Origin of the sequence: Halpernia sp., from assembly GCF_048269545.1 — a bacterium.
GTDB lineage: Bacteria > Bacteroidota > Bacteroidia > Flavobacteriales > Weeksellaceae > Halpernia.
Genome location: NZ_JBLXIJ010000007.1, coordinates 57672 through 115342 on the forward strand (window position 1 = coordinate 57672; position 57671 = coordinate 115342).

Annotated in this window: 57 protein-coding genes and 1 pseudogene (1 of these 58 only partly in view); 28 read left to right on the top strand and 30 right to left on the bottom strand. The window is 31.2% G+C overall.

Going from position 1 to position 57671, the window contains the following annotated elements; translation table 11 throughout:
* Positions 1 to 841 carry the final stretch of an alpha-amylase family glycosyl hydrolase gene (locus ACN0WB_RS09240; protein WP_417431058.1) on the top strand. It extends 2000 nt beyond the left edge of the window, so only the last 841 of its 2841 coding nucleotides appear in the window; its start codon lies off the left edge, out of view; its stop codon occupies positions 839 to 841.
* Between the two features lie 72 nt (positions 842 to 913).
* Here ACN0WB_RS09240 and ribB read toward each other — a convergent pair whose 3' ends face one another.
* The 3 genes from ribB to ACN0WB_RS09255 form a co-directional block, all read right to left on the bottom strand.
* Positions 914 to 2035, bottom strand: coding sequence for a 3,4-dihydroxy-2-butanone-4-phosphate synthase (gene ribB, locus ACN0WB_RS09245; protein ID WP_417431060.1), 1122 nt, complete (start codon positions 2033 to 2035; stop codon positions 914 to 916).
* Positions 2036 to 2121: 86 nt separating this feature from the next.
* Positions 2122 to 2532: a thiol-disulfide oxidoreductase DCC family protein gene (locus ACN0WB_RS09250; protein WP_417431062.1), complete on the bottom strand. Its 411-nt coding sequence runs from the start codon at positions 2530 to 2532 to the stop codon at positions 2122 to 2124.
* A 6-nt stretch (positions 2533 to 2538) separates the two neighbouring features.
* Positions 2539 to 3027: a heme-binding domain-containing protein gene (locus ACN0WB_RS09255; RefSeq protein WP_417431064.1), complete on the bottom strand. Its 489-nt coding sequence runs from the start codon at positions 3025 to 3027 to the stop codon at positions 2539 to 2541.
* A gap of 169 nt (positions 3028 to 3196) precedes the next feature.
* Here ACN0WB_RS09255 and der point away from each other — a divergent pair, with 169 nt between their 5' ends.
* From der to upp, 3 genes are all read left to right on the top strand, one after another.
* Complete coding sequence (gene der / locus ACN0WB_RS09260) at positions 3197 to 4507, top strand: ribosome biogenesis GTPase Der (RefSeq protein ID WP_417431066.1); 1311 nt, start codon at positions 3197 to 3199, stop codon at positions 4505 to 4507.
* A gap of 61 nt (positions 4508 to 4568) precedes the next feature.
* On the top strand, positions 4569 to 4913 hold the full coding sequence (locus ACN0WB_RS09265; protein WP_417431068.1) for a four helix bundle protein: 345 nt from the start codon (positions 4569 to 4571) through the stop codon (positions 4911 to 4913).
* A 64-nt stretch (positions 4914 to 4977) separates the two neighbouring features.
* The gene (gene upp / locus ACN0WB_RS09270) at positions 4978 to 5628 is read left to right on the top strand and encodes a uracil phosphoribosyltransferase (RefSeq protein ID WP_417431070.1); all 651 of its coding nucleotides are present in this window, start codon (positions 4978 to 4980) and stop codon (positions 5626 to 5628) included.
* 243 nt (positions 5629 to 5871) lie between these two features.
* Here the strand turns inward: upp and ACN0WB_RS09275 are convergent, their stop codons facing one another.
* The 3 genes from ACN0WB_RS09275 to ACN0WB_RS09285 are packed head-to-tail and all read right to left on the bottom strand — an operon-like array spanning position 5872 to position 9537.
* The gene (locus tag ACN0WB_RS09275) at positions 5872 to 7998 is read right to left on the bottom strand and encodes a helix-turn-helix domain-containing protein (RefSeq protein ID WP_417431072.1); all 2127 of its coding nucleotides are present in this window, start codon (positions 7996 to 7998) and stop codon (positions 5872 to 5874) included.
* A 48-nt stretch (positions 7999 to 8046) separates the two neighbouring features.
* Complete coding sequence (locus ACN0WB_RS09280) at positions 8047 to 8967, bottom strand: YihY/virulence factor BrkB family protein (protein WP_417431181.1); 921 nt, start codon at positions 8965 to 8967, stop codon at positions 8047 to 8049.
* A 57-nt stretch (positions 8968 to 9024) separates the two neighbouring features.
* Positions 9025 to 9537, bottom strand: a complete 513-nt coding sequence (locus ACN0WB_RS09285) for a gamma carbonic anhydrase family protein (protein ID WP_417431074.1) — start codon at positions 9535 to 9537, stop codon at positions 9025 to 9027.
* A 148-nt stretch (positions 9538 to 9685) separates the two neighbouring features.
* Between ACN0WB_RS09285 and ACN0WB_RS09290 the strand changes: the two genes are divergently transcribed.
* Positions 9686 to 10564: a NifU family protein gene (locus ACN0WB_RS09290; protein WP_417431076.1), complete on the top strand. Its 879-nt coding sequence runs from the start codon at positions 9686 to 9688 to the stop codon at positions 10562 to 10564.
* Positions 10565 to 10648: 84 nt separating this feature from the next.
* Positions 10649 to 11671, top strand: a complete 1023-nt coding sequence (gene hemH / locus ACN0WB_RS09295) for a ferrochelatase (protein ID WP_417431078.1) — start codon at positions 10649 to 10651, stop codon at positions 11669 to 11671.
* Positions 11672 to 11675: 4 nt separating this feature from the next.
* Here hemH and ACN0WB_RS09300 read toward each other — a convergent pair whose 3' ends face one another.
* Positions 11676 to 12887, bottom strand: coding sequence for a type IX secretion system plug protein domain-containing protein (locus ACN0WB_RS09300; protein WP_417431079.1), 1212 nt, complete (start codon positions 12885 to 12887; stop codon positions 11676 to 11678).
* 95 nt (positions 12888 to 12982) lie between these two features.
* On the opposite strand from ACN0WB_RS09300, the gene ACN0WB_RS09305 reads away from it, so the two are divergent.
* Positions 12983 to 13621 carry an MBL fold metallo-hydrolase gene (locus ACN0WB_RS09305; RefSeq protein ID WP_417431081.1) on the top strand — a complete coding sequence of 213 codons (639 nt, stop codon included), beginning with the start codon at positions 12983 to 12985 and terminating at the stop codon, positions 13619 to 13621.
* Positions 13622 to 13678: 57 nt separating this feature from the next.
* Here the strand turns inward: ACN0WB_RS09305 and ACN0WB_RS09310 are convergent, their stop codons facing one another.
* The gene (locus tag ACN0WB_RS09310) at positions 13679 to 14239 is read right to left on the bottom strand and encodes a thioredoxin family protein (protein ID WP_417431083.1); all 561 of its coding nucleotides are present in this window, start codon (positions 14237 to 14239) and stop codon (positions 13679 to 13681) included.
* Positions 14240 to 14280: 41 nt separating this feature from the next.
* Positions 14281 to 15186 carry a tRNA (adenosine(37)-N6)-dimethylallyltransferase MiaA gene (gene miaA / locus ACN0WB_RS09315; RefSeq protein WP_417431085.1) on the bottom strand — a complete coding sequence of 302 codons (906 nt, stop codon included), beginning with the start codon at positions 15184 to 15186 and terminating at the stop codon, positions 14281 to 14283.
* Positions 15187 to 15405: 219 nt separating this feature from the next.
* On the opposite strand from miaA, the gene ACN0WB_RS09320 reads away from it, so the two are divergent.
* The 3 genes from ACN0WB_RS09320 to clpP all read left to right on the top strand — a co-directional run bounded on the left by ACN0WB_RS09320 (position 15406) and on the right by clpP (position 19957).
* Positions 15406 to 17034, top strand: coding sequence for an acyl-CoA carboxylase subunit beta (locus ACN0WB_RS09320; RefSeq protein WP_417431087.1), 1629 nt, complete (start codon positions 15406 to 15408; stop codon positions 17032 to 17034).
* 206 nt (positions 17035 to 17240) lie between these two features.
* A complete protein-coding gene (dnaG, locus tag ACN0WB_RS09325) occupies positions 17241 to 19211 on the top strand; it encodes a DNA primase (protein WP_417431089.1) in 1971 nt (656 codons plus the stop codon).
* 62 nt (positions 19212 to 19273) lie between these two features.
* Positions 19274 to 19957: an ATP-dependent Clp endopeptidase proteolytic subunit ClpP gene (gene clpP / locus ACN0WB_RS09330; protein ID WP_417431091.1), complete on the top strand. Its 684-nt coding sequence runs from the start codon at positions 19274 to 19276 to the stop codon at positions 19955 to 19957.
* 48 nt (positions 19958 to 20005) lie between these two features.
* Here the strand turns inward: clpP and gmk are convergent, their stop codons facing one another.
* Positions 20006 to 20572 (bottom strand): guanylate kinase, encoded by a 567-nt coding sequence (gene gmk, locus ACN0WB_RS09335; protein ID WP_417431093.1) that lies wholly within the window; start codon positions 20570 to 20572, stop codon positions 20006 to 20008.
* A 94-nt stretch (positions 20573 to 20666) separates the two neighbouring features.
* Positions 20667 to 21521, bottom strand: coding sequence for a YicC/YloC family endoribonuclease (locus tag ACN0WB_RS09340; RefSeq protein ID WP_417431095.1), 855 nt, complete (start codon positions 21519 to 21521; stop codon positions 20667 to 20669).
* 318 nt (positions 21522 to 21839) lie between these two features.
* Here ACN0WB_RS09340 and ACN0WB_RS09345 point away from each other — a divergent pair, with 318 nt between their 5' ends.
* The 7 genes from ACN0WB_RS09345 (at position 21840) to ACN0WB_RS09375 (ending at position 28037) form a co-directional block, all read left to right on the top strand.
* The gene (locus ACN0WB_RS09345; protein ID WP_417431097.1) at positions 21840 to 22502 is read left to right on the top strand and encodes an HD domain-containing protein; all 663 of its coding nucleotides are present in this window, start codon (positions 21840 to 21842) and stop codon (positions 22500 to 22502) included.
* A gap of 85 nt (positions 22503 to 22587) precedes the next feature.
* Complete coding sequence (locus ACN0WB_RS09350) at positions 22588 to 23592, top strand: isoaspartyl peptidase/L-asparaginase family protein (protein WP_417431099.1); 1005 nt, start codon at positions 22588 to 22590, stop codon at positions 23590 to 23592.
* 2 nt (positions 23593 to 23594) lie between these two features.
* Entirely contained in the window at positions 23595 to 24002 is a 408-nt protein-coding gene (gene tsaE / locus ACN0WB_RS09355; RefSeq protein ID WP_417431101.1) for a tRNA (adenosine(37)-N6)-threonylcarbamoyltransferase complex ATPase subunit type 1 TsaE, read from the top strand.
* A gap of 35 nt (positions 24003 to 24037) precedes the next feature.
* The gene (locus ACN0WB_RS09360) at positions 24038 to 25234 is read left to right on the top strand and encodes an alanine dehydrogenase (RefSeq protein WP_417431103.1); all 1197 of its coding nucleotides are present in this window, start codon (positions 24038 to 24040) and stop codon (positions 25232 to 25234) included.
* The gene (locus ACN0WB_RS09365; RefSeq protein WP_417431105.1) at positions 25234 to 25602 is read left to right on the top strand and encodes a hypothetical protein; all 369 of its coding nucleotides are present in this window, start codon (positions 25234 to 25236) and stop codon (positions 25600 to 25602) included. Before ACN0WB_RS09360 ends, ACN0WB_RS09365 begins: the two co-directional genes overlap by 1 nt.
* Before the next feature lie 134 nt (positions 25603 to 25736).
* Positions 25737 to 26621, top strand: a complete 885-nt coding sequence (locus tag ACN0WB_RS09370; protein ID WP_417431183.1) for a prephenate dehydrogenase — start codon at positions 25737 to 25739, stop codon at positions 26619 to 26621.
* A gap of 774 nt (positions 26622 to 27395) precedes the next feature.
* On the top strand, positions 27396 to 28037 hold the full coding sequence (locus ACN0WB_RS09375) for a DUF6266 family protein (protein WP_417431107.1): 642 nt from the start codon (positions 27396 to 27398) through the stop codon (positions 28035 to 28037).
* Positions 28038 to 28127: 90 nt separating this feature from the next.
* On the opposite strand, the gene ACN0WB_RS09380 is transcribed toward ACN0WB_RS09375, so the two are convergent.
* The 3 genes from ACN0WB_RS09380 to ACN0WB_RS09390 form a co-directional block, all read right to left on the bottom strand.
* Positions 28128 to 28376, bottom strand: coding sequence for a helix-turn-helix domain-containing protein (locus ACN0WB_RS09380; RefSeq protein WP_417431108.1), 249 nt, complete (start codon positions 28374 to 28376; stop codon positions 28128 to 28130).
* Between the two features lie 73 nt (positions 28377 to 28449).
* Positions 28450 to 28806, bottom strand: coding sequence for a hypothetical protein (locus tag ACN0WB_RS09385; protein WP_417431110.1), 357 nt, complete (start codon positions 28804 to 28806; stop codon positions 28450 to 28452).
* A gap of 559 nt (positions 28807 to 29365) precedes the next feature.
* Positions 29366 to 29818: a ferritin-like domain-containing protein gene (locus tag ACN0WB_RS09390; protein WP_417431112.1), complete on the bottom strand. Its 453-nt coding sequence runs from the start codon at positions 29816 to 29818 to the stop codon at positions 29366 to 29368.
* 132 nt (positions 29819 to 29950) lie between these two features.
* Between ACN0WB_RS09390 and ACN0WB_RS09395 the strand changes: the two genes are divergently transcribed.
* A complete protein-coding gene (locus ACN0WB_RS09395; RefSeq protein WP_417431114.1) occupies positions 29951 to 30316 on the top strand; it encodes a potassium channel family protein in 366 nt (121 codons plus the stop codon).
* A 109-nt stretch (positions 30317 to 30425) separates the two neighbouring features.
* On the opposite strand, the gene mnmE is transcribed toward ACN0WB_RS09395, so the two are convergent.
* Positions 30426 to 31829: a tRNA uridine-5-carboxymethylaminomethyl(34) synthesis GTPase MnmE gene (gene mnmE, locus ACN0WB_RS09400; protein WP_417431116.1), complete on the bottom strand. Its 1404-nt coding sequence runs from the start codon at positions 31827 to 31829 to the stop codon at positions 30426 to 30428.
* A gap of 192 nt (positions 31830 to 32021) precedes the next feature.
* On the opposite strand from mnmE, the pseudogene ACN0WB_RS09405 reads away from it, so the two are divergent.
* A pseudogene (locus ACN0WB_RS09405) lies at positions 32022 to 33002 on the top strand (dipeptidase).
* 268 nt (positions 33003 to 33270) lie between these two features.
* The gene (locus ACN0WB_RS09410; RefSeq protein WP_417431118.1) at positions 33271 to 34713 is read left to right on the top strand and encodes a pyridoxal phosphate-dependent decarboxylase family protein; all 1443 of its coding nucleotides are present in this window, start codon (positions 33271 to 33273) and stop codon (positions 34711 to 34713) included.
* 54 nt (positions 34714 to 34767) lie between these two features.
* On the opposite strand, the gene ACN0WB_RS09415 is transcribed toward ACN0WB_RS09410, so the two are convergent.
* Entirely contained in the window at positions 34768 to 36540 is a 1773-nt protein-coding gene (locus ACN0WB_RS09415) for an aminopeptidase P family protein (protein WP_417431120.1), read from the bottom strand.
* Positions 36541 to 36727: 187 nt separating this feature from the next.
* Here ACN0WB_RS09415 and ACN0WB_RS09420 point away from each other — a divergent pair, with 187 nt between their 5' ends.
* Entirely contained in the window at positions 36728 to 38275 is a 1548-nt protein-coding gene (locus ACN0WB_RS09420; RefSeq protein ID WP_417431122.1) for a M20/M25/M40 family metallo-hydrolase, read from the top strand.
* A 41-nt stretch (positions 38276 to 38316) separates the two neighbouring features.
* Here ACN0WB_RS09420 and xth read toward each other — a convergent pair whose 3' ends face one another.
* Positions 38317 to 39090 carry an exodeoxyribonuclease III gene (gene xth, locus ACN0WB_RS09425; protein WP_417431124.1) on the bottom strand — a complete coding sequence of 258 codons (774 nt, stop codon included), beginning with the start codon at positions 39088 to 39090 and terminating at the stop codon, positions 38317 to 38319.
* 199 nt (positions 39091 to 39289) lie between these two features.
* On the opposite strand from xth, the gene ACN0WB_RS09430 reads away from it, so the two are divergent.
* The gene (locus tag ACN0WB_RS09430) at positions 39290 to 39736 is read left to right on the top strand and encodes a KTSC domain-containing protein (RefSeq protein WP_417431126.1); all 447 of its coding nucleotides are present in this window, start codon (positions 39290 to 39292) and stop codon (positions 39734 to 39736) included.
* 22 nt (positions 39737 to 39758) lie between these two features.
* Here the strand turns inward: ACN0WB_RS09430 and ACN0WB_RS09435 are convergent, their stop codons facing one another.
* From ACN0WB_RS09435 to ACN0WB_RS09455, 5 genes are all read right to left on the bottom strand, one after another.
* Positions 39759 to 41216 carry an FAD-dependent oxidoreductase gene (locus tag ACN0WB_RS09435; RefSeq protein ID WP_417431128.1) on the bottom strand — a complete coding sequence of 486 codons (1458 nt, stop codon included), beginning with the start codon at positions 41214 to 41216 and terminating at the stop codon, positions 39759 to 39761.
* Between the two features lie 81 nt (positions 41217 to 41297).
* Positions 41298 to 41792 (bottom strand): SRPBCC family protein, encoded by a 495-nt coding sequence (locus ACN0WB_RS09440; RefSeq protein WP_417431130.1) that lies wholly within the window; start codon positions 41790 to 41792, stop codon positions 41298 to 41300.
* A 5-nt stretch (positions 41793 to 41797) separates the two neighbouring features.
* Positions 41798 to 42109, bottom strand: a complete 312-nt coding sequence (locus tag ACN0WB_RS09445; RefSeq protein WP_417431132.1) for an ArsR/SmtB family transcription factor — start codon at positions 42107 to 42109, stop codon at positions 41798 to 41800.
* Positions 42110 to 42252: 143 nt separating this feature from the next.
* Positions 42253 to 42567, bottom strand: coding sequence for an HPF/RaiA family ribosome-associated protein (locus ACN0WB_RS09450; protein ID WP_417431134.1), 315 nt, complete (start codon positions 42565 to 42567; stop codon positions 42253 to 42255).
* A gap of 166 nt (positions 42568 to 42733) precedes the next feature.
* Positions 42734 to 43789, bottom strand: a complete 1056-nt coding sequence (locus tag ACN0WB_RS09455) for a Gfo/Idh/MocA family oxidoreductase (protein ID WP_417431135.1) — start codon at positions 43787 to 43789, stop codon at positions 42734 to 42736.
* A gap of 150 nt (positions 43790 to 43939) precedes the next feature.
* On the opposite strand from ACN0WB_RS09455, the gene pruA reads away from it, so the two are divergent.
* Together pruA and ACN0WB_RS09465 are read left to right on the top strand one after the other, a co-directional pair.
* Complete coding sequence (gene pruA, locus ACN0WB_RS09460) at positions 43940 to 45565, top strand: L-glutamate gamma-semialdehyde dehydrogenase (protein WP_417431137.1); 1626 nt, start codon at positions 43940 to 43942, stop codon at positions 45563 to 45565.
* Between the two features lie 242 nt (positions 45566 to 45807).
* Positions 45808 to 46047: a YtxH domain-containing protein gene (locus ACN0WB_RS09465; RefSeq protein WP_417431139.1), complete on the top strand. Its 240-nt coding sequence runs from the start codon at positions 45808 to 45810 to the stop codon at positions 46045 to 46047.
* 51 nt (positions 46048 to 46098) lie between these two features.
* Here ACN0WB_RS09465 and ACN0WB_RS09470 read toward each other — a convergent pair whose 3' ends face one another.
* The 5 genes from ACN0WB_RS09470 to ACN0WB_RS09490 form a co-directional block, all read right to left on the bottom strand.
* Positions 46099 to 46515, bottom strand: a complete 417-nt coding sequence (locus tag ACN0WB_RS09470; protein ID WP_417431141.1) for an EamA family transporter — start codon at positions 46513 to 46515, stop codon at positions 46099 to 46101.
* Positions 46516 to 46518: 3 nt separating this feature from the next.
* Entirely contained in the window at positions 46519 to 47877 is a 1359-nt protein-coding gene (gene hisS / locus ACN0WB_RS09475; RefSeq protein ID WP_417431143.1) for a histidine--tRNA ligase, read from the bottom strand.
* Positions 47878 to 47987: 110 nt separating this feature from the next.
* On the bottom strand, positions 47988 to 48470 hold the full coding sequence (locus ACN0WB_RS09480) for a GNAT family N-acetyltransferase (RefSeq protein WP_417431145.1): 483 nt from the start codon (positions 48468 to 48470) through the stop codon (positions 47988 to 47990).
* Between the two features lie 101 nt (positions 48471 to 48571).
* Positions 48572 to 49066: an HRDC domain-containing protein gene (locus ACN0WB_RS09485; protein ID WP_417431147.1), complete on the bottom strand. Its 495-nt coding sequence runs from the start codon at positions 49064 to 49066 to the stop codon at positions 48572 to 48574.
* Between the two features lie 112 nt (positions 49067 to 49178).
* A complete protein-coding gene (locus ACN0WB_RS09490; RefSeq protein ID WP_417431149.1) occupies positions 49179 to 49508 on the bottom strand; it encodes a single-stranded DNA-binding protein in 330 nt (109 codons plus the stop codon).
* Between the two features lie 194 nt (positions 49509 to 49702).
* On the opposite strand from ACN0WB_RS09490, the gene ACN0WB_RS09495 reads away from it, so the two are divergent.
* Together ACN0WB_RS09495 and ACN0WB_RS09500 are read left to right on the top strand one after the other, a co-directional pair.
* Positions 49703 to 49885 carry a CPXCG motif-containing cysteine-rich protein gene (locus ACN0WB_RS09495; protein ID WP_417431151.1) on the top strand — a complete coding sequence of 61 codons (183 nt, stop codon included), beginning with the start codon at positions 49703 to 49705 and terminating at the stop codon, positions 49883 to 49885.
* Positions 49886 to 49979: 94 nt separating this feature from the next.
* A complete protein-coding gene (locus tag ACN0WB_RS09500) occupies positions 49980 to 50324 on the top strand; it encodes a hypothetical protein (protein ID WP_417431185.1) in 345 nt (114 codons plus the stop codon).
* Positions 50325 to 50504: 180 nt separating this feature from the next.
* Here ACN0WB_RS09500 and ACN0WB_RS09505 read toward each other — a convergent pair whose 3' ends face one another.
* Positions 50505 to 51341, bottom strand: coding sequence for a S1 RNA-binding domain-containing protein (locus ACN0WB_RS09505; protein WP_417431153.1), 837 nt, complete (start codon positions 51339 to 51341; stop codon positions 50505 to 50507).
* A 129-nt stretch (positions 51342 to 51470) separates the two neighbouring features.
* Between ACN0WB_RS09505 and ACN0WB_RS09510 the strand changes: the two genes are divergently transcribed.
* Both ACN0WB_RS09510 and ACN0WB_RS09515 read left to right on the top strand, forming a co-directional pair.
* On the top strand, positions 51471 to 52193 hold the full coding sequence (locus tag ACN0WB_RS09510) for a T9SS type A sorting domain-containing protein (RefSeq protein ID WP_417431155.1): 723 nt from the start codon (positions 51471 to 51473) through the stop codon (positions 52191 to 52193).
* Positions 52194 to 52449: 256 nt separating this feature from the next.
* Positions 52450 to 54117, top strand: coding sequence for a leucine-rich repeat protein (locus ACN0WB_RS09515; RefSeq protein WP_417431157.1), 1668 nt, complete (start codon positions 52450 to 52452; stop codon positions 54115 to 54117).
* A 75-nt stretch (positions 54118 to 54192) separates the two neighbouring features.
* Here the strand turns inward: ACN0WB_RS09515 and htpG are convergent, their stop codons facing one another.
* Together htpG and lpdA are read right to left on the bottom strand one after the other, a co-directional pair.
* The gene (htpG, locus tag ACN0WB_RS09520; protein WP_417431159.1) at positions 54193 to 56085 is read right to left on the bottom strand and encodes a molecular chaperone HtpG; all 1893 of its coding nucleotides are present in this window, start codon (positions 56083 to 56085) and stop codon (positions 54193 to 54195) included.
* 144 nt (positions 56086 to 56229) lie between these two features.
* Positions 56230 to 57633 (bottom strand): dihydrolipoyl dehydrogenase, encoded by a 1404-nt coding sequence (gene lpdA / locus ACN0WB_RS09525; protein ID WP_417431161.1) that lies wholly within the window; start codon positions 57631 to 57633, stop codon positions 56230 to 56232.
* Positions 57634 to 57671 lie beyond the last annotated feature (38 nt).

Consider the following 57671-nt stretch of genomic DNA (forward strand, 5'->3'; position numbering starts at 1 on the left):
TTATGGCGCAACAAACGGAACTTATAATGTAAAAGATTTAGCGACAGCTTTACAAAGACAAAAAGCTTATGCCGCAATTTTCTTAACTATTCCTGGTCCAAAAATGATTTGGCAATTTGGAGAATTAGGATACGATTTTAGTATTAACAGATGTACAGATGGAACAATCAACAACGATTGTCGTTTAGCTGAAAAACCAGTTGCATTTTCATTAGGTTACGATCAAGATATTGTAAGAAAAACAGTTTACGACACTTGGTCAAAAATTTTACAAATTAGATTAGCAAATCCTGTCTTTGATACAAAAACATTTTCAATAGATTCTGGCAATCTGCTTCCAAGAATTTATATTTATGATAATTCATTAGAAGCAAATAAATTAAAAAATGTAGTGATTTTAGCTAATTTTGACTTAACTACTAAAAATATCTCCCCTGATTTACCTTATGCAGGAACTTGGTATAATTTGATGGATAATTCTGCAAGAAATTTCCCAGCTACAACTACACCAGTTTCTTTGCAACCAGGCGAATTTATTATTTTAGGAAACCAACCTTCTGGTGCTTTAGCAACGGATGAAACTAATGCAAATAATAATTCAGTTAAAATTCAATTAGAGCAAAATCCAGTTACAAATAATGAAGCAAGATTAAAATTAAATAATGCTAAAAATGGTGCAATTGCTATTTATGATCTTAGTGGAAAATTAATTAAAACAGCAAAAGCAGATTTAGATAACGGAACGCAAGTTTTACCATTAAATAATTTAAAATCTGGAATGTACATAATTCAGTTAAAAACAGAAAAAGGAAATGCAGTAACAAAAATGATTATTAAATAAACACATCAAATATATTACGAAAGAAAAAGCAGGAAATTATTTTCCTGCTTTTTTATTTATATTTTTTTAAAATTAAAGTTGCACCATTTCAGAAACTTCAACACCATAACCCGCAACAATTGGTTTTAAATTTGGATTTTGTGTAATTACTCTAAATTTATTCACTCCCAAGTTTTTAAGGATTTGAGTTCCAATACCATAATCATGAAAGTTGGAAGACAAAGTTGGACGAGCTTCTTGCCCATTTTGAAAATCTAAAAACTGTTGCAGTTTTCTCAATGTATTTTCTGAATTAGATACATTATTAATAAAAATAACAACACCTTTTCCTTCTTTATTTATCATATCAAAAACCTTTTCTAACAATGGTTTTTCACCAGTATTCAATCTACTTAAAACATCAAAATAAGAATTAGAAGATTGCACCCGAACCAAAACTGGTTCATTTTCTACCCAACTTCCTTTTGTTAATGCAAAGTGAATTTGATCTGTACTCGTTTCTTTAAATGCATAAAAATTAAAATCTCCATAAAAAGTTTTCACTTCTTTCTCTTCTATTCTTTCTATTAAATCCCCTTTTTTTAATTGATAATGTATTAAATCTTCAATTGAAACTATTTTTAAATCATGTTTTTTTGCAAGTATAGAAAGTTCTGGAAGTCTTGCCATCGATCCGTCGTCATTCATAATTTCACAAATTACGCCGCCTTCTTTTAATCCCGCTAATTTTGTTAAATCTATCGCTGCTTCTGTGTGACCTGCTCTCTTTAAAACACCACCTTTCTTTGCACGTAGTGGGAAAATATGACCTGGTCTCATAAAATCTTCCGGTTTCATATTTTTATCCATTAAAGCTAAAATTGTTCTAGAACGATCTCCCGCAGAAATTCCTGTTGAAACGCCTTTTCCCAAAAGATCTACAGAAACAGTAAATGCCGTTTCTTTCGGATCGCTACTTCTTGTAACCATTACATCTAAACCCAACTCGTCACAACGCGCTTCTGGAAGTGGCGTACAAATTAAACCACGCCCATAAATAGTCATAAAATTGATGATTTCTGGTGTTGTAAGTTCCGCAGCAGAAAGAAAATCACCTTCGTTTTCACGATTTTCATCATCTACAACGATTATAATTTTGCCATTTTTTAGATCTTCAATGGCTTCTGGAATTGTATTTAAAATAATATCTGACATTGCAATAATTAAATTTCTGCAAAGATACTGACAAATGGAGCGTTAGACAATTTTAATTGAAAACAATAAAAGGAATCATCTAATCTTTAAATCTTTTCAATAAACTTTTTTCTTTCTTCTGCAGTAGGTAAATAACATTTTGCAGAAGCCATTTTCATACGGTTTCTAGAAATAAAATCATAAACATAATCACTCAGAAATTTCGGAATTATCTTAAAAATTCTTAGAAATGAAAACTTTCCACCCAAAATATTTGCAATTTTTAAAACTGCAGAAGATTTCATAAGATAAAATTTACCAGGTGAAAATAAATATAATGTATTGAATTGATCTGTGTTTAAATTTCTCTCTGAAAGAAATTTTTGTCCAAATTCTGATTGTAAAGCAGAGAATAAAAACTGATTTTTCTTATCATTTTTTAAAATCCAGCCCACCCAAAAATTACAGAAACCACAATCTCCATCATAAAAAACAACATATTTATTTTCAATATTCAAAATAATTTATTTTTTAACTTTAGCTTCTTCTGGTGGTAAATTATTGCTAATTCTTGTGTCATTTTCAATTTTTCTAAAATAATTAATAAGTATCGTTTTTTGTTCTGCGTTTAGAACAGCTTCAGAATGTAACAATACATAAGAATTTAAAGGCATATATCCTTTTTCCACTTCATCTGCGGCTTCAAATAATTTATGGGCTTGTCGCTTTGGAGTATAAGTTGCAAAAGTAGAGAAATTAAAATGTTTTCTTCCTTCATCAATATGATTCTTCAAAAACCATCCAAAAGGCTGAATATTTGAATACCACGGATATTTCGACTCATTTGAATGGCAATCATAACAAGAAGTTCTGATTATTTTTGACACGTTTTCTGGGGTATTTTTAATTACTAAAAAATCCGTTCCAGTATTTACAGGAGGATTAGTTTTATCAATTCTAAAAAATTGAATAATCACAAACACAACTAATAAAACAATTAATACTTTTTTCATGGTTATTTTTTATTAACTAAAATTAAAAAAATTTGATGACAATTTCCCTAAAAATTCTATGATATAATATATTGTGGGAAATTACAAATTTAAACTTACCTTTGCAAAAATTTTTGGGCTTCAATACTTGAAGTAACCCATTAATAATTAATTTATTAAACAAAATTTTATGTCAAATATTGTAGCCATTGTCGGCCGACCAAATGTGGGAAAATCCACTTTATTCAACAGACTTTTAGAACGTAGAGAAGCCATTGTAGATTCTGAAGCAGGCGTTACAAGAGACCGTCATTATGGGAAATCTGACTGGAATGGTGTAGATTTTACCGTAATTGATACAGGAGGATACGACATTGGAACAGAAGATGTTTTTGAAGTTGAAATCCGAAAACAAGTCGCACTTGCTGTGGAAGAAGCCACTTCAATTATATTTATGGTAAATGTTCAGGAAGGTTTAAATGATACCGACCAAGAAATATTTGAACTTCTAAGAAAAGCTAATAAGCCTTTATATTTGGTTGTGAATAAAGTAGATTCTTCCAAAGAAGAACTTCCAGCAACAGAATTTTACCAATTAGGTGTAGAAAAATATTATACTTTATCTTCTGCAACAGGTTCTGGAACTGGTGAATTATTAGATCAAGTGGTAAAAGATTTTCCAACTACAGAATACAAAGATCCATTTGAAGGTTTACCCAAAATTACCATTGCAGGAAGACCAAATGTGGGAAAATCTACTTTAACAAATGCGCTTTTAGACGATAATAGAAATATTGTAACCGATATTGCAGGAACAACTCGTGATAGTATTCAAACTTTATATAATAAATTCGGGCATGAATTTGTTTTGGTTGATACAGCCGGAATGCGCCGAAAAGCCAAAGTAAAAGAAGATTTAGAATTTTATTCTGTAATGCGCGCCGTTCGTTCTATAGAGTTTTCTGATGTTGTAATCATTATGATTGACGCAACGCAAGGTTGGGAAAGTCAAGATATGAATATTTTTGGGCTCGCTCAAAAAAACCGAAAAGGAATTGTTATTTTAGTCAATAAATGGGATTTAGTGGAAGATAAAACCACAAATTCCATGCGTGATTTTGAAGAAAAAATAAAAGAAAGATTGGGGCAATTTAGAGATATTCCTGTTTTATTTGTTTCCGCTTTAACGAAACAAAGAATTCTAAAAGCAGTTGAAGTTGCTATGGAAGTTTACGAAGACAGAAAAAAACGCATTAAAACTTCAAAATTAAATGAAGTGATGTTACCAATTTTTGAAAAAACGCCGCCGCCTGCAAACAAAGGGAAATATATAAAAATAAAATATTGCGTTCAACTTCCAACGCCGTCACCACAATTTGTATTTTTCTGCAATTTGCCGCAATACGTGAAAGAAGCTTACAAAAGATTTACAGAAAATCAACTTCGAAACGAGTTTGGTTTTACGGGCGTTCCGATTGAGATTTACTTCCGCCAAAAATAAGATGATGTGACAATATGTTGATTTGATGAATTAAAAATTAAATACTGAAATATCTATTTTTATGGAAAGAAGAAATGAGGTTTTGGAATTGAGCATTGAGTTTTCTGTTAATATTATTAAATTTACTTCGAGACTTGAAGCTGAAAGAAAATTTATAATTGCAAATCAATTATTAAAATCTGGAACCTCTGTCGGCGCAAATATATTTGAAGCACAAAGTGCAGAAAGCAGAGCCGATTTCATTCATAAATTAAAAATTGCGGACAAAGAAGCAAGAGAATCAGAATATTGGCTTTTACTTTGCGAAAAATCTGAAAATTACCCCTTTGATTTAGAGTTAAAAACACAGTTACTCAGTATTCAAAAACTACTTTCAAAGATTATTTCTACTTCAAAAAAAATATAGCTATTTAAAATCTTTTTCCGAAATTAGCAAATCATCACATCTTCAAATTAACAAATCAATAGTTATGCTCAAAATTCTTTCTGAAAATTTTTCACTCGTCAATTCTTGGATTAACGATTTACGAAATGTAGAAATTCAACAAGACCGAATGAAATTTCGTAGAAATATGGAAAGAATCGGTGAGATTGCAGCATTTGAAATCAGTAAAACTTTAGAACAAAAAACGATAGAAATCACCACACCTTTAGATAAAATTACTTCTCAAGAAATTGCGATACAACCCGTTATTACAACTATTTTAAGAGCAGGCGTTCCATTATTTCAAGGGATTTTAAATTATTTAGATAAAGCAGACTGTGGTTTTGTCGCAGCTTACAGAAAGCACGATGCGAATGATTATTTTTCTATAAAACAAGATTATTTAACTTGTCCAGATTTAAACGGAAGACCTTTAATTGTTGCAGATCCAATGCTTGCAACGGGCGCCAGTTTAATTGAAGCTTTAAAAGATTTATTGGAACACGGAAAACCGACAGAATTGCATATTGTTGCAGCAATTGCGAGCAAACAAGGCATAGAAACTATTCAAAATGCATACCCAAATGCAAAACTTTGGGTGGGTGTAATTGATGATAAACTAACTTCAAAAGGTTATATTACTCCAGGTTTGGGTGACGCAGGAGATTTGAGTTATGGCGAAAAATTACAGCGGTAATTTTTATAAAAATTTCTTTTGTCATTCAGAATGGAACGAAGTGAAATGAAGAATCTGTTTTTTAGATATTTTTACTGCTTTTGTCATTCCGTTGGAATCTAAACTTTTTTTTGCGTTGAGATTCTTCCTTCGTCAGAATGACAAAAACACGTTGTATTATTCTGTAATTTTTGCATCGAATCACGTTTTGCGTCTTAAAAAAGAATTAAAATAAAAAACTTGCGCCTTTGCATTTAACCAAGATTAAGCATTTTCCTTTTCTTTCAAATAATTGAAATGATTTAAAAGCAAACGAATTTCATTAAATTCAAAATCATTTGGTAATTCCCTTTTCCAATCATTTAAAGATTCAAAATTGTTTTTATTAAAACTTTCTTCAAAGGTTTTAATTTTTTCTTTGGCGAAAATTCGTTTAATATCTAAAACGCCTTGTTCTGCAAAACGCGCCAAATGTCCGTAAATAGTCTCTGTCACTAAACCGCGTTCTTTAGAAATTTCAGGAATGGTTTTCCCTTCTTCAAATAATTTAAAACTTAAAATATGTGACGGAACTTTTACAATTTTTGCAGAAATTACGACTTCATTTTTTGAGTCAAATAATTTCTTATTTAATAAATAAACTGATTTTAAACCCTTTAAATAATCTTCCAAATCATCCAAAAATATTTTTAAATCTTCATTGTAAGCTTTAAGACCTTTCACACCTTTTGATTCGGCGTAAAATTCTTTCAAACTACTGAAAATCTTTTCATTGGTATTATTAAAAAAGAAATTCACTGCGCCAGAAGCTTTATCTTCAATTTCTTGCCATTCAATTTTTCCTTGTGAGAATTGGTAAGATTTTAAGAGTAGAATTTTTTCAAATTTATTATAAACTTGAACTAAATTATCAACATCAATTTTCAATTTTGAATAAAGTTCTTTTGCTTTTTTATTATCTAAAAAACGACTTTCTTGCGCAGAAATATTCCATACTTTTAGCGATTCTTGAAACCAACGGCAATCTGTATATCGCAAAATTTTCCGAATGGAATAATCAAATTTTTCTGCATTTAAAATAGTTTCCAGTTGATCGTTTGCATTGGTTTCACTTTGAAAAGCTGAAATTCTTTTGTCACTAAAAATTACTTCCGGCGTAATTTTAGATTTTAAAACAATTCCTTCTAAAGTTCTACAGCGCGATAATGCCACATAAACTTGTCCAGATGCGAAACTTTTTCCTGCATCAATTATCAATCTATCAAAAGTTAAACCTTGTGATTTGTGAATTGTAACCGCCCAAGCTAAACGAATTGGGTATTGCTCAAAACTTCCTAAAACTTCTTCTTGAATATTTTTTTGTCCATCAAGACTGTATCTTTTGTGCTCCCAAACTTCTTTTTTTAAAGTAATTTCAATGTCACTTTCATCTAAAAGAACAGTCACTTCTTCTTCTTCTAAAGAAATGACTTCGGCTAATTTTCCATTAAAATAGCGTTTTTCAGTTGCATCATTTCTAATAAACATAACTTGCGCACCGACTTTTAATTCTAAAATATCTTCATTCGGATATTGATTTTCTTTAAAATCACCGACAATTTTTGCTTCATATTTAAAAAGTTTCGATTTTAAATCTTTGATTTTTTTATGATTAATTTCATCCGCCATTCTGTTGTGCGAAGTGAGATAAACGTAGGCTTCATCTTTCGGTTCAAAATCTGGAATATAGCGAGAATTTAATTTTTCAAAATCTATTTCGTCTCTGTTTCCATCACGAATTGCATTTAATATTGTTAGAAATTCTTCATCGGTTTGCCGGTAAACTTTCTCTAATTCAATGGTAATAAACGGTAATTCTTTTATGGCTAAACTTTCAAAAAAGAAAGGTGAATTGTAGCACATTTTCAAAATATACTCATCACGAACAACCGGTGGAAGTTGATATAAATCACCAATAAAAAGCATTTGAACGCCACCAAATTTCTGCTGATTTCTACGAATATGTCGCAAAGAAAAATCCATCATATCCAAAACATCCGCTCGCAACATTGAAACTTCATCAATAATAATGATTTCTATTTCTCGTAATAATTTTAATTTGTCTTTTCTGTATCGAAAATGCGGCATCAAATCTGAAATATTCATCGCAGAATTGGTATCCACTCTTTCTAAAGTCGGCAAAAAAGTTCGCAACGGAAGTCCGAACATGGAATGAATTGTAACTCCACCTGCATTGATTGCAGCAATTCCGGTGGGTGCAACAACAATATGTTTTTTTTGAGTTTTTTTTACAAAATCATTTAGAAAAGTAGTTTTCCCTGTTCCTGCTTTTCCGGTAAGAAAAATACTGCGGTTTGTAAATTCAAGTAAATCAAATAAAGCGTCATTCATCTTCACAAAAATAGGAAATTGAATTTTAAAAAATAGTGAAAACTAAGTTTATATATTGGCTTTTTCTTGTTCTCTCAAAATCTTAGAAGCTGCCCATTTTGCGTGTTTAGATAATTGAATTTTGTAACCCATTTCTCGCGCATAAACTTTTGTAAATTCAGCACCAAAAAATATCAATTGGCAAGAATAATTAATCCACATCATTATCAAAATAATAGTTCCCGCTGCGCCAAAAAGAGAAGTCGGTTTTGATATTTCAAAATAATAACTTAAAATAATTTTACCTAAATTGAAAAGAAGAGCAGTAACAAAAGCACCAATCCAAATGGAATTCCAAGGTATTTCTACATCTGGTAAAACCTTAAACATCAAGGAAAAAAGCAGCCAAATTACTCCAAAACTTGTTAAGAAATAGATGACTTTCATTAACATAAATGTCTCTAACCCAAAATAATGCGTGAACCAATTATTCGCAATATTTATTACGGAAGATAAAACCAAGCTTATTAAAAGCAAAAAACCAATAATTAAAATCATTCCTAAAGAATTGGCACGATCTAAGAGGTATTTTTCAAAAGCTTTTTTTGGCGCTGCTTCTACTTCCCAAAGTTGATTAAGAGTTCTTTGCATTTGGAAAAACAAAGTAGTAGAACCAAAAATTAATGCTATAATTCCTAAAACTTTCATCGTAATATTAGAATTTTCTAAAACAGCACTTGTGACCATTTTTTCTAAACTTTCTGCAATTTTCGGTCCCATGAAAGAGCTAATATTTCGAGAGATTTGTCCCCTTACTGCTTCGTTTCCAAAGAAAATTCCCGCAATCCAAGTGATAATAATCAATAAACCAGGAATTGAAAATATAGCAAAATAAGCCATTCCTGCACTTTCTTTTATAGAAGTAGAATTTATCCATTCAATAAACGTCATTTTAAAAAGTCGCCACGTAAGTTTTAGTTTTTTCATGATATTCTAAGAAAAGAAAATTTTATAAAACAAGTATTGATTTTAAAATTACGATTAATTCTATTTGTACCACCCAGAATATTTCACATAATTATTCGCAATTCTTTCCACTTCACCTTCCAAAAGTTCTGCAGAAATATCTTTAATTTTTCTTGCGGGAATTCCCGCCCAAACTTCGCCAGATTTCACATGAGTTCCTTGAGTAACAACAGAACCTGAACCGATTATAGAATTTTCTTCCACCAAACAATTATCCATCACAATTGCGCCCATTCCAATTAAAACATTGTCATGAACTGTGCAACCATGGACAATGGCGTTGTGTCCGATAGAAACATTATTACCAATTATTAGAGGAAATTTTTCAAAAGTGCAATGCAACATCACATTATCTTGAACATTTACTTTATTACCCAATTTTATAAAATTCACATCGCCCCGAATTACCGCATTATACCAAATGCTACAATCTTTTCCCATTTCCACATCGCCGATTATTGTTGCGGTTTCTGCTAAAAAAGTATTTTCTCCAATGATGGGTGTTTTTTCTAAAAGTTCTTTTATTAACGCCATAATTTTAAATTTAAAAATGAATTGATTGGAAAATTATATTTTAAATAATGATTGATTTGCTAATGATAATCATAGCAAAAATCTAACTTCTAATTTCTAACTTCTAATTACTTATCCGTATTTTTGTAATCAAATTTAAGAAAATAAAATGCATCAAATATTAATAGAACCTACAGAAAATAAAAAAGTAATAAAATTCGTCACGGATTATACTTTAATTCCCGGTTCTGTAGAATTAGATAGAGATTCGGACATCAAAGAAATTCCTTTAGCGCAAGAACTTTTTAAATTTCCATTTGTAGAAAAAATATTTATCACTGCTAATTTTATTGCAATTGCTAAACAAGATTCCGTAGAATGGGAACACGTAACAGAAGGTTTGAAAGATATTATTGAAAAAGAACTTTCATCAAATCCAAGAATTTACAAACAAAAAAATAAAGAAATTTTTCAAGTTTATTCTGAGATGACTCCAAACCCAAATGTAATGAAATTTGTTTCAAACAAAGTTTTATTAGAAGGTTTTGTGGAAGTAAAAACAAAAGAAACATCAGTTATCGTTCCTTTAGCAGAAGAACTTTACAATAAATTTACATTTATAAAAGAAGTTTTTATTTCTGATAATTTTGTTGCGGTTACAAAAGATGAATCTGTAGAATGGCATGAAGTAATGGTTGAAGTAGCAACTTTAATTGCCGATTTTTTAAATTCAGGAAAAACAATTTCTTACTCACAACCACAATCTCACCAAAAACCTGTTGAAAATATAATTGATAGAGATTACACTGAAAATGAACAAAAGATTTCAGATATATTGAATGAATACGTCGCTCCAGCTGTAGAAGGAGACGGTGGAAAAATTTCTTTAATTGAATATGAAGTGGAAACTAAAACCGCAAAGATGCTTTTGCAAGGCGCATGTTCTGGTTGTCCAAGTTCTACAGCCACTTTAAAAGGTGGAATTGAAAATATTTTAAAACAATTTTTACCAGAGTTGGTAGAAAATGTGGAAGCGGTGAATGGATAAAATCATAAGCAATGGGTATTAATTAATGAGCAATATTTACGCTCAACAATTACTTATTACCCATTGCTAATTACTTATAAAAAAATGAAAGGAATTTTATTAGTCAATCTCGGTTCGCCGAAATCTACCAAAGTAGAAGATGTAAAAACTTATCTTGATGAATTCTTGATGGACGAAAAAGTGATTGATTATCGTTGGTTTTTTCGCTCACTTTTGGTGCAAGGAATTATTTTAAATACGCGACCAAAAAAATCTGCAGAAGCTTATAAAACAGTTTGGACGGAAGAAGGTTCACCATTAATTGTTTACACTGAAAAAGTTCAGAAAAAATTACAAAAATTAGTAGATGTTCCTGTAGAAATTGGAATGCGTTATGCGGAACCAAGTATTGAAAATGGCCTCAAAAAATTAGTAGAACAAGGCGTGACTGAAATTGTTTTATTCCCACTTTATCCGCAATATGCGATGAGTACAACGGAAACTGTAATTGACAAAGCAGAAGAAGTTCGGAAAAAACATTTCCCAGAAATTAAAATAAATTATATTCAACCGTTTTATAAGCGTGAAATTTATATCAATTGTTTAGCTGAAAGTATTCGTGAAAAATTGCCAGAGAATTTTGACGCTTTGCAATTTTCTTATCACGGCGTTCCAGAACGACATATTTATAAAACCGACCCTACAAATACCTGTAATTTAAATGATTGTTGCTCACGAAGTGAAAATCCAAGTCATCAATTTTGTTATAGACATCAATGTTTTAAAGTAACGGAAGAAGTTATTAAAAAATTAAATTTACCGAAAGAAAAAGTTTTGGTGACATTTCAATCGCGTTTGGGAAAAGACAAATGGATGGAACCTTATACAGACGCAACTTTAGAAATTTTACCAAAAAAAGGAATTAAAAATTTAGCCATTGTTTGTCCGGCTTTCGTTTCAGATTGTCTGGAAACTTTAGAAGAGATTTCTGTTGAAGGAAAAGAAATATTTGAACATGCAGGTGGAGAAACTTTTAATTATATTCCGTGTTTGAATGATGAAGATCGATGGATTGAAGTGGTGAAAACTTTGTGTGAAGAAAAATTAGAAGAATTTTATTTGGTTTAAATTATTAACGCACCGCTCTCCTAGTTTCACCATAACCAATCAATCCATCATAGTTTCTACCAAAAGGTTTGTAATATAAAAACGCTTGGTAAAGATTTTCTGTTTGCCAAAAATTTCCGTTGATTTCTCCCAGATTTATAATTCCAGAAGCATCTTTTGTAGCTAAAATATAATTGTAAAAACCTTGTTTAAGATAAATTTTTGCGGTGTATCTTTTATTTGCTGTATCGTAAAACATTTCACTGTTTTTATCTGCGATATAATCATTAAACTGTCCTAAAACATAAATTTGCTTATCAATTTTTTCTGAATCTAAATTGAAATAAACCCAAGAATAATCTGCTTCTCGGTCTGCATTTCTTTCCGTTCCAAGATCATTTCTTCTAAAATAAAACGCACCATTTACGTCGCCTTGATTTTGATAATTTAATGGATACGCCCAAACTGGAAAAAGATAAGTATAATTTTTACCATCAATATTTTCAACATTTGCAACCATATCAAAAGCTTGATTAATGATTTTATTATCAAAATAATAAAACTCATTATTTCCCGCAAAAGCCAAATTTAATTGCTGAAACAAAACCTGACTTCCCAAACTTGAACTCGGTCTTTGGTTAAAAACGCCGTTATTAAAGTTATTATTTTGAATGACATTTAAACTAATAGAATTTAAATTGGAAGACAAATTTGCACCGTTTGAGATAGCTTGAACTTCAATTCTTTGGTTAAGCTGCGGTTTTGAAGCATCTTGAAAACGCGTGATATTTAAAGCCAAATTCACTCCATCTTCTACGATACAAAATCGTTTCGTAAACAATGGATTTGACGGCGAATCTTGATAAACAATCAACTCATAATTTCCCGAAATTTTAGGCCGAATTTTATCATTTGGAAAAGTTAATGTGTAATTGGTATAAGCTTGTGAAGTGTTAAAAGAATATTGAAACTGATCAATTAATCCATTCAAACTTCCTGTTGCAAACTCGGTAAAAAATAAATTATCATCTTGCCAATTTCTATCAAAATGCTTAATTGTGTATCTGTAGATTTGGTTAGAATTTGATAAATCATCGAACTTTAAAATCAATTGATCATTAAAACCAATTACCGCAGTTTCATCGTTGGTTTTGGGGTTAAAAAGTTGAACACTTCGAATATCTTGAGAGAAAATCAATACTGAAAATAAAGAAAAAATAATTTGTAAAAACTTCATAAAACGAAGATAAGGTTTTTGATTTGATGATTTGACAATTTTATGATGCGAAAATGTGAAATTAACTGACTAAATTTGTAACTAAATTAAATAAAATGCTCACAGTAAAATCTTTCACTTTCAATCCGTTTTCAGAAAATACTTACGTCGTTTATAACGAATTCAACAACGCTTATATTATTGATCCTGGAAATTTTACAGATGAAGAAAATTTAGTTTTAAAACATTTTATTTCTGATCATGATTTAAAAATTGAAAATATTCTGTTAACTCACGCTCATATTGATCACGTTTTAGGTTTGCAATGGGCATTTGATGAATATCAAGTTCCTGTAATGTTGCATGAAATTGAACGCGAAATTTTAGAAAGGAATCCGATGGATGCGAATCGGTTTGGGTTTTTCTTTAAGCCTTTTGTTGGCGAAATTCTCTATTTAAAAGAAAATGATATTTTAAAATTAGATTCAGATGAATTGAAAGTTTTGCATCTTCCAGGACATTCTCCAGGACATATTGCGTTTTATAATGAATTGCAAAAATTAATAATTTCTGGCGATGTTTTATTTGAAGGAAGTATTGGTAGAACCGATTTATACAAAGGAAATCACGCACATCTTTTAGAAAGTATCCGAATGAAAATGTTTAATTTACACGCGGAAACCCAAGTTTACAATGGCCACGGAAATCCTACGAGTATTGGTTTTGAACGAAATTTTAATCCGTTTTTTAAATAAAAAGATATTAGATATTAGACAATCACAATCTAATATCTCATGTCTAATATCTAACATCTAATTTTTCCATTTAATTCCGCAACCCATACTCGGTTTTTGCATTTCTTCCTGATTTTCTCCCGCCAAAAGATTTTCAAAAGCGATTATTAAATCTTCTCCCGTAACTTCTTTGTGATTCCCTGGTCGAGAATCGTCCATTTGTCCGCGGTAAATTAAATCTAATTTATCATCAAAAAAGAAAAAATCTGGAGTGCAAGCTGCATCGTAAGCTTTCGCAACTACTTGACTTTCATCATATAAATAAGGAAATTTAAAACCTTCCGACTCCCTAAATTCCACCATATTTTCAGGAGAATCTTGCGGATATTTCTCTACATTATTAGAATTAATTGCGATAAATTCTATTCCTTTTGCGCTGTAATCTTCATACAATTCCGCCAATTGATCGATGACATGCAAAACGAACGGACAATGATTGCACATAAAAATAACCAAAGTTCCTTTTTCTCCTTTCAGATTTTCCAAAGATTGTAAGTTATTATTTTCACTTGGATTTGGAAGTTCAAAAAACGGCGCTTTTGTACCGAGTTCGAGCATATTAGAATTTGTATCAGACATAATTTTTATTTGAAAATGAGTTTATTTGAAAAATCTTTTGTTTAGATTTCTAATTTGTTTAGCAAAGATAAGACTTCTTCCCAAGAATAATCATACTTCAGAGTTTGCGCATTTTCTAATTTTTTATTCCACGTGATTTGTCGTTTTGCGTATCTGCGACTATTTTTTTTAATTTCTTCAATAGCAAAATCCAAATTCCAACTTCCGTCCAGATATTTGAAAAGTTCAGTGTAACCAACTGTATGAAGCGGAACAAGGTTTTTAAAATTAATTAAATTTTTTACTTCTTGCAGTAAGCCATTTTCCATCATTAAATCTACGCGTTGGTTTATTCTTTTATAAATAATTTCACGTGGCGCTTCAAGATTAATTCTAAAAACTTCAAAATCACGCTTCGATTTTTGTTGATTAATATTTTCAGTATAAGTTTTCCCAGTTTGCCAAATAATATCAATCGCTCGTAAAAGTCGGCGAGGATTGTCTTTATCGACAATTTTAAAATATTCTAAATCTAATTTTTCTAATAAATTTTGTAACTCTACAATTCCTTTTTCTTGCCAAATTTTCAATAATTTTTCTTGATTTTCAGAGTTCGCTTCAGGTAAATCATTCAAACCTTCTACAACTGCTTTTTCATACATTCCGCTTCCTCCAACTAAAACAGCAATTTCTTTTTTCTGAAAAATTTCATTAATTTTTTTTAAAGCATCAATTTCATATTGACCAATTGAGTAATAATCTTTCACCGAAAGATTTCCAATAAAGTGGTGTTTTATTTCTGCTAATTCTTCATCAGACGGAACTGCAGTTCCAATTTTCATTTCTTTAAAAAACTGGCGAGAATCGCAGGAAATAATTTCGGTCTCAAAATATTTCGCCACTTTTATCGCCAGAGAAGTTTTGCCAATTCCCGTAGAACCTATGATTGAAATTAATTTTTTAGCCAAAGTATACTTTTGTCAAAATTAAGAATTTATAACAAAAAAAATCCCGTTAACTATGAGATTATCGGGATTATCAATTAATACAAATGTTAGAAACTCAAATAATTCTTTTTTATTGAACGAAAATAAAAAAAGAATATTGCTTGAAAATTAAATTAATTCAAAATATATTGCAACTTGTATTTTCAATAAAATCCTTAACTTTAAGACTTAAATATTTTTATGAATTTAGAATTTAATAAACACGAAGACAGCAATAAACAAAAATTAGCAGAAATCAACCATTTGCTAAAAGAAATACAAAAAGGTGGTGGAGAAAAACGCCTTCAAAAACAAAGAGATGAAGGCAAAATGACGGCGAGAGAACGTGTAGATTATCTTTTAGATAACGGTAAAAATTCAATAGAAATTGGTGCTTTTGCAGGTTTTGAAATGTATGAAGATGAAGGAGGTTGCGCTGCAGGAGGCGTAATTGTAAAAATGGGATATGTTTCTGGAAGACAATGTTTGGTAGTTGCAAATGACGCTTCTGTGAAAGCTGGAGCTTGGTTTCCCATTACTGCAAAAAAGAACTTGCGCGCTCAAGAAATTTCTATGGAAAATCGTTTGCCAATTATTTATTTGGTAGATTCTGCTGGTGTTTATTTACCAATGCAAGATGAAATTTTCCCAGATAAAGAACATTTTGGAAGAATTTTTAGAAATAATGCGAAGATGAGTTCGATGGGAATCATACAGATTTCTGCGGTAATGGGAAGTTGTGTTGCAGGTGGTGCTTATTTACCGATTATGAGCGACGAAGCAATGATTGTAGATAAAACAGGTTCAATTTTTTTGGCTGGAAGTTATTTAGTAAAAGCCGCAATTGGAGAAACTATTGATAATGAAACTCTTGGAGGCGCAACAACACATTGTGAAATTTCTGGTGTTACAGATTATAAAGCAAAAAATGATCAAGATGCTTTAGATAGAATTAAAAATATTATGAAATCTTTAGGTGATTTCGAAAAAGCAGGATTTGACAGAATTGAAAGCCAAGAACCAAAAGAAAACCCAGAAAATATTTTTGGAATTATCCCTTCATTGAGAAATGAACAATATGATGTAAAAAATCTTTTAAAATGTTTGACTGACAATTCTGAATATGAAGAATACAAAGCAGATTACGGAAAAACTATTATTTGCGCAACAGCAAGAATTGATGGTTGGAGCGTCGGAATTGTCGCCAACCAAAGAACGTTAGTGAAAAATGGAAAAGGTGAAATGCAATTTGGTGGTGTAATTTATTCCGATTCTGCGGACAAAGCTACACGTTTTATAGCAAATTGTAACCAAAGAAAAATTCCTTTAGTTTTTCTACAAGATGTGACTGGATTTATGGTCGGTTCAAAATCTGAACAAGGAGGGATTATTAAAGATGGTGCAAAAATGGTGAATGCAGTTTCAAATTCTGTAGTTCCGAAATTTACAATTATTACGGGAAATTCTTATGGTGCAGGAAATTATGCAATGTGCGGAAAAGCATATGATCCAAGATTAATTGTAGCATTTCCGTGGGCGGATTTGGCTGTAATGGGCGGAAGTCAAGCCGCAAAAGTTTTAGCCCAAATTCAGGAATCAACTTTAAAGAAAAAAGGACAAAATTTAACAGATGAAGACAGAAAAAAACTTCTAGATGAAATTTCTTCACGTTACAAAAAACAGACAGAATCTACTTATGCAGCAGCAAGACTTTGGACAGACGCAATTATAAATCCGATTGATACTAGAAAATGGATTTCTATGGGTATAGAAGCGGCGAATCATTCTCCAATTACAGAAAAATTTAATTTGGGAGTAATTCAAGTTTAAAAGTAAAAAAAAATATTCCAAGACTTTTGCTTAAAAAATTAAATCTCTAAATAAAACCCGATCATACTTAAAGGTATTTTTATTTCGTATAAATTATTTTAATTTTCTTACTTTGGGAAAAAGAAATAGTAGTTTAAACTAAAAACATCAACGTTTTTATTGTAAAATAATTAAGTTTAAAAAAACTAAATTCCTATTTTTACAACATGATTTCAAAAGCCACCATTGATAAAATATTTTCCGCCGTTCGTGTGGAAGAAATCATTGGTGAATATGTTCAACTGAAACGCGCAGGTTCTAATTTTAAAGGTTTGAGTCCTTTTCACGACGAAAAAACACCGAGTTTTGTGGTTTCTCCAAGCAAACAAATTTGGAAAGATTTTTCTTCCGGAAAAGGTGGAACTGCGATTTCTTTTTTAATGGAAATCGAACAATTTACTTATCCAGAAGCACTTCGTCACGCGGCAAAAAAATACGGAATCGAAGTTGAAGAAGATAAAAAAGAATTTACCGAAGAAGAAAAACAATCGCAAACTGACCGAGAATTACTTTATAAAATTCATGAAGTTGCCAATAATTTTTTTCAAGAGCAAATGCGGGAAACGGAAGAAGGACAGACAATTGGTTTGGCTTATTTCAAAGAAAGGGAATTGCGCGATGATATTATTAAAAAATTTCAACTCGGTTATTCTCCGGAACAGCGAGATGCTTTCACAGAATATGCTTTAGAAAAAGGCTACACAAAAGAAATTTTAGAGAAATCTGGACTTTCCATTTTCCCAGGATATGCGGAAAAAGGCGTTGATAGATTTCGAGAACGTGTCATGTTTCCGATTCTTAGTTTTTCGGGAAGAGTTCTTGGTTTTGGTGCAAGAATTTTAAAAAATAACGTAAAAGCCGCGAAATATCTCAATTCCCCCGAAACAGAAATTTACCACAAATCAAAAGTTCTTTACGGTTTAAGTCAAAGCAAACAAGCCATTTCCAAAGAAAATCTTTGTCTTTTGACGGAAGGTTATATGGATGTAATTGCACTACACCAAGTTGGAATTGAAAACGTAGTTGCAAGTTCTGGAACAGCTTTAACGAATGACCAAATAAAATTAATTAAAAGATTAACCGAAAATGTTACCATTTTATTTGATGGCGATGCAGCGGGAATAAAAGCGAGTTTTAGAAGTATTGATTTACTTTTAGCGGAAGGAATGAACATTCGGGTTTTACTATTTCCAGACGGTGATGATCCCGATTCTTTTTCCCGAAAACATCCGAAAGAATTTGTTGAAAATTTTATAAAAACCGAAGCCAAAGATTTTATCAATTTCAAGGCAGAAATTCTTTTAACCGAAGCAGAAAATGATCCAGTAAAAAAGGCAGAAGCAATTCGGGATATTGTGAAATCTATCGCTTTTGTTCAAAATTCTTTGAAGCAAGAAGTTTATTTAAAGGAAGTTGGAAATAAATTTGGAATTACAGAACAGAGTTTGTTTAATGAATTGGGCATTCAAAAACAAATAAAATCTAAAGAATTTTCTCCCAATCGCGAATCAGCAAAACCAGAAATCCAGAAGTTACAGAAAGTTCAGGATATTTTTTCTGCGATAAATCCTTTAATCATTTTAGAAGAAAAATTGGTGGAATTGATGCTAAAATATGGTGACAGAATATTAGAAAAAGATTTGGAAGAAACCGAAGATGAAGAAAATAAGGAAGTACAAAATATTAAAAAAGAAAAATACCAAATCACCGTAATTGAAGAGATTATAAACCATTTGGAAGAAGATGGTTATGAAATTCAATCTTCATTAAACCAAAAAATAGTAGATGATATTAAAATTGGTTTAACTGAAAATCAAATCCGAAGCGGTAATTTTTTCTTGACTTTAATGGACGAAGAAGTAACTTCAAAAGTGGCCAATTCATTAATGAATGTACATGAATTAAGCAATTGGGAAAAACATAATATTTATTTTAAAAGAGAAGATGAACTTGTACAAAACATCGTTCAAGACGTTATTTATCGACACAAAAGAGAATTCGTTTTGACTTTAATAAAAGATTCCAGAAAAAAAATAGAAAATTCTGAAGAAAAATTTTCGGCGGAAGATTATAAAAAAATAATGCTTTTAACCCAATTAAAAAATAAAATTGACGGTGAACTCAACCGAATTCTCTGACAAAATGGCTAAATTTACGATTGGAATAAACTTTGAGAATTAAAAAATATTAAAAATTAAAAATGGATATTAATAAAGAATTTAGAGATTTCTCTGTGAAACATTTAGGAAACAGCGGAACTGCGACGGACAAATATATGGGAATGTATGGACCGACAAATTTAACGCCCTACATTATGGAAGAACGACGATTAAACGTAACACAAATGGACGTTTTTTCTCGTTTAATGATGGACAGAATTATTTTCCTTGGAACAGGAATTGACGACCAAGTGGCGAATATTGTAACCGCACAATTATTATTTTTAGAAAGTTCTGATTCTGCAAAAGATATTCAGATTTACATTAATTCTCCTGGTGGAAGCGTTTATGCAGGTTTGGGAATTTATGATACAATGCAAATTATTAAACCAGATGTTTCTACAATTTGTACAGGAATGGCTGCTTCAATGGGCGCAGTTTTATTAGTTGCAGGTGAAAAAGGAAAACGTTCTGCACTGAAACATTCGCGCGTGATGATTCATCAACCAAGTGGCGGTTCGCAAGGTGTGGCGACAGATATGGAAATTAATTTACGCGAAATGTTAAAATTGAAAAAAGAATTGTACGATATTATCGCGCACCATTCAGGTCAAACTTATGATTGGGTTGAAAAAAATTCTGAAAGAGATTATTGGATGACTTCTTATGAAGCGAAAGAATTTGGTATGATTGATGAAGTTTTGGAACGCAAAACTGAGAAATAGTTTTTCTTAATTTTTAACAAAAGTAAAAAGGCGCTTTTCGAAGCGTCTTTATTTTTGAGTTATAAATTCAGAAATTAATTTGAAAACTTCGGCTTTAGCTTTATCTAAATTATCATTTACCACAATTTTATCAAACTGATTTTCAAAAGTCAATTCTTCTGCCGCTTTTTCCACACGGATTTTTACAGTTTTTGCATCATCTGTTCCGCGCTCCGTTAATCTATCCTCCAATTCTTTTACAGACGGCGGCTTTATGAATATTGAAAGTGCTTTTTCTTGGAAATATTTTTTCAGAGCTACTCCACCTTTTACATCGACATCAAAAATAACGACTTTATTTTCTTGCCAATTTTTTTCGACTTCAGATTTTAAAGTGCCATAAAATTTATCTTTGTAAACTTCCTCAAATTCTACAAATTCTTGCGCAGAAATCCTACTTTTAAATTCATCAGGAGAAATAAAATAGTAATCAATTTCGTGTAGTTCTTCACCGCGTGGCGCTCTTGTAGTGCAGGAAACAGAAAATGCCAAATTAGAAAACTGGCTTATTGCATATTTTACTAAAGTGGTTTTTCCACTTCCAGAAGGCGCTGAAAAGATGATAACTTTTTCCATTATTTTTCTTTGGTTAACCGCAAACACAAATTTTTATTCATTTTTTTATCTTTGTCATACTCTGAGTTTCTAAAAGAGACTTTTTACTTTTTACTTATAAAACATTCAAAGTTTGCTCTTTTACTTTCTCTAAATCGTCTTTCATTTCCACCACTAATTTCTGAATTTCACTGTGATTTGCTTTTGAACCCAAAGTATTAATTTCTCTACCAATTTCTTGCCCGATAAATCCTAATTTTTTTCCGTTGGTGTCTTCATTCATCACTTCCAAATAATATTTTAAATGTTGTGCGAGACGAACTTTTTCTTCAGCAATATCTAATTTCTCGCTGTAATAAGCCATTTCTTGATAGAATCTGGTTTCATCAATATTTTCAAAATCAGACAAAGTTTTTTTGTAACGTTCTTTCACAGCGTCCAAACGTTCTTCTTCAAATGGAATTACTTTTGCTAAATTTTCTTCAATTTTTAAGATATTTTTAGTAAGTTCAGTTTGCAAAACCTTGCCTTCTGTTGTTCTAAATTCCTGGAAATTCTCAATTGCATTGTTTAATAATTGAAACAAAAAATTAACCTCATCTTCACTGATTTCGTCTCTGTTTCTAGAAATTGCTTCGGGCATTCTAATGGCCATTTTTAAATATTCAAAATCAGGCGCATTAGGAGAAATTTCTTCTAATTGTGAAATATAATTTTTAACTAATTCTTGATTAATTTTTACTGCAGAATTTTCGATTTGAGCTTCGTAATTAATGTAGCAATCTACTTTTCCACGAATGATTTTATCATTTAAAATTTTCCGAATTTCAAATTCCTTTTCCTTATATCGTTGCGGAACTTTAATATTTAAATCAAAATTTTTGCTGTTTAAAGATTTTAGTTCAATGGTTATTTTTTTACCATCAAAATTTTCTTCTGCTCTACCGAAACCGGTCATTGATAAAATCATAAATAAATTTAAGTTACAAAGATAATTATTTTGAATGAGAGAAAACTTTAGAAAATAATTTTAAAGTTTATGCTCTCAAAGATTTATAAGATTTAGCATATTTATTTTTAAATTTTGAACGCAAAGCGTGAAAAAATTATTAAAATATTTCATAAAATTTGGAGAGTGCTTCACTTCGTAAAGTGGGAAATTTGATGATAATTGACTAACTATTAAAAGTGAGAAGAAATTTAATTTCTAAAATTAAAATCTGCGAAATCAGCTAAATCTGCGAGAAATATTTCAGTAGAAATCAGTGAGAAAAATTAAATTTGTAGAATGGAAAATGAACTAATTTCAAAAACAATAGATTTTGTAAAATTAAAATTAAAAAACGCCGAAGCTGGTCACGATTGGTTTCACATAGAACGCGTTTGGAAATTAAGTAAAAAAATCGCAGAAAACGAAGATGGTGATTTAGAAATCATAGAATTGGGCGCACTTTTACATGATATTGCAGATCCAAAATTTCATAATGGTGATGAAGAATTGGCATTAAAAATCTCCCGTGATTTTCTAGAAAGTCAAAATTTAGAAGACGTAAAAATTAAAAAAGTTTTGTTTATTATCAAAAATATTTCCTTCAAAAATAGAAATGAAAAAGCAGAAATTTCCATAGAAAATCCTGTAAAAGAATTACAAATTGTGCAAGATGCAGATCATTTAGACGCAATAGGAGCAATTGGAATTGCCAGAACTTTCAACTTTGGGGGTTTTAAAAATAACAAAATGTATGATCCAGAAATTCTGCCAAAATTAAAAATGAGCAAAGAAGAATACAAAAAATCAGACGGAACTACCATCAATCATTTTTACGAAAAATTATTGCTTTTAAAAGATTTAATGAATACTGAAACTGCAAAAAAAATCGCATCTAAAAGACACGATTTTATGGAGAATTTCTTAAATGAATTTCTGCAGGAATGGGATGTAAAAATTTAAAAAATCTAAATTTACTGATATTAAATATTATAGTTTTCGCTTCAAATTAAAATTATTAAATTTGACAAACGCTTAACTTTTAAACATGAAAAAAATTCTCTTTTTTGCTTCTCTAATATGTGCTGTTTTGCTTTCAGCACAAAAAAAATATGTGATGATTATTCACGGTGGTGCAGGAACAATTCTAAAATCCAAAATGACCGTGGAGAGAGAAGCTGCCTACAGAGAAAAACTTAGCGAAGCGCTGAAAGCAGGTTTTGAAAAAATTCAGAATGGAAATAATTCCGTAGAAGCAGTTGCTTCTGCGATAGTAATTTTAGAAAACTCTCCACTTTTCAACGCCGGAAAAGGAGCGGTTTTTACAAATGATGGCAAAAACGAAATGGATGCCGCAATTATGTTCGGAAAAGATAAATCCGCAGGAGCAATTGCGGGAGTTCATACCATTAAAAATCCTATTAAAGCTGCAATTGCTGTGATGCGAAATTCGGAACACGTAATGTTGAGCGGTGAAGGTGCTGAGAAATTTGCCAAAGAACAAAATTTAGAAATCGTGAGTCCAGAATATTTTTGGACTAAAGACCGATGGGAAAGTTTGCAAAAATTAAAACAAAAAGAAACGACGAAAAAACTGAAAAAAACCTCACAATATACTTTACCAGAATCTTATGAAATTGATCAAAAATTTGGAACAGTTGGTGCAGTTGCTCTAGACAAAAACGGAAATCTTGCTGCAGGAACATCAACTGGCGGAATGACCAATAAAAAATATGGCAGAATTGGAGATGCACCAATTATTGGAGCTGGAACTTATGCCGATTCTCAAGTTGGAATTTCTGGAACAGGATGGGGAGAGTTTTTCATACGTGCAACTGCGGCAAGAACCATCGCTGCAAAAATGGAATATCAAAATAAAAACCTGAAAACTGCTGCAAAAGAAACACTTGATGAAATTGAAAAAATGGGTGGAGATGGTGGTTTAATTGCATTAGATAGAGATGGAAATATTACAATGCCTTTCAATACTGCAGGAATGTATCGTGGTGCGATTACAGAAGATGGTGAAATTTTTATTGAAATTTTTAAGTAGAAATGAAGTTTAATATCAAAGATATTCAGGAATGGGAAAATGTTATAAGTGAAATTTTGCCACAACTCAAACATTCTATTTTAACTTTAAAAGGAAATCTGGGTGCAGGAAAAACCACTTTCACACAGTTTTTATTAAACAAATTAGGAAGCAAAGATGAAGTTAACTCACCCACTTATTCTATTGTAAATGAATATGACACACCAAAAGGAAAAGTTTTCCATTTTGATTTATACCGTTTAAAAAATTTAGATGAAGTTTACGACATTGGAATTGATGAATACCTAGATTCCGCTTTTCTTTCTATAATTGAATGGCCAGAAATTTATGCCGAAGATTTAGAACATTTACCACACCATGAAATTCAAATTGAAACAAATGGTTTAGAGCGAGAGATAATTTTTAAATAATCTATCTTTGTACTCTATTAAAAATACAATGCAGTATGGCTAATCCAGGTAATATTTTTACACCTTTCACAGAAGAAGATTTACTTCCACAAGAAGAAAAATTGGAAGTGGTGAAAAAAAGCAAAAAATTCAGTATCGGAATTCCAAAAGAAACGTGCCTGAATGAGCGCAGAACTTGCATTACACCAGATGCAGTACAAGTTTTGGTAAATAATGGACATCACATTATTATAGAATCTGGCGCGGGACAAGGTTCATTTTTTAGTGATTTACAATATTCTGAATCGGGAGCTATTATTACAAAAAGTCCAGAAGAAGCATTTGGACAAAATTTAGTTTTAAAAATAAACCCGCCAACTTCTGAAGAAATAGATTATTTAAAAGCAGGAAGTTATTTAATTTCCGCGCTGCAAATTAATCTTCGAAACCAAGACTATTTTAAAAAATTAGGAGAAAAAAAAATAAACGCCATTGCTTTTGAATTTATTGCAGATGAATACAGACAACTTTCTTTAGTAAGATTAATTGGAGAAATTGCAGGAAATATCGCGATACTTTATTCTTCAGAGCTTTTAGCTTTGTCAAATGGTTTAATGTTGGGTGGAATTACTGGAGTTCGTCCCACAGAAGTTGTCATCATCGGCGCTGGAATTGTGGGAGAATTTGCTACTAAAGCAGCCGTTGGTTTAGGCGCAAGTGTAAAAATCTTCGATAATTCTTTATCTAAATTACGCAGAATTCATTCAATGGTTGATAGCCGAGTTCCAACTTCTATCATCGATCCAAAAGAATTAGCAAAAAGTTTGCGTCGCGCAGATGTTGTAATTGGTGCATTTTCTAAATGGAGCGCTGTACCCATTGTAACTGAAGAAATGGTGACAAACATGAAAAAAGGAAGTGTAATTATTGACGTTACAATTGACAATGCAAAAGTAATTGAAACTTCAGAATTGACCGATATGGAAGATCCATATATTATAAAACATGGCGTAATTCACTGTGGTTTACCGAATCTTACTTCAAAAATGCCACGAACTACGAGTAAAGCAATTAGTAATTTTTTCCTCAGTTATCTTTTAAATTACGACGATGAAGGTGGTTTCGAAAATATGTTGGTAAAACGAAACGAGATGAAAGACAGTCTTTATATGTACAAAGGCCGCCACACAAAAAAAATGATTTGCGACAGATTTAATCTTACTTACCACGACATTAATCTTCTTATATTCTAATGAGGAAATTAAAATTTTATTTTTTAGGCTTTATTCCCGGACTTTTATTAGTTCTTTTTATCTTAAATAAAAAAGGCGCAAGTTGTTCCTATTTTCCAAGTGCACGTGTAAAAGCAGAAACTTTATCTAAAGATTTTATTTTGAAAGATACTTTCAAACAAGAAATAGCTGCACAAAAAATTGATGAAAAATTTTTAAAAGACAGTATTTTAACTGTTGGAGAAATTGATTTTGATAAAAGTAAAGCGCAAAAGAAACCTTGTCCAGAATATTTAATTGTCTATCCTTATAAAAACCCAAAGTACGAAGTAGAATTTGAAAAATGTAAAGAAACTGCTACTTTTCTAAGTTTGAAAACGCTTCGTTAGTTATAAAGTTGTGAATTCATAAAGAAGTAAAATCGTGTATTTTTGATGCATTATTTGTGTTCAAAAAGTATTTTTATTAGAACTAAAAATTTGTGTCATTTGTGTATTTAAGTTAAGTAAAGAATATTTTTGTGATTTGTGTTAAAAAAAACACGTCAAGTAATAGAGTAAATAAAATGAAAATTGCAATAATTGGTATCGGATTAATCGGAGGTTCTATGGCTTTAAAATTAAAGCAAAAGCAATTTGCAACTAAAGTTTATGGCGTAGATTTTAATGAGCAACATTTAACAGACGCAAAAAAATTAAAAATAATTGACAAAATTTCTGATTTAGAAAATGCAGTCCAAAATTCAAATGTCATTATTATCGCAATTCCAGTAGATGGAACCAAGAAAATTTTATCCAAAATATTAGATTTAATTACGGATAAACAAACTGTTTTAGACGTTGGTTCAACAAAATCTGGTATTATAAAATCAATAGAAAGACATCCAAAACGAAACCGATTTGTAGCAACTCACCCAATGTGGGGAACTGAAAACTCTGGTCCAGAATATGCAACTTTAGACGCATTTAAAGAAAGAGCCGCCGTTATTTGTGACGCAGAAAACTCAGCAAAAGATGCTTTAGAATTGGCACAAAAATTATACGAAAATCTTGAAATGAATTTATTATATATGAATTCTGAAGACCACGATATTCACACCGCATATATTTCTCACATTTCACATATTACTTCTTATGCGCTTGCAAATACGGTTTTAGAAAAAGAAAAAGAAGAAGATACTATTTTTCAATTGGCAAGTTCTGGTTTTAGCAGTACAGTTCGTTTGGCGAAATCTCATCCCGAAATGTGGGTGCCGATTTTTAAACAAAACAAAGAGAACGTTCTCGATGTTTTAAACGAACATATCACGCAACTTCGCAAATTTAAATCCGCTTTAGAAAAAGAAAATTACGATTATTTGGAAGAATTAATTTTGAACGCCAATAAAATTCGGGGAATTTTGAAATAGTTTAAGATTGAAAATTCCGTAAAAAAAAATAGAATCAAAAGTTTATGAATTTGGCTTTTTGAAGGAATAGACTTCGTTTTTGATGATTCAAGGTTTTGAAAAACTTTGCCAAAGTTTAGAACTTTGGCAAAGTTTTTTAAGACGGTTATTTGGAATTTTAGTTATGCTTTATAACTTTAAATATGCTACTTTTAAGTAATTGTAATAAATTTAAGTTAGCAATTTCCCATCAAAATATATAACCAAAGTTTCGCCCTTCCTTGCACCCTCCTTCGAGACTCCTTCCCAAAAATCGCATTTTTTGGAAGCAACCGGCAACAAATCCGCAACAAACCCGCAATACAACACATATCCAATTTGAAAATAAATGACTTCTGTTGACAAAAGCAGACATGGATGGACAAATCTGTTGTTAAAGCAAAAAAGAAAGACAGAAAGTGAAATTCCAAGAAAAACACAGACATTTTTTGGAAAACAAAGACTTCAAATGAAAACTGTAGAAAAGCAACTCCATTAAATGACTATTGCACCCAGATTATGAAATAAAAAGACTTTTTAGAAATAAAAAATAAATTTGCAGATATAGAATGAAAACAATAGAAATTATAAGATAAACAAAGAAAAATATAAAAAATAATAGTAATTAAAAGAAAACGGAGGAGTTAGAGAGAAGATTAGAGACAGACAAAGAGAATACAAGACGCTGATAAACAAACACTTGTATCTGATAAAATAGCGTTTTATATTTGTACCTAATCAATTAATTTTTTTACAATGGGTACAATTAAAAAAGGAATCCTCGGAGGATTCAGCGGAACCGTAGGAACGGTAGTAGGCGCAAACTGGCGCGGCATTGATATTATCAGAAGCCGTCCAAAATCATCTGGCGGTGTTCCCACCGCACTACAGATGCTCCAACGCAAAAAGTTTGCGATGGCCATTCAATTTCAGAATGCGTTGCGCAGTATGCAAAGCCGTCTTTACGGCGACAATGCGGGAGTAAAATCAAGAGTTAATTTAGCGGCTTCTTATCTTTTGCGCGAAGTTATTTCTGAAGTAAACGGTGAACCAGTCATTGTGATGGACAAGGTGGTGATCACAAAAGGAAGTCTTACAGGTTTTCAGAATCTTAGTGTAACAGAAGCCACCGGTAATCTTCTAAATTTCACTTGGGAAGATAACTCTAACCAAGTAATGGCAGAAATCACTGATTTATTTTGCACCGCCATTTATGAAGAAGAATCTGGAAGGTTTAATGTTCAAGAAGGACCAGAACAACGCAATGCTATCTCAGCTACGGTGCATCTGCCAGAAGAATGGAATGGGAAAACCGTGCATGTCTTTGCATTTTTCCAAAACAGTACACAAGATGTAGCTTGTAACTCAGTTTATCTGGGAACAAAAGTGCTGATTTAAAGACAGTTTTCTTTAAATTTAAAAACAATAATACCGCAGGATGAAGATCTTGCGGTATTTTTTTTGAATAGGAATAAAGCAAAAATTATTCTATTTTGTTCCTCCTTCAATCATCTCACGTACTTCATGCACAAGATAATAGATTTTACCGCCAATTTTTTTAAAGGGAAGAATTTTTTCATCGCGCCACCTCTTCAGAGTGCGTGCGGTTACTTTAAAAAGTTGGCTCAAATCACTATCGTCATATAATTCCAGAGACTTGTTTTTCTTCTGCTTCTTTTGAGAGAAATCGGGTTGTCTATAATTGGGTCGTTTTTTATCGCTTTTATTTTCTTTCATCTTTTAAAATTCTGTATTTTGTAATCACCATGCTTTTTTTAGAGAGTATAAATATTTCAAACAAGGTTCACTCTTATTTTTTTATGGTTCTTTCAATTAATCTATATAAGTCTTTTTCTTGCAATTTTTTTAAATCGAATATCGTCGTATCTCGTCCTGCGTAATCTACCCCAAGATCATCCAGCATTGATTTGGCATTTATATAATCATAATCTCCCGCTTTATATACAGGGAAAGAATTCTCTACTTCATAAGAAGATACTTCCAATAATAGTTGCTCTTTTTCATCAAAACCAAAACGCACAAATCTGTTCTTTTTGGTTTGCAATAATTCCATAGCGCCTTTAGAAAAGCCGAGTTTTCCTGTTTTATGAACCGTAAGTTTTGCGGTTCCGGAAAAGTGACTGGGTTTTAAAAATCTGACAATCATCACATTATATTTAATACAAAATTAAGTAATAAAACCTTGTATATTTTGTTTCTACTCTCTTAATGTATTATTTATGATAGAAAAGTTTTCCACAATGACACAGAATACTTAATATCATTGGTTTCCTTAGTAATTAAAGCCAAAAAGGGGGATTTTAGTGAAATTTAGCTAAACAAATATATACTAATTATTTATTAATGGTAAATACAAATTAAACACATCATAAAATATACAAGTGATTATAAAAGAAAAAAAATTGGATAAGTTGAAAATTAAAAAAAGATTTAAAATAAATCAAAATAATTTTTGAAAATAAAATTTATAAAATAAGAAAACGTTTTAAGTTTCAAATAACTAGTAGAAAGTTATTACAAAAAAATGCGTCCTTGTTTGAATTACTTCTTCCTTTTCAAGAGCATTGGAATTAACTTTTTACCCAAAAAGATTTTACGAATTCATAAAATTCTAAATAATTATATATATGTTTAATAAAGAACTTTTATCACAAAAAAAGTTGCTTTAAAAAAGCAACTTTAAATACATAGGAAGAAAGAAGATTCTAATCTTCTAAATTGGCTAAATTCTTAAATTTTTCATAAGAAGATTTCAAATTCATAAGTTGATTTCTTACTACTGCTGTACTTTCTGGATCAAGATCTCCACTTTTCAAAGCATCTTCGTACGTTGTAATTGCGGCGTTTTCACCAAAAGTGACATTTTCTAACGAAGCTTCATCTTTATCTGCTGAAAGTGCATTCTTAACATCAATCCAAGTTCTATGTAAATCACCTGCAACGGTGGTATTATTATCGGGATCGCCTCCTTTCTCACGAATTAATGAGGAAAGTTCTGTCTTCATTTTGACAGACTGTGTTGCCATTTCTTGGAAATCTTCTTTTAGATGTGGGTGAAAATCCATTACTTTTTTCTCCACTTTTTGAAAGCCTTCCATTCGATCGTTGGTTATTTGTAATAAATCGTTTAGTGCATTTACTGTGCTTTTATTTTCCATTATAAATATATATTTTGATTAGTGGCTTTTTAAGTTCAATCAATATGCCAAAACAGGAGATAATAAAAAAAATGACTTAATTTTATATTTAAAACCCATAAAATTTATATTTTTACTACAGATAAAATCCCAATGATTATTACAATTTTTAGCAGTTTTCTTCATAAAAAAAGATACCGCTATCTTTTTTATACCACACTTATTGTTTTAATAATAGGTGTAGTTGGATTTCATTATCTAGAAGATTGGCGATGGATTGACAGTTTAAACTATGCAGTTTCTACAATGGTTACTACGGGAAATGCAGGCGTAATTCCAAAGACAGATATTGGGAAAATATTTAACGTCTTCTACATGCTGACAAGTGTTATTCTGATTTTATTTTTTATAGATACCATTCACCAATATTTCTATGAATGGCATCACAGTTCTGAAATAAGACAAAAACGCCGCCGAAAACAATTAAAGAAACATTTTGATAATTCATCTAATAAGTAATCAATTTAAATGGTCTTACAATGTAATTTCAAAATAAAATTTAAAACTTGTGATACCTTCTTAAATTATAAATAACATATTTTAAGAAATAAAAAATACTTTAGGAAAATTACTTTCCGATACAAAACTTGGAAAAAATATTCCCCAAAACCTCATCGTTTGTAAACTCACCAGAAATTTCACCAAGATTTTCTAAAGCGTTACGCAATTCATAAGCGAGAAGTTCGGTAGAAATTTTAGATTTTATGGCTTCTTTCACATTGTCGATTGCAATTAAAGAATTTTTTAAAGCTTCATAATGACGTTGATTGGTAATAATGACGTTGCTTTCTGTGTCTTTTAAATCATCAATATAATTTGCCAATTCGGTTTTAATAACTTCTACACTTTCTGTATCTTTTGCAGAAATACCGAGAATGGTATTCGTTACATCTGGAAATAATTCTTCTTTTATTTTGGTGTCAAATTCATTTTCAAAATAGCCTCCGTTTAAATCGATTTTATTATGAAGCAGAATAATTTTTAAATCTTGACGTTCAAATTCTTTAATGAAATCAATTACTTCTTGCGGTGAAGAATCAAATTCATCATAAAGATAAAGTAGGATTTTTGCTGAAGCAATTTTCTCTTTTGCTTTTTGCACGCCAATTTTCTCAATTTCATCCGTGGTTTCTCGCAAACCTGCGGTATCAATAAATCGAAAAGCATTTCCTTTAATGTGCAACACTTCTTCAATTGTGTCACGCGTGGTTCCTGCAATCGAACTTACAATGGCTCTTTCTTCTTTTAGCAATGCATTTAAAAGTGTGGATTTTCCGGCATTTGGTTTCCCGATAATTGCCACTTCTACTCCATTTTTTACGGCGTTTCCGTATTTAAAACTTTCAATTAAAGAAGTGAGTTTGTTTTCTATTTTATTTAATAAATTGCTTAATGCAGTTCTGTCCGCAAACTCCACATCTTCCTCCGCAAAATCAAGTTCTAATTCTACGAAAGACACAAAGTTTAAAAGTTCACCACGCAACAATGAAATCTCTTTTGTAATACCACCTTTTAACTGATTTAAAGCGACTTTTCTCGAAGCTTCATTTTCACTCGCAATTAAATCTGCAATGGATTCAGCTTGACTTAAATCTATTCTACCATTCAGAAAAGCGCGCATTGTAAATTCGCCTGCTTTTGCCAATCTTGCGCCGTTTTTCACCAAAACTTCTAATATTTTTTTGGAAATATGTGGGGAACCGTGAAAAGAAATTTCTACAGAATCTTCTGCTGTAAAGGTTTTCGGTGATTTAAAAACTGAAACCATGACTTCATCGATGGCTTCTTCTTTGTCTTTTATAAAACCATAATGAACGGTGTGAGAATCTACATTTTCTAAATTATTTCCCTTAAAACATTTTTGCGCAATTTCTATTGCTTTTTCACCAGAAAGCCGAATTATTCCGAGCGCTCCAATTCCGTTCGCTGTTGATAAAGCACAAATAGTATCTTGATTTAAATTGCCATTCATATTGCAAAATTACGGAAATATTACAGATGTTTAAAAGCAAGACGGTTTCGCTTTTTCAAAGTTTATCTGTAAATTCTGTCAAAAGAATTTTGAGTCTGCAAATTCTGTGTGAAATTGAAATGTATGTTTAATAATCATAAACCGAGAAGTTTCAACTGAAAAGTTTTAAATTTATCAAAAGTTTTAACTCCAATGAAAAACCCTGTAATTGATCTCCATTGTGATCTTCTCTCCTATTTAACTCGACCAAATTCCACAATTTACGACACTAATGAAATCGGTTGCGCCATTCCTTTTTTAAAAGAAGGAAATGTGAAATTGCAAGTCATGGCAATTTTTGCAGCAGTAGAAGAAAAAAGCCATGAATTTGGTTTGCAACAAAGTGAAATTTTTAAAAGATTAAATGAAGCCGAAAATGAATTGTATCGTTTTGAAAAACAACATTTACAGAATTTCGGCGACAATAATAATATCGGAATTTTGGCTTCTGTTGAAAGTGGTTCTGCTTTTTGTAATGAAAAAATTCCATTAAAAGAAGGTTTCAAAAACTTAGAAAAAATAATTGGAAACGTTGGAAATTTACTCTACATTAGTTTTACTCATCACACAGAAAACAGATTTGGTGGCGGAAATTATTCTAATATTGGATTAAAAAATGACGGAAAAGCTTTGGTAGATTATTTAGACAAAAAAAATATCGCCATAGATTTTTCTCATACAAGTGATGCTTTAGCTTATGATTTATTAAATTAAATTTCTAAAGAAAATCTTTCTGTTCCGATAATTGCAAGTCATTCCAATTATAGAAAAGTTTTTGAACATCCAAGAAATTTACCAGATGATATTGCGAAAGAAATTATTCACCAAAAGGGATTGATTGGACTTAATTTTGTGCGTGCTTTTTTAAATCCTGAAAATCCCAGTTCACTTTTAGAACACGCCACTTATGGATTAGAATTGGGCGCAGAAGATGCTATTTCTTATGGCGCAGATTATTTTTTTACCAAAAGCAATCCCGATAAATCCAGAATTCCATTTTATTTTGCAGAACAAGAAAATGCGAGTTGTTATCCACAAATCAATCAGCTTTTTGAAGAAAATTTCAGTGAAGAAATAGTTGAAAAAATTAGCCATCAAAATGTAATTAATTTCTTAGAAAGACTCTGGAAATAACAATTTTTAGAAAATTAAAATTAAATTGCAATAAAAAATTATCTTATTAAAAGTTATTATAAAATATTCACTAAATAATTAGAATTAAAGAATCCTATTTTTAACCGCAAAAAAGACAAAAGCGTTATTCAAAAAAATTAGAAAATCAAAAGATTACAAAATTGAAATCATTATATATTGATTTTGCGACCTTTTGAATTATTTAAAAATCACATTTCTCTTTTTACCTTTTGCGGTAGATTCTTTTTGTATGTACTAAAAATGAACAATGAATACAGAAGATATTATTTCTCAATTAAATGAGTTAAGCAAAACCAGCAAAGAACTCGAAACGCCAGAAGTGGAGCGTGGTGAAATGCTTAAAAGCGTCATAGATTACGCTAATCAATTTATGGGAAGTTTAAATTCTGTAAAAGCTTTTAGTGATAAAGATTCAAATTCTTTAGAAATTACGAATCAAAAAAGACCACTTTCAGATTTGCTCGATTTGTATCAAAAACAAGTCGCAGAAACAGGAATTAATGCAGCTTCAGGAAAACACCTCGGTTATATTCCAGGAGGTGGCGTTTTTACCGCAGCAATTGCAGATTTTATTGCAGCAATTACCAATCCTTTTGCAAGTGTTCATTACGCTTCACCGGGTGCTGCTAATATTGAAAATGAAGTCGTGAATTGGTTGAAAAAAGTTTTCTCATTTCCAGAAAATGCAGTTGGAAGTTTAAATTCTGGAGGCTCCATTTCTACTTTAATTGCTTTTAATGCAGCAAGAGATTTCCATAAAGTGAAAAATGAATTTATCACAAAAAACGTCGTTTATTTAAGCGAACAAGTGCATCATTCCACCCAAAAAGCATTAAGAATTATTGGTTTAGAAGATGTTATAATTCGCTATGTTTCCATTGATAAAAATCATAAAATAAAAACAGATTCATTAGAAGATTTAATTAAAAAAGATATTTCTGATGGACTACAACCTTTTCTGGTCGTAGCAACTGCGGGAACGACCGACACAGGCGCAATCGATCCTTTAGATGAAATTGCAGACATTGCAAAAGCGCACAAAATGTGGTTTCACGTAGATGCAGCTTATGGTGGATTTTTTATAATGACTTCTAAAAAAGAATTGTTTAAAGGTATAGAAAAGGCAGATTCATTAATTATCGATCCACATAAAGGATTGTTTCTTCCGTACGGAGTTGGTGCGGTTTTAATTAAAAATTCTGAAGCGGTTTTACATTCCAATTTTTACACTGCGAATTATATGCAAGATGGCGCAAATAATGAAATGCTAAAAAGTCCCGCAAACGTTTCACCAGAATTGACGAAACATTTCCGTGGACTTCGCGTTTGGTTGCCTTTGCAAATTCATGGAATTGAACCTTTTGTCGCTTGTTTAGAAGAAAAATTATTGTTGATTCATTATTTTAGAAATCAATTATCAGAATTAGGATTTTGTCTCGGTCCAGAACCAGATTTATCGGTGAGTTATTTCTGGTTTCCTTTTGAAACAGATTCTGACAAAAAAAACCAACAATTGATGGATGAAATTCATAAAGACGGTTCAGTCTTTTTAAGTTCTTCAATTATCGATAAACGCTTCGTTATCCGAATTGCAATTTTAGCTTTTAGAACAAAAAAAGAAATCATTGATGAAGCGATAGAAATGATTAAAAACTGTTTAGAAAAAGTAAATACAGAAACTTTAAAATAAAAAAAAGTGCAAATTTTAAAATCTGCACTTTATATAAATTGTTTTCACTAAACTTTAAATTGGTTTTATAATATCTAAAAACCAAGCTTTTACATCGCCTTCTAAATCTTTTTCTAATTTCTCTTTACACCAAGAATGGTAATTATTTAACCAATCTTTTTCTGGCTGTGTCATTAAAGAAATATTCAAAACATTTCTATCAAACGGACAAATTGTCAAAGTTTCAAAATCATAAAAAATTCCGTAATCTGTGGTTTCTACTTCACGCACTGCAATTAGATTTTCATGACGAATTCCATAATGATAATCGTAATAAAAACCAGGCTCATTAGATAAAACCATTCCCGGAATTAATTCTTGAAAATTCATGTCTTTTCTGATATTTTGCGGACCTTCATGAACGTTCATAAAACTTCCGACGCCGTGCCCTGTTCCGTGGTTGTAATCTTTTCCTTCTTTCCAAAGCGCCATTCTTGCAAAAGCATCGAGTTGAACGCCGCGAGTTCCTTTGGGGAATTTCACCATAGAAAGCTGAATCATTCCTTTAAAAGCCAAAGTACAATCAGTTTTAAACTCTTCAGAAGCAGTTCCTAAAGCGAAAGTTCTTGTGATATCTGTTGTTCCTTCTAAATATTGTCCGCCAGAATCTACTAAAATGGTGTCTTGATTTGTCACTTCTTTACTGCCTTCACTTTTCGCAGAATAATGCATAATTGCACCATTTTCTCTGAAACCAACGATACTTCCAAAACTTTCTCCCACGAAGTTTTTTCCTTCCGCTCTAAATCCCCGCAGTTTTTCACCGATGGAATATTCAGTCATCGCTTCTTTTCCAGCTTGATGAGTGAGCCAATAAAGAAATTTCACCATTGCAACGCCGTCTCTTTGCATCACAGTTCTAAAACCCTCCAATTCAGTTTTATTTTTAATGGCCTTCATTAAATTTCCTGGAACTGCGGCTTTTATAAAAGTATTACTTTCTTTTAAAGCTTCAAAAATGGATTGATTACTGTTTGGAGAAATCAGAACCGTCTCATTATTGAAGTTGGTTAATTCGTCATAGAATTGATCATAAGGCAACATTTTAACACAGGAATCATCCATTTGTTTTCTTGCTTCAACATCCAACTTTTCTAAATTTACAAAAAGTTTTGCATCATTTTTAGTTAAAATTAGATAGCCTAAAAACACGGGATTAGATTGTACATCACTTCCGCGTAAATTCAATGTCCATGCAACATCGTCCAAACTGGAAATAATGTGAACTGAAGCGCCCATTTCTTCCATTTTATTACGAATGTCAATTAGTTTATCATTAACAGATTTTCCTGCTCTTTCAATTGGATGAACAAAAACAGGATTTTTTACAGCACCAGAATTTCTATCTTTCCAGATTTCTTTTAAAAGTGGCAAATCCACTAATTTTCTATTTTTAGCTTCTAATTTCTCAGTTAATAATTCCCAGTTGGCGTTTGAAGTGGCGATTGCATTTACCGCAACTGTTCCACCGTCTGGAATTTCGGAAATAATCCAATCGATGTAATTCGGCGTTCCTTCCATTCCATCTTTAAATAAATCAATTCCGGAATCTTCTAATTCTATCGGCGCTTGCACAAAATATCTTCCATCTGTCCAAAGTCCTGCATTATTTTTGGTAATTACTACAAAACCTGCAGAACCTGTAAATCCTGAAAGCCAAGCTCTTTCTTGCCATTCTTTTGGTAAATACTCGCTCATATGCGGATCTGCGGAATAAACTATAAAGGCATCAATATTATTTTCAGCCATTTTTTCGCGCAGTTGCGCTACTTTTTCTTTGGAAGTCATATTATTTTATTTTGAAAGGTAAATTTACAAAAATCTTTTTCCTGAGAAGTTTCTCTTATGTTATTATTTAGTTAAATGTTCTCTAATTTTGTGATAATTATAGAATGTAAGTATTTGTAATTTAAAAATGGTTTCTACATTCAATAAGAAATTTATATCTTAACAGAAATTAAAAACTAATTTTTATATGAATTATTCTTTGAAAACGGTTATTCTAACCTCTTTGATTTCAAGCAGTTTTGTTTTTTCTCAAACAAAAGATGCGGTTATTGAAAACATTATGAACGAAAGTTTTAAGCATTCCCAATTAGAAAATTTGGCTTTTTCTTTAACTGATAGTATCGGTTCGCGATTAGTTGGAAGTCCAAAAATGCAACAAGCGCACAATTGGGCAGTTTCAAAATTTAAAAATTGGGGAATAGAAGCCAAAAATGAACAATGGGGAACCTGGAAATCTTGGGAACGCGGTACTTCTTCTGTAGAAATGGTTTATCCGCAAGTAAAGTCTTTGGAAGGAATGCAATTGGCGTGGAGTCCTTCAACAAAAAAAGGGGGAATTACTGCAGAAGTAATTATGATGCCTGAATTTAAAAGTAAAGAAGATTTTGAAAAATGGCTACCAAATGTGAAAGGTAAATTGGTAATGGTTTCGCAATATCAATGGACGGGAAGACCAGATTATAATTGGAAAGAATATGCAACGCCAGAACTTTATGAAAAATATAAAAAAGAATCTGAAAAAGCCAATTCACAATGGAATAATTCCTTGAAAACTATTGGTTTATCTTGGCGAACATTAAATAAGCCTTTTGAAAAAGCGGGTGCAGCGGGAATTGTTTGGTCTAATTGGTCGCACGGATTTGGCGTGAATAAAATATTTTTTGCAGGAACAGAAAAAATTCCTGCGGTAAATATTTCTCTGGAAGATTATGGGCAATTATACAGAATGTTGCAGCACGGTATCACACCAAAATTAAAAATTATTGCAAATTCAAAAGATTTGGGAATGGCTCCCACTTTTAACACAATTGCTACGATTAAAGGAAGTGAAAAACCAAATGAATATGTCATTTTATCTGCACATTTTGATTCTTGGGACGGCGGAACTGGCGCAACGGACAACGGAACCGGGACAATTACAATGATGGAAGTTGCGAGAATTTTAAAAAAATATTATCCAAATCCCAAAAGAACAATCGTAATTGGACTTTGGGGAAGTGAAGAACAAGGTTTAAATGGTTCTCGTGCTTATGTTTCTGACCATAAAGATCAGTTACCGAAAATACAAGCAGTTTTTAATCAGGATAATGGAACTGGAAGAGTCGTTAATATTAGCGGACAAGGTTTTGTAAATTCTTATCATTATATTGGGAAATGGCTTTCTGCAGTTCCACAATCTATAAGAAAAGAAATCACAACAAATTTTCCTGGATTTCCTGGTGGTGGCGGTTCAGATCACGCTTCTTTTGTTGCAGCAGGAGTTCCTGCATTTAGTTTAAGTTCAAATAGTTGGTCTTATGGAACTTACACATGGCATACAAACAGAGATACTTATGACAAAATAGTATTTGATGAAGTTAAAAATAATGTGGCGCTTACTGCAATTTTGACTTATATGGCATGTGAAGATCCTGAAAAAACTTCAGCAGAAAAAATAATAATGCCTGTCAATTTTCAAACTGGAAAATCAGCAAATTGGCCAGAAGTGAAAGAACCAATTAGAAAAGGAGAATAATTTACATAAAAATAAAAGAGCAGAATTAGTTCTGCTCTTTTTTATAAATCAATATCAATCCAAACTGGAACGTGATCGCTGGTTTTTTCCCAACCACGCACTTCTTTATCAATACCAAAAGTTTTAAGATTCTTCACTAAATTTTCACTCAAAAGAAAATGATCGATTCGCATTCCCGCGTTTCTCTCAAAAGCTTTTCTAAAATAATCGTAAAAAGTATAAAGTTCTTCTTTAGGTCTTAAATAACGAAGCGCATCTGTAAATCCTAGAGAAATTAAATTGGAAAATTCTTCACGGACTTTTGGTAAAAAAAGAGCATCGTTCTTATATTTTTCAGGTTTATAAACATCTTTTTCAGTTGGAATAATATTAAAATCGCCACAGATAATTATTTTTTTACCCGAAGAAATCAGAACTTCGGCTTGTGCCTGAAAACGTTCCAGCCAATTTAATTTATATTCATATTTTTCACCCGGCGTGGGATTTCCGTTAGGAACATAAATACAGCACAAAATAAAATCTTCAGATTCTACTTCTAAATAACGACTTTGCTCATCGCTTTTATTTCCCGGCAAAACGCGGCGTCTTTCTTTTAATTTAATATTCTTACTCAAAACCGCCACACCATTCCAACTTTTTTGTCCAACCCAGATTGCATCATAACCTGCAGCGTTGATCTCCTCCAAAGGAAATTTTTCTTGAGGCGCTTTCAACTCTTGTAAACAAACCAAATCTGGTTGATTTTCTTCCAACCATTTGAGTAAAACAGGCAATCTACCATTGACTCCATTGACATTATAAGTCGCAATTTTCATATTTAAAGATTATGAAACTAAGTTATAAAAATAACTTCAGTGTTAAAAGATTTTAAATTGTGGATTAAATTTCTTTTAGTCTTATTTTTTGTTTTTTATAATTGATGGTGTAGTTCATGGTGAAAAAAACAATTAAAATACAATCCCTTTTTAAGTTTTTAAAAGCTTAATTTTGCAGCCCGAAATAAAGATACTTTTTATGAAAAAAATTGGCGAACACAGAAAAACTCTTGGAGTAGACAATACTGCAACTTTAAAGGAATTAAAAACAATTTATAGAAATTCCATGAAAGACGCACATCCTGATAAATTTGTAAATGATGAAACTGGAAAACTGGAAGCCCAAGAAAAAAGTAAATCTATAATCGAAGCTTATCATTTTTTGGTGAGTATCAATAAAGAAACGCAAGAAAAATACAAAGAAGAATATATTGAAACCATTTCAAAATCCATTATCAGCGATTTTTATTTAGAGAAATCTATTTTAAAAGTTCAACATCTCAATGGGAAAATGTTTGAATATATTGGTGTTCCCAGAAATACTTATATTAAAATGGTGAATTCTGATTCTCCAAGTCGTTTTGCAAGACGTCATATTTACGGGAAATTTATTTACCGCAAAAATGGTGAAGCCATGGAAGTTTAATTATAAATTTTAAAATTAAATTCTATATTTTTTTTCTTTTCAGAACTTTTCCACGAGGTTCATTTGCTTCATATAAAGCCATTTCGGAATGTAGAATTTGTGCAGCGGAAGCAGAATCTTCAACTTTAATAGCACTGCGTTTTAACATTTCAGTTTCGAAATTTTTTAAAACATTTTCACGTAATCCTTTTTCTTTCCATTCCGATAAATTTTTTCCAATTTTGGAAATTTCTCGAGCCAAAGACAGCGCATCTAAAAGCGCTTGATTTGCGCCTTGTCCTTTAAAGGGACTCATGGGGTGAGCTGCGTCACCAATTAGCGTAACTGCTCCTGCTTTTTCTAATAATTTTTCTTCAAGCAAAGCGCGGTCATAAACTGGATAACCAGAAATCTGAGTTTCCAAAGTTGCTGCAATAATTTCTGGAATTGGTGAATGCCATTTCGTTCTGCGAAGCGCTTCTTCTTTCAACGCTTTACTTCCTTTTAAACTTAAATTTTTAGCTTCATTTTCCAACATTGGAAAACTTAATTGCCACATCACAGAATCTTTATCAAATGGCATTATATAAATTCTTTCATTACCATTCGCGGTTTGGAAAACAGTTGCAGAATCAAGCAAATCACTTTCAACTTCAAGCACAGAAAGTGGACAAATTCCCAAAATAACAATGCAATCCAAATAACGAAGTGGCGTGACTTTTTCTCCGATTAATTGATCCCGAACCGCACTGCGAATTCCATCTGCTCCAACTACAAGATCAGCTTTTGCGTTTTTTATTTTTCCATTAATTTGAAAATTGAGTTCGATTTTTCCATCTTCATTTTCTTTAAAATTAAGAAATTGATGTCCCCATTTTACAGAATTATTTTCACCGAGTTGTTCAAGCAACTTAAAACGCAAAGATTGTCGAGCAATGTGAATATTACTGCGTTTTGGAGTTGATTGAGTATTTTTAGTATTTTCTAACCACTTTCTCATTCCCCATTCTGCGACGATTTTCCCGTCAGTGGAATGAACCAAATGTCGTGTTGAAACCACCCCTTTTTCTAAATTAAAAATACCAAACCCTTCAATCGCTTTACTTGCTTGTTGCAAAGTGAGTCCATATCCTTGCGAGCGTTCATCAAAACTGATATCACGCTCATAAATGGTGAAAGGAATTCCACGATGCAAACACCCAATTGCAAGAGCAATTCCACCAATTCCAGCGCCAATAATTGCAATGTGTGGATAATTTTTAATATCTGGAATTGGAAAACTTTCCGAAGAAATTATTCCAGAACCGGAACAAGTTTGACAATTGTATAAATGCGATTTCGGTGGAATTGGTTTAATTTTATTATGTGTTTCTTCAAATTCTTCCACTTCTTTTTGGTATCGAAGTTTTGCGCTTTTTTTAATTCTGCGCTTTTTTTTGCCTAATCCGTTACATTCAGGACAAGCTTTAAAATAAATTCCTTCATTTTTATTCTCTTGCATTTTTATTTCTTTAAGCTGATTTTTAAACTTTTTAAAACCTAAAAACTGATTAAATTTAATTCTTTTAAACCAATAAGTTAATTATTTTTTCAAAGTTTCCAAAAGTGTATCTAAATAATTTAAAGTCATTGTAAAACCACCTCTGAAACCCATTTCGAGCATTTTCTCAAAACGTTCTTGGGATTCATTTGTAATAATAATATTTACTTTTGTAATTCCGTTTTCTTCACTGAAATTAAAATCCCAATCAGAACCAGGTAACTCGGGGTTTTCATCTTTATCGGCAAAAGCATTCGTCATTTTAAAATTAGTTTTGGGTGTAATTGAAACATACTTTTGAAGAGACCAACTTTCCTCTCCTTCTGGACTCACCATTGCGTAAAAACGTTTCCCACCAACTTTAAAATTCATATTTTTAGTCTTAGATTCCCATGGTTTTGGAGCCCACCATTGATCTAAAATTTCTTGTTTGGTAAAAGCATCCCAAACCAAAGTAAGTTCTGCTGCAAATTCTTTGCTAATTAAAACTTTGTTTGCTGCTTTATCTACAGTAAAATCAAAAAGTAAATTGTTCATTTTATTTATTTTTTTAAGGTTTTTAATACTTCATCAAGTTGATTAAATCGTGTTTCCCAAATTTCCCGGAAATCTTTTAACCAAATATCTATTTGTTTTAATTTATCTATTTCAAGAGAATAAAATATCTCTCTACCTTCTTGTTTCGGCGTAATCATTTCACATTCTGATAAAATTTTTAAATGTTTTGAAACTGCTTGTCTTGTCATATTAAAATTTTCAGCAATTGCATTTGGAGTCATCGCATGCAATGCAATTAAAGAAATAATTGCCCGTCTTGTGGGATCTGCAATGGCTTGAAATATATCTCTTCTCATTTTATAATTTAAATTTTAAGCAACTAATTGGTTGCAAATATAAGTGCAACTTTTCAGTTGCGCAAGTTTTTTTATAATTATTTTAAAAAAAAAGTCAAGATTAAATCTTGACAAATTTTATAAAATCAATTTAATTTTAAATTTTAATACGTTTTTAATTTCCCCATTGTAGAATCAAGTGATGTTTTCATTTTATCTACAGCTGCGTGAAAGGCTTTCTCTACGGTATTTCCAAATCCAGTAACTGCAATGGGCTGCATTCCTTTTATTCGCGCTTCCAACACACATCTTTTATCTTTTTCGCCGCTTTTGTCACCATTTTCATCACTTATTTTTATTTCAATTCTAGTAAGATGGTCGCTAAATCTTTCAAAAGAAATTTTGGTTTCTTCTTTAAAATAAGCAATCATTTGTGCAGTTCCATCAATATTGTTGTCGGTGTTTATTAAAATTTCCATTTTCTATTTTTTTAAAATTTTTTATTACTCTAAAGATAGATTATTAAAATTCAAATAAACTTAAAAACTCTTTATTTAACATCGGTTTAACAAATAATTTAATCAATTTTTAAAGTTTTAAAATTTTATCTTACTCTTCTAAAAGAAATTTTTTTAATTTTTACTTTTATAAATAAATCACCTTCTCTTTTGTTGAACTCTTCAAAACCGCTTCAATAATTCTCATATTTTGAAGAATTTCAAATCCAGGCGAAGGTAATTTTTCTCCGAAAACAATATGTTCATAAATTTCTTGATAATAATTCATATAATCTCCCGCTTCACTTGTCATCAATTCTCTTTTCCATCTTCCATTTTCATCTAAATAATTTAAAATTCCGTCTGGTTCAATTAAATTTTTTGTCCAATCTTTCGCAATATTCGGAATAATGCCTGGAACCAATTCCATCTCTTGCGTATCACTTCTTTCTTGTAAAAAACTGCCTTTTTCACCATGAAGCATATAAGCAAAATGCGCCTCTTTGGTAAAAACTGAAGATTTCAAACGTACGCGTAATTCATTTTTATAATAAAGAATGATTTCAAAATAATCATTTGCAAATGCGTCTCCTTTCATAGAAAAAACATCGGCAAAGAGTTTTTTGGGAAAGCCAAAAAGCTGAGTCGCTTGATCTATTAAATGAGAACCCAAATCGTGAACTGCTCCAGAACCTTTTAATTCTGGGTTTTCTTTGTGCTCTTTTTCACTCGCTTCCGTTCGGTAACGATCAAAACGAATTTCTACTTCTTTAATTTTTCCTAGTTTTCCTTCTTCTAAAATCTTTTGAACTTGCAAATAATCCCGATCAAATCGACGGTTTTGATACACACTTAAAAAGAGATTTTTTTCTTTTGCCAAGTTTACTAATTCTTCAGCTTCTGCAAGAGAAACGCAAAAAGGTTTTTCTACAATCACATTTTTTCTCGCTTCCAAAGCCAATTTTACATGAATGAAATGCAGTTGAACCGGTGTATTTACAACAACCAAATCTACATCTGCATTTTGTAGCATATCTTCCACAGATTTATAAATTGTTGCGTTCGGATATTTGTTTTTGGATTCTTCTTTATTTCGTTCCACAATCGCTGACATAAAAAAGCCAGGATGTTCTTTTAAAAACGGTGCGTGAAAGACTTTTCCACTCATTCCAAAAGCACAAAGTGCTACTTTTATCAATTGCATATTTCTAATTTCTAACAAATATCGTTATTCATAAACAAAATTAAATGAGTTGTTATTATATTTTGAGTTTTAAATAAGAGAAGAAATTCGCAGTTTTAAACTGAAAGTCTTAACTTTGTAACAATAGTTATAAATTATAAAAATAAAGATATGACGAAAGCAATTTCTGACGTTCCAGTTGTGTTAAACGAACCCGTAAGAACTTATGAACCAGGCTCTACCGATGTGAAAAATTTAATTTCTACATACAAAAAAATGTGGAAAGAAAAAATTGAAATTCCAATGGTAATTAACGGAAAAGAAGTAAAAACAAAAAATAAAGTACAACTTCAGTCACCGCAAGATCACGCTCATGATTTTGGTTTTTATTACAAAGGCGATATGTCTCATGTAGAGGATGCAATAAACACTGCTTTGGAAGCTCGGCAAAAATGGGCAAATTTAGCGTGGGAACAAAGGGTTTCTATCTTTTTAAAAGCAGCAGATTTATTTGCAGGACCTTATAGAGATAAATTAAACGCGGCTACAATGATTGGACAATCTAAAAATGTTCATCAAGCGGAAATTGATTCGGCATGTGAATTCATAGATTTTTTAAGATTTAATGTAGAGTTTGTTCGAGAAATGTACGCAGAACAACCGATTTCTGATGAAGGAATGTGGAACCGCGTTGAATATAGACCTTTAGAAGGTTTTACTTTTGCGGTGACTCCTTTTAATTTTACAGCAATTTCCGGAAACTTACCTTCTTGTATGGCGATGCTTGGAAATGTCGTGGTTTGGAAACCATCCGATAAACAAATTTATTCTGCACATGTTATAATGGAAGTTTTTCGTGAAGCTGGACTTCCAGATGGCGTCATTAATATGATTTTCACCAGCGGTAAAGAAACTGCAGATAAAATATTGCAACATCCAGATTTTGCAGGTTTACATTTTACAGGTTCAACTACAGTTTTCCAAAGTATGTGGAAACAAATTGGAGATAATATTCATAAATATAAAACTTATCCAAGAATTGTGGGCGAAACTGGCGGCAAAGATTTCTTAATTGCTCATCCTTCTGCACATCCAGATGCTGTTGCAACAGGTTTGGTTCGTGGTGCTTTTGAATATCAAGGTCAAAAATGTTCTGCGGCTTCAAGAGCGTATATTCCAAAATCTTTATGGAAAGAAGTAAAATCTTCAATGGAAGTGCAATTAAAAACTGTGAAAATGGGTTCTCCAGAAGATCCTTCTAATTTTGTAAATGCTGTAATTGATAAAAATTCTTTTGAAAAATGCAAAGGTTATATTGAAAGAGCTAAAAAATCTAAAAATGCAGAAGTAATAATTGGTGGGAAATGTGATGATAGCAAAGGTTGGTTTGTAGAACCAACGGTTATTTTAGCTTCAGATTCTCATTATGAAAGTATTTGTGAAGAAATTTTTGGACCTATTCTAAGTATTTATGTTTACGAAGATAAAGATTGGAGCAATACTTTAAAATTAGTTGATGAAACTTCACCGTATGCTTTAACTGGCGCAGTTTTCAGCCAAGACAGATACGCAATTGAAGAAGCTTACAAAGCTTTAGAAAATGCAGCAGGAAATTTTTATATTAATGATAAACCAACTGGTGCAGTTGTTGGACAACAACCTTTCGGTGGCGCAAGAGCTTCTGGTACTAATGACAAAGCTGGTTCTAAAATGAACTTAATGCGATGGGTTTCTGTGAGAACAATTAAGGAGACTTTTAATCCACCAAAAAATTATAAATATCCCTATTTAGGATAATAATTTTATTAAAAATTCCAGAAATTAATTTTTCTGGAATTTTTTTTTAAGAATAATTTAGTTAAAATATAATTCATTAAAATTATTAAGTTTATTAAGTAAATAATAGAAACATTGTCATTAAATCATTGAAAATATATTTATTATGAATATTTTAACATCAAAGAGAATTCTTTGGCACAAATTTTTCAATGCTTAAAACTACAAACAAAAAAATTATTAACATTTAAAATTTAGAAATTATGGGAAAAGGAAAAGGACTTTTAGCTTTATTAGGATTGGGTGCATTGGCTTTTTGGAAATATAAAAACTCTTCAAAAGAAGACCAACAAATGGTAAAAGATAAAATTAACAGTGCAAAAGACAACCTCAATAAATGGGGAAATGATCTAAAATCTAAAGCAAGTGAAGTGATGGATCAAGCCAAAGACAAAGCAGATCAAGTTCAAACAAATATAGAAAATTCTGCTGCTGAAAAATAAATGAAAATTAAGTTTTCATTATAACTCCATTCTATTTGAAGGGAGTTTTTTTTATTTAAAAATTAAAAGAATAGTTCCGATAATTATTAAAACAGCGCCCAATGCAGCTTTCCAAGAAATAGTTTCACCGAGAAAAACAACTGAAAAAATAATAGTTAAACCTAAACTGAGTTTATCAATTCCTGCCACTTTTGAAACTTCACCCATTTGCAAAGCTTTAAAATAAAAGATCCAAGACAAACCCGTACAAACTCCAGAAATGGTTAAAAAAAGCCAAGTTCGGGATGTGATTTCACCAATATTTTTATATTTATTTCTAAAATACACAATAATGGAAATCATGATTAGAACCACAAATGTTCTAATTGCAGTTGCTAAATTTGAGTTGATATTTTCCACGCCAATTTTTGCAAAAATTGCAGTTAAAGCCGCAAAAAAAGCAGCTAATAAGGCGTAAATCCACCACATGATTTATTTATTTTGATTTAGAAAATCTTCCTGAGCAAAAGTTTTTTGTTCGCCAGTTTTTTGGTTTTTTACAGTAATCGTTTCATTTTTCATTTCCTCTTCTCCCAAAAAAACCATATTTTCAATTACTTTTTTCTCCGCGTAAGAAAATTGCTTTTTCAGTTTTGTGTTTTCTGGATAAAGTTCTGCAGAAATATTATTCTTATGAAGTTTATTAATTATTCTCAAGGCTTGAATACTTTCTTCAGTTCCATAATTCACAAAAAGATACTTTGTGTTTTCTATAGAATTTTCTGGAAACAAGTTAAGTTCTTCCATCACCAAATAAATGCGATCTAAGCCAAAAGAAATCCCAATTCCTGGAATATTTTTGACTCCAAAAATTTCGGTTAGATTATTATATCTTCCACCGCCCCCAATGGAACCTATTTCTACAGAATCTGCTTTTACCTCGAAAATTGCTCCTGTATAATATTCTAAACCTCTCGCCAAAGTAATATTAAAAATTAAATTTTCATGAGAAATTCCAAGATTGATGCAATGGGTTAAAACAAATTCGAGTTCTTCTACACCTTCTAAACCAATTGGAATTGTTGCAAATTTTTCTTTTAAATTAAATAATAATTGAAGTTGATCGGTTTGTGGTTTAAATAAAAACTCTAATTTCTTAATAGAATCTGAACTTATATTTTTCGATTCCAATTCTTTAACAACGTCGTCTCTTCCGATTTTATCCAATTTATCTAAAGCGACTGTAAAGTCTATCAATTGATCTGGAATTCCTGCATATTCCGCTAAACCACTTAAGATTTTACGATTATTTATATTTAGTTTTACAGGAATTTTTAAATCTAAAAAAGATTTTAAATATAATTGAACTAATTCCACTTCTTGCAACAAACTTTCACTTCCTACAACATCGGCGTCGCATTGATAAAATTCTCTGAAACGTCCTTTTTGTGGGCGATCTGCGCGCCAAACTGGTTGAATTTGATAGCGTTTAAAAGGGAAAGTTAATTGTCCGTGATTCATCGCTACGAAACGTGCGAAAGGAACAGTCAAATCGTAACGTAAAGCTTTTTCAGAAATTTGAGATGTTAATTTTTGAGAATTTTTTGAAGTCCAATCATCTGAATTTGTTTTTGATGCATAATCTCCAGAATTTAAAATTTTAAAAATTAATCTGTCTCCTTCTTCGCCGTATTTCCCAGTCAATGTGGAAAGATTTTCAAAACTAGGCGTTTCCAAAGGTTGAAAGCCAAAAAGTCGGAAGTTTTTTTCTAAAACAGAAATAATATATTTTCGTTTTATGACTTCTTCGGCGGTAAAATCTCTGGTTCCTTTTGCTAAACTGGGCTTCATTGTTTTTGGTTGTCGGTTGAAAGTTGTTGGTTGTCTGTTCTCAGAACTATAACATTAAAATTATAAACGCAAAATTACGGAAATTTTACTCTAATCTTTATTACTAAATTTTAGAGTTTTTTCAACATCCAAAGATTGCAACCGCTGTGTCCAGAATTTCCTAAAGGTTTTTCCAAATAGTTGAAACCTTGTTTTTCATAAATGGAAACGGCTGTAGAAAATTCGGGTAAACTTTCGATATAGATTGAAGAATATCCCATATTTTTAGCAAACTCAATGCTTTTTTCCATTAAGGCTTTTCCTATTCCTTTTCCACGTGCATTTTTATCCAAATAAAATTTTACTAATTCTGCACAATTTTCTGGCAATCCTTCTGTGGGAAAAATACCACAACAACCGTATAATTTTTCGTTTTCTTCTGCGACAAATAATGCAGATTTTTCTTCAGTAAATAATTGAAATAAATTGTCTGTCGTTGGATCTTCAAAAACGGTTCCTGCAGTGCAAACTTTAAAATCTTGAAAGCAACTTCTAATTATTTTTGCTAATTCTGCGTTATCTTTTTCTTGAATTTTTCTTAAGGATAATTTCATTTTTTAAAAATAAGAAAATTTAAGAATTTTATGCAGTTAAATTTGGGCAAAAAAAAAGCCGCAATAAAATTACGGCTCACCAATTCTCCATTATTTGTGTTCTAAACTTGTTCTAAAATTTCTATAATTTCTGAACCATAGTTTTCTAATTTGTGTTTTCCAAAACCTTTTATTTCCAACAGTTCTTCTTTTCTTATGGGTTTAAATTTCGCAATAGAAAACAATTCTTTGTTGGTTGCTATAAAATAAGCTGGCAAATTTTGATCTTTTGCTTTTTCTGAACGCCAAATTTTTAAACTGTCTAAAATTTTAATTTCATCGGAGTTTAATTCTTCGTCAATTGCGTCGTATTTTTGAGTTTTTTCTTCATTTAAAAAATTTACATTCGATTTTGATTTCGTTTGATTCAAATATTTAGAATTAATATTCTCTTTTAAATTCTCATAATAAATAAAAACAGACCAGTAATTTTCATCTTTTACAAATGCAGAAGTTGCTTTACAAATTTCATTATTCACCAAAAAATTATCTACAATTTTCTGGTCTCCAATAAGATGCTCTTCTGATAATCGTACTTTTAAAATTTTAACTTTCATGACAATAGATTTTAGATGTGAGACTTTAGATGTGAGATTTTACATTTTTCAAAAAATATTAAAAAAAACTTTGCCAAAGATTTTAAACTCTGGCAAAGAAATATTTGAAAAGTTATTTTGCTCCTAGAAGCACCAATTCTTCAACTCTTATTTCGGTTGAGTAGCGTTTCACTCCATCTTTGTCGTCATAAGTTTTGTACATAATTTTTCCTTCTACGGCAATTTCTTTTCCTTTAGTAACATATTTTTCTAAAATGTCTGTTAATTTACCACCGGCAACCAAATTGTGCCATTGCGTTTCTTCTACTTTTTCGCCTGCGGCGTTTGTGTAGTAATCGTTTGTAGCCAAAGTAACTTTTGCTAATTTTCCTTTTTCGAAGTTGATGATTTCTACTTCTTTTCCTGTGTGACCAATTAAGGTAACTTTGTTTCTTAATGACATAACATTTAAGTTTTAAAAAATTAATATTAGAAGTGAGTCGTTAGTTTGTGTCTCAAATCTCTGTTGCAAAGATTCAACGACTTTGAAAATTTATTCGGTAGATATCTATTTATTTTCGTTTGTAGTCATTTGTAAACGAATAATGTGTAAATTAGTTCCTTTAAATGACGATTTTAATTTTTAAAAAATAACTAATGTTTGAGCATTTTTACACTTGTCCGTATTGTTGGGAAACTATTTCTGCTCTACTCGATTCTTCGGTTTCTGAGCAAACTTATATTGAAGATTGCGAAGTTTGTTGCAATCCAATTGAATTGCACGTTTTTTTTGAAGAAGAAGAATTAATAGGATTTGAAGCGATAAATATTGAGCAATAAAAGAAGTATGAATTATGATGTATGAAAGTTAGATTATTAAATATATTTTGTTGGAACAGATTGCTTCGTTCCTTTCAATGACTAAAAATCTAAAATTATGGAATGTTTAGAATGTGGTGAAAAAATAGTAGGCAGAGCCGATAAAAAATTCTGTGATGACGCCTGTAGAAATAGTTTTAACAATAAACAAAACAGCGATTCTACCAATTTGATGCGCAACGTGAATAATAAATTGCGCAAAAATTTCAGGATTTTGAGTTCAATTAATAAAGACGGAAAAACCAAAACAACGAAGACAAAACTAACTTCTAAAGGTTTTGATTTTAATTTTTTGACGGAATTAATTACATATAAAAACGGTGCAGAATATCGTTTCGTTTACAACCAAGGTTATAAATTTCTCGAGGATGATTGGGTGTTGTTAGTGAGAAAAGAATAAATTTATGTTTTGTCATTCTGAATTTAAGCAAAGAGAATGAAGAATTATTCCATTATAAGAGATTCTTCCTTCGTCAGAATGACAAAAAGCGTTTTAAAGAATGGCAAAAGTTAAGATATTTTCCTGTCATTGTAAATGAAGCAAAGAGAGAACTAATCTTTCTTTTAATTTAAAAACACTTTACTCTCCTTCTTCATACAATTTAATTCTATCGTCTAAAATCTCAATTTTATTCCATTTGTAAAGTCCGCCGATGGCTTTTTTGAAATTTTTCTTGCTCATTTGAAGTTCTTGTTTGATGTCTTCCGGCGAAGATTTATCCGATAAATAAAGCAATCCATGATTGGCTTGTAATGCGTCGAGAATTATTTTTTGAAATTCATCGTTATTCTCATAACCTTCTGGTTGCAGAGAAACATCAATTTTTCCATCTTCGCGAACTGATTTTATATAACCAATTTCTTCCGACAAAGGATAGAGTTTTTTGTAAACATCGGAAGCGTAAATTAAACCAATAAATTCTTTGTTGATCACGACATTCCAACCGAGTTCTGATTCGTTCATTAAAATTAAATTCACTTTGTCTCCTTTTTGAAAAGGCACATTTTCATATTGTGGATTTCTTTTAAACTTCGTAGTTCCTGTGATTAAATTAGTAAATTCATCTACATAAATTTGTACTAAATATCTTTTACCTTCCAGAATTTTAGATTTTTGTTGTTTGTAAGGAATAAAAAGATCTTTGATAATTCCCCAATCCATAAAAGCGCCGCTCGGTAAAGATTCTACGCAGGTTAAAACTGCAAACTCTCCTACTTCGGCGATAGGTTTTTCTGTAGTCGCTTTCAGTTTATCATCATCTTGAAAGACAAAAACTTCCATTTCATCGCCCATTACGGGATTTTCTGGGGCAAAAACTTTAGATAAAAATGCGCGTTCGCCGTCTTCATCTTCCAAGAATAAACCGGAATAATTTTGTTCTGATATTTTTAAAAATTGGGTTTTGCCGAGTTTCATGATAGATAAAAATTGAATTTCTGAAATAGATGCAAATTTAGTTTATTAAAATCGAGATAAAAAATAATGTTTAAAACTCTTAAATAAATGGGTTTTTATTTAAATTTGAAAAAAATAAAATTAATAATTATGTTTAAAAAATTATCTGTTCTCTTGTTTTGTTTGTCTGTAATAGTTTTTGCTTCTGCAGAAACTTTTGCAGTTGATGGTATAAATTATAATGTAACTTCGCCAACAACTGTGGAAGTTGGGAATAATCAGAGTTACGGCGGTACGACGGTTTCAATTCCGGCAAATGTTTCAAATGGAGGAACCACTTATTCTGTGACTTTAATTGGTGATACTGCTTTTCAAAGTTGTTCCGGTTTAACTTCAGTTACAATTCCAAATTCTGTAACTTCTATTGGAATGTATGCTTTTGCTGGTTGTTTTGTTTTAAATTCTATCGTTTGCGAAATTCTAACGCCATTAACAATTAATACAAATGTCTTCGCTTTTGTAAATAAGGGTTCTTGCAGTTTAACCGTGCCTTCATCCAGCGTAACGGCTTATAAAACTGCGGATGTTTGGAAAAGTTTTAACTCAATAATTGGCGACGCAACTCTAAGCACAACAGAATCTAAAATTAAAAATAATGTTGTTCTTTATCCAAATCCAGTTCACAGCGAAGCGGTTTTAGAATTAAAAAATTCTGAAAATTCTAATTTAGAAGTTTATGATATTAACGGAAAAATGGTTCTTAGAAAATCTTTAAATAATAATTCTAAAAACCCAATCAACACCAGTAATTTACCAAAAGGTGTTTATCTTTTTAAAGTGGGAAAATCTGTTACAAAAGTGATTAAGAGTTAGAAAAAATTCTTTTTAAATATTCTAAAAGCCGTTTCATTTTTTGGAACGGCTTTTTTTTATTAATTCAAAAGTTTAAAAATTATAGTTCTAAATTTCGCAAAATATTAAATTTCAAATATTTGACTTTATATTTTAATTATTTGTAACCAAAAAAAATAAAGTTAGCTTTAGCTTTATTTAAAAAAAGACAAAAAAGATACTAATATTTTGAATTTTTTTTTTAAATTTGAAAATTAATAATAAATAAAATAAAAATATGTTTAAAAAAATTTCTGTTCTCTTGTTGTGTTTTATTACAATGGTTTTTGCTTCTGCACAAACTTTTGTAGATGGTGGAATAACTTATAATATAACTTCACCAACAACGGTGGAAGTAGGTGTAAATAACTGTTATAGTGGTGATTTAATTCTTCCTTCGAGCGTTTCTAATGGAGTTGTAAACTATAGTGTCACTTCTATTGGACACAATGCTTTTTATGATTGTGATAATTTAACATCTATTGTAATTCCTAACTCTGTTACATCAATTGATAATGTTTCTTTTTCTTACTGTTCTAATTTAAATTCAGTTACACTTCCAAATACACTAACTTCCATTGGGATACAGGCTTTTGAGTGGTGTACAGCATTAACTTCTATTATTATTCCAGATTCGGTTACCTTTTTGGGGGCATCTGCTTTTTCAAATTGTATTAGTTTAACTTCGGTAAAACTATCTAATTCTCTAACTACTATTCAAGATGCAACTTTTATAGCTTGTAAAAAATTATCCTCTATTACTATTCCTAATTCGGTAACTTCTATTAATTATAATGCATTTGCTACTTGCACCGGTTTGCAATCCGTTACAATACCTAGCTCTGTAACTGTTATAGGTAATCAAGCTTTTATTTATTGTAAGAGCTTAATATTTTTGAAATGTGATATTATGTCACCTTTATCAATTAATGCTAATGTTTTTGGAAACTTAAATCAATCACTTTGTACTCTAAGAGTTCCCTCTGCAAATGTTGCAGATTACCAAACTTCAGATGTTTGGAAAAATTTTCGCATAACATCCACTTTTAATGTGGATGGTATAAATTATGAAATAATATCCGGAACAGAGGTAAAAGTTGCAGAATACAATTGCGTTGTAGGAGCTTTAACTTTGCCTGAAACCGTTACAGATAATGGAATTACATATAATGTAACCGCAATTGGTAGTTATGCTTTTTATAATTGTACATCTTTAACTTCAATCAACATTCCTACTTCAGTTACCTCTATTGGAGAATATGCGTTTGGATATTGTACTGGTTTAACTTCTTTCACAATACCTAATTCTGTTACAGCAATTAGTGATCGTGTTTTTCAAAAATGCACTAATTTAACTTCTGTAACAGTTCCTAATTCTGTAACTTATATTGGAACTTATGCGTTTGCAGGTTGTTCTGGTTTAACTTCGATTACGATTCCAAACTTGGTCACTTCTATAGGCGAGCGAGCTTTTCAAAATTGTACTAGTTTAACTTCTGTAAAAAGCGATATTGTAACACCTTTAATAATAAATGCCAATGTTTTTCAAAATATAGTTCAAAGCAATTGTAGTTTAACAGTTCCTTCAGCGAGCATTACTGCTTATCAATCTGCGAATGTTTGGAAAAATTTTAATCCAATAACTGATGGTTCCACTTTAAACACATCAGAAAATAATATTAAAAATAATATCGTTCTTTATCCCAATCCAATTCACAATGAAGCCGTTTTAGAATTAAAAAATTCTGAAAATTCTCAATTGGAAGTTTATGATATGAACGGAAAAATGGTTCTTAGAAAATCTTTAAATAATAATTCTACAAACGCAATTAATACCAGCAATTTACCAAAAGGTGTTTACTTATTTAAAGTGGGGAAATCTGTTACTAAAGTGATTAAGAATTAAGAAAAAATTCTTTATATAAATAAAAAAGCTGTTTCAAAATTGAAACAGCTTTTTCATTAATTTTTGGAACTAAACTTAAGAAAGATTCGCATAAGAATTTTCTATAAAATTTGTCAAATCTTTTCCTTTTAAAAGGTTTTGAGATAATTTAGCCAAATTAAAAGCTTGATTAATCAACATTTTTTTTGATTCTGAATCTTCAGTTTTCAAAATTTTCTCCGCTAACTTACTATTAGAATTGATGACCAAATTATACATTTCGGGCATATTTCCCATTCCAAACATTCCGCCGCCGCCAGTTGCTTGCATATCTTTCATACGACGCAAAAATTCTGGTTGAGTAATTAAAAATGGCGCATCAGAACTGTCTAAATCTTCAACTTGAACGGTGTAAGAATTATTATTAAGATTTTCTTCAACCACTTTTTTCAATGATTCTTTTTCTTCGTCTTTTAATTTTGAAATAATCGGTTCATCTTTTTCAATTAATTTATTAAGATGATCTGCATCTACTCTTGCGAAAGAAATATTTTCTTTAGAAGTTTCTAATTTCTGAATTAAATGCGGCGCAATTGGCGAATCTAAAAGTAAAACTTCATAGCCTTTTTCTTTCGCTTTTTGAATGTAAGAATCTTGTGCATCTGCATTTGTAGCGTAAAGTAAAATGGTTTTTTTATTTTTATCGGTTTGGTTTTCTTTAATTTTTTCAATTAATTCATCCCAAAGAAAATAATTTCCATCAACGGTTGGGTAAAGCGCAAATTTATCAGATTTTTCGTAGAATTTCTCTTCAGAAATCATTCCGTATTCAATCACAATTTTAATGTCGTTCCATTTTTCTTCGTAGGATTTTCGATCTTCATTGATTAATGAAACCATTTTATCGCCCACTTTTTTAGTAATGTAACTGGAGATTTTTTTCACTGCGCCATCTGCTTGTAAATACGAGCGGGAAACATTCAATGGAATATCCGGAGAATCAATCACACCGCGCAAAAGCATCAAAAAATCTGGCACAATTCCTTTCACTTCATCGGTTACAAAAACCTGATTTTGGTACAACTGAATTTTATCTTTTTCAATATTTAAATTATTTGCCAATTTTGGGAAATATAAGATTCCAGTTAAATTAAACGGATAATCTACATTTAAATGAATATTAAATAAAGGCTCTTCAAATTGCATTGGATAAAGTTCGTGGTAGAATTCTTTATAATCTTCGTCATTTAAATCTGACGGATTTTTTGTCCAGGCTGGATTTGGATTATTAATAATATTATCAACTTCTACCGTTTCTGGTTTTGCATCTTCTGCAGCATCTTCTGGTAAAGGAAGCGTTTCTTTTTTGGTTCCAAATTTAATTGGAACTGGCATAAATTTATTGTATTTCGTCAATAATTCGCGGATGCGGTAATCTTCTAAAAACTCTGTAGAATCATCCGCAATGTGTAGAATAATTTCCGTTCCGCGTGTTGTTTTTTCTGGATAATCTTCCAAAGTAAATTCTGGAGAACCATCACAAACCCAACGAACTGCAACAGAATCTTCTTTATAAGATTTGGTTAAAATCTCCACTTCTTTTGCCACCATAAAAGCAGAATAAAATCCTAAACCGAAATGCCCAATAATTCCTGAATCTTTTGCGGAATCTTTATATTTTTCTAAAAATTCTTCTGCGCCAGAAAATGCAACTTGATTGATGTATTTTTCAACTTCTTCGGCGGTCATTCCTACACCGCGGTCAATAATGTGAAGTTTTTTATTTTCTTTATCTACTTTTACTTCAATTTCTAAATTGCCAAGTTCTGATTTTGCTTCACCGATGTTGCTTAAATGTTTTAATTTTGAAGTTGCATCTGTAGCATTTGAAATTAATTCACGTAAGAAAATTTCATGATCACTGTAAAGAAATTTCTTAATTAGCGGGAAAATATTTTCCACTGAAACATTGATATTGCCTTTTGTCATTTTAATTTTATTTTATAATTCTATTTTCAAGAATTCACAAAAAAAATACCAATAAAATAAGTCTGACAAATTGGCAAAAATTAAATAAAAAAAGAGAAGCCGAAACTTCTCTTTAATATTACGTAATTATTTTACTTTTTATTTTTAAAAATGAATGGCAATCTTCCCTGTCGCATCCAATGCGGCTTCTTTCACCGCTTCTGCGTAAGTTGGATGTGCGTGAGACATTCTAGAAATATCTTCTGCACTTGCACGGAATTCCATCGCAGTAACGGCTTCTGCAATTAAATCTGCGGCTCTTGCTCCAATCATGTGCATTCCTAAAATTTCGTCCGTTTTTGCATCTGCGATTATTTTCACAAATCCATCTACATCTCCAGAAGCACGGCTTCTTCCTAAAGCACGCATCGGGAAATTACCGATTTTTATTTCTACACCTTCTGCTTTCAATTGCTCTTCCGTTTTTCCAACAGCCGCAACTTCTGGCCAAGTGTAAACTACGCCTGGAATTAAATTATAATTGATGTGTGGTTTTTGTCCAGCCAATTGTTCTGCAACCAAAACACCTTCTTCAGATGCCTTGTGAGCAAGCATTGAACCTGCAACTACATCGCCGATGGCGTAAATATTAGAAACATTAGTTTGCAAATGGTCGTTGGTTTTAACTCTTCCTCTTTCATCCAAATCTACACCTGCTTTTTCAAGGGAAAGTCCGTCTGTGTAAGGTTTTCTACCTACAGAAACCAAAACATAATCACCTTCAAAAACAACTTCTTCGCCTTTTTTATCTTTTGCGGTAACTTTCACTGTATCTCCGTTTCTTTCTACAGATTGAACTCCAGTTGAAAGGTTGAATTTCATTCCTTGTTTTCTTAAAACTTTATTCAATTCTTTGGATAATGAACCGTCCATTGTTGGAATAATTTTATCCATAAATTCTACAACGGTCACTTCAGAACCCAATCTTTTGTAAACTGAACCTAATTCCAAACCTATTACTCCACCTCCAATTACGATCAAATGTTTCGGTATTTCCTTTAATTCTAATGCTTCCGTAGAAGTGATGATTCTTTCTTTATCTAAATTAATGAAAGGCAAATTACTTGGTTTAGATCCCGTTGCGATGATGATGTATTTAGAATCCAATGATTCTGTAGAACCGTCGGTTTTTGTTACTTTCACTTGAGTAGAAGATTCAAAACTTCCAACGCCTTCGAAAACGGTAATTTTATTTTTATCCATCAAAAACTGAATCCCTTTTGTAGTTTGATCGACCACTTCATTTTTTCTGGCAATCATTCTGCCCAGATCTGCAACAGGATCATTGATGATAATTCCGTGGTCTGCAAAATTATGTTTTGCATTATGAAAATGTTCCGAAGAATCCAAAAGTGCTTTACTTGGGATACAACCCACATTCAGGCAAGTTCCGCCCATCGTAGGATATTTCTCAATAATTGCAGTTTTGAAACCCAATTGTGCACATCTAATTGCAGCAACATAACCTCCAGGACCGGAACCGATTACGGTAACATCAAATTGACTCATTTTATTCTTTTTTATTTTAAATTGAATGTGGTGCAAAT

Coding starts and splice junctions, on each gene's coding strand:
- ribB (WP_417431060.1), bottom strand. CDS start 2,035: ATGTCAGATATTATTTTAAATACAATTCCAGAAGCCATTGAAGATCTA.
- ACN0WB_RS09255 (WP_417431064.1), bottom strand. CDS start 3,027: ATGAAAAAAGTATTAATTGTTTTATTAGTTGTGTTTGTGATTATTCAA.
- der (WP_417431066.1), top strand. CDS start 3,197: ATGTCAAATATTGTAGCCATTGTCGGCCGACCAAATGTGGGAAAATCC.
- ACN0WB_RS09265 (WP_417431068.1), top strand. CDS start 4,569: ATGGAAAGAAGAAATGAGGTTTTGGAATTGAGCATTGAGTTTTCTGTT.
- upp (WP_417431070.1), top strand. CDS start 4,978: ATGCTCAAAATTCTTTCTGAAAATTTTTCACTCGTCAATTCTTGGATT.
- ACN0WB_RS09275 (WP_417431072.1), bottom strand. CDS start 7,998: ATGAATGACGCTTTATTTGATTTACTTGAATTTACAAACCGCAGTATT.
- ACN0WB_RS09285 (WP_417431074.1), bottom strand. CDS start 9,537: ATGGCGTTAATAAAAGAACTTTTAGAAAAAACACCCATCATTGGAGAA.
- ACN0WB_RS09290 (WP_417431076.1), top strand. CDS start 9,686: ATGCATCAAATATTAATAGAACCTACAGAAAATAAAAAAGTAATAAAA.
- hemH (WP_417431078.1), top strand. CDS start 10,649: ATGAAAGGAATTTTATTAGTCAATCTCGGTTCGCCGAAATCTACCAAA.
- ACN0WB_RS09300 (WP_417431079.1), bottom strand. CDS start 12,887: ATGAAGTTTTTACAAATTATTTTTTCTTTATTTTCAGTATTGATTTTC.
- ACN0WB_RS09305 (WP_417431081.1), top strand. CDS start 12,983: ATGCTCACAGTAAAATCTTTCACTTTCAATCCGTTTTCAGAAAATACT.
- ACN0WB_RS09310 (WP_417431083.1), bottom strand. CDS start 14,239: ATGTCTGATACAAATTCTAATATGCTCGAACTCGGTACAAAAGCGCCG.
- ACN0WB_RS09320 (WP_417431087.1), top strand. CDS start 15,406: ATGAATTTAGAATTTAATAAACACGAAGACAGCAATAAACAAAAATTA.
- dnaG (WP_417431089.1), top strand. CDS start 17,241: ATGATTTCAAAAGCCACCATTGATAAAATATTTTCCGCCGTTCGTGTG.
- clpP (WP_417431091.1), top strand. CDS start 19,274: ATGGATATTAATAAAGAATTTAGAGATTTCTCTGTGAAACATTTAGGA.
- gmk (WP_417431093.1), bottom strand. CDS start 20,572: ATGGAAAAAGTTATCATCTTTTCAGCGCCTTCTGGAAGTGGAAAAACC.
- ACN0WB_RS09340 (WP_417431095.1), bottom strand. CDS start 21,521: ATGATTTTATCAATGACCGGTTTCGGTAGAGCAGAAGAAAATTTTGAT.
- ACN0WB_RS09345 (WP_417431097.1), top strand. CDS start 21,840: ATGGAAAATGAACTAATTTCAAAAACAATAGATTTTGTAAAATTAAAA.
- ACN0WB_RS09350 (WP_417431099.1), top strand. CDS start 22,588: ATGAAAAAAATTCTCTTTTTTGCTTCTCTAATATGTGCTGTTTTGCTT.
- tsaE (WP_417431101.1), top strand. CDS start 23,595: ATGAAGTTTAATATCAAAGATATTCAGGAATGGGAAAATGTTATAAGT.
- ACN0WB_RS09360 (WP_417431103.1), top strand. CDS start 24,038: ATGGCTAATCCAGGTAATATTTTTACACCTTTCACAGAAGAAGATTTA.
- ACN0WB_RS09365 (WP_417431105.1), top strand. CDS start 25,234: ATGAGGAAATTAAAATTTTATTTTTTAGGCTTTATTCCCGGACTTTTA.
- ACN0WB_RS09375 (WP_417431107.1), top strand. CDS start 27,396: ATGGGTACAATTAAAAAAGGAATCCTCGGAGGATTCAGCGGAACCGTA.
- ACN0WB_RS09380 (WP_417431108.1), bottom strand. CDS start 28,376: ATGAAAGAAAATAAAAGCGATAAAAAACGACCCAATTATAGACAACCC.
- ACN0WB_RS09385 (WP_417431110.1), bottom strand. CDS start 28,806: ATGATTGTCAGATTTTTAAAACCCAGTCACTTTTCCGGAACCGCAAAA.
- ACN0WB_RS09390 (WP_417431112.1), bottom strand. CDS start 29,818: ATGGAAAATAAAAGCACAGTAAATGCACTAAACGATTTATTACAAATA.
- ACN0WB_RS09395 (WP_417431114.1), top strand. CDS start 29,951: ATGATTATTACAATTTTTAGCAGTTTTCTTCATAAAAAAAGATACCGC.
- mnmE (WP_417431116.1), bottom strand. CDS start 31,829: ATGAATGGCAATTTAAATCAAGATACTATTTGTGCTTTATCAACAGCG.
- ACN0WB_RS09410 (WP_417431118.1), top strand. CDS start 33,271: ATGAATACAGAAGATATTATTTCTCAATTAAATGAGTTAAGCAAAACC.
- ACN0WB_RS09415 (WP_417431120.1), bottom strand. CDS start 36,540: ATGACTTCCAAAGAAAAAGTAGCGCAACTGCGCGAAAAAATGGCTGAA.
- ACN0WB_RS09420 (WP_417431122.1), top strand. CDS start 36,728: ATGAATTATTCTTTGAAAACGGTTATTCTAACCTCTTTGATTTCAAGC.
- xth (WP_417431124.1), bottom strand. CDS start 39,090: ATGAAAATTGCGACTTATAATGTCAATGGAGTCAATGGTAGATTGCCT.
- ACN0WB_RS09430 (WP_417431126.1), top strand. CDS start 39,290: ATGAAAAAAATTGGCGAACACAGAAAAACTCTTGGAGTAGACAATACT.
- ACN0WB_RS09435 (WP_417431128.1), bottom strand. CDS start 41,216: ATGCAAGAGAATAAAAATGAAGGAATTTATTTTAAAGCTTGTCCTGAA.
- ACN0WB_RS09440 (WP_417431130.1), bottom strand. CDS start 41,792: ATGAACAATTTACTTTTTGATTTTACTGTAGATAAAGCAGCAAACAAA.
- ACN0WB_RS09445 (WP_417431132.1), bottom strand. CDS start 42,109: ATGAGAAGAGATATATTTCAAGCCATTGCAGATCCCACAAGACGGGCA.
- ACN0WB_RS09450 (WP_417431134.1), bottom strand. CDS start 42,567: ATGGAAATTTTAATAAACACCGACAACAATATTGATGGAACTGCACAA.
- ACN0WB_RS09455 (WP_417431135.1), bottom strand. CDS start 43,789: ATGCAATTGATAAAAGTAGCACTTTGTGCTTTTGGAATGAGTGGAAAA.
- pruA (WP_417431137.1), top strand. CDS start 43,940: ATGACGAAAGCAATTTCTGACGTTCCAGTTGTGTTAAACGAACCCGTA.
- ACN0WB_RS09465 (WP_417431139.1), top strand. CDS start 45,808: ATGGGAAAAGGAAAAGGACTTTTAGCTTTATTAGGATTGGGTGCATTG.
- ACN0WB_RS09470 (WP_417431141.1), bottom strand. CDS start 46,515: ATGTGGTGGATTTACGCCTTATTAGCTGCTTTTTTTGCGGCTTTAACT.
- hisS (WP_417431143.1), bottom strand. CDS start 47,877: ATGAAGCCCAGTTTAGCAAAAGGAACCAGAGATTTTACCGCCGAAGAA.
- ACN0WB_RS09480 (WP_417431145.1), bottom strand. CDS start 48,470: ATGAAATTATCCTTAAGAAAAATTCAAGAAAAAGATAACGCAGAATTA.
- ACN0WB_RS09485 (WP_417431147.1), bottom strand. CDS start 49,066: ATGAAAGTTAAAATTTTAAAAGTACGATTATCAGAAGAGCATCTTATT.
- ACN0WB_RS09490 (WP_417431149.1), bottom strand. CDS start 49,508: ATGTCATTAAGAAACAAAGTTACCTTAATTGGTCACACAGGAAAAGAA.
- ACN0WB_RS09495 (WP_417431151.1), top strand. CDS start 49,703: ATGTTTGAGCATTTTTACACTTGTCCGTATTGTTGGGAAACTATTTCT.
- ACN0WB_RS09505 (WP_417431153.1), bottom strand. CDS start 51,341: ATGAAACTCGGCAAAACCCAATTTTTAAAAATATCAGAACAAAATTAT.
- ACN0WB_RS09510 (WP_417431155.1), top strand. CDS start 51,471: ATGTTTAAAAAATTATCTGTTCTCTTGTTTTGTTTGTCTGTAATAGTT.
- ACN0WB_RS09515 (WP_417431157.1), top strand. CDS start 52,450: ATGTTTAAAAAAATTTCTGTTCTCTTGTTGTGTTTTATTACAATGGTT.
- htpG (WP_417431159.1), bottom strand. CDS start 56,085: ATGACAAAAGGCAATATCAATGTTTCAGTGGAAAATATTTTCCCGCTA.
- lpdA (WP_417431161.1), bottom strand. CDS start 57,633: ATGAGTCAATTTGATGTTACCGTAATCGGTTCCGGTCCTGGAGGTTAT.